Consider the following 56,148-nt stretch of genomic DNA (forward strand, 5'->3'; position numbering starts at 1 on the left):
ACGCGCTCACCGACCTCGCCTTCGGTGAACTGCCGATGCACCGGGTCGAAGCGTTCACCCACACCGACAACACCCGGGCCCTCTCCGTACTCACCGCAGCGGGCTTCGTCCATGAGGGCGTACGCCGCTCGGCCTGCCTGCACCGCGGCCGCCGCCACGACCTGGCGGCCCTCGCGCTGCTCCGTCCCGAGTGGGAGGCCCGCGACCGCCCCCGGTCCTGGGAACTCTGATCAGGTCTTCCGGTTCGGATCAGACCGGGGCCACCGCGCGCTGTCCCGGCGCCAGCTCCTGCGCCAGGTCCTCCGCCAGCAGTCGCTTGGCGATCACATCGACCGCCGCCCGCAGCTGACCGTCGTCGGGCCGGGCACCGTCCTCGGCCAGGCGTTCGTTGAGCCAGCGCCCCCAGGCGTCGGAGATGGTCGCGGCCTCCCGCCGGCCCGCCGCGGTGTGGGTGAAGAGGTGGCCGTTCCCGGTCAGGTAGCCCTCCTCTATCATCCGGTCGAAGACGGGCACCAGCACCTCCGGTGGGATCCGGTGCCGGGTCGCCATCAGGCGGAGGCCGGCATGGCCGACCATCCGGGTGAAGAGGTCGACCTGCATCACCGCCCAGGCCCCCGCCATGTCGAGGCGTGTGTCGGAGTCGGCGACGATCCGCCGGGCCGTGTCCGGACCTGCCTCGTGCAGGATCCTGGCCACGGCGGACTCGAGCACCTTCGCCGAGTCCCCGGTGCTCGGCTGGGCGAAGCCGTCGCCCATGTCGGTCGAGTTCGCCCGCGCACTGTCGCGCAGTTTCACCTGCTTCAGGAAGAGCGATACGACGAATCCGATCAGGGCGACCGGGACCGTCCACAGGAAGACCGTGTGCAGCGTGTCCGCGTACGCCTGTGCCAGCGGAGCCGACTGTTCGGCGGGCAGCGCGTGCAGGGCCTGGGGGCTCTCGGCCGCCCGCGCCAGTACCTCGGGGTCGCCGCCGGCCTGCGCGGCCTCCGCGATCCCCTCCGTCAGGTTCGGCGTGAGCGCGTTGGCGTAGATGGTGCCGAACACCGCCGTACCGAATGAGCTGCCGAGGGTACGGAAGAAGGTGACGCCGGAGGTCGCCGTGCCCAGATCCGTGTAGTCGACGGTGTTCTGCACGGCGATCGTCAGCACCTGCATCGACAGGCCGATGCCGACGCCCAGCACCAGCATGTACAGCGACTCCAGCCAGACCCCGCTGTCCGGGCCCATCCGGGAGAGCAGGAAGAGTCCGACCGCCATGACGAGCGAACCGACGATGGGAAAGATCCGGTAGTGGCCGGTCTTGCTGACCACGTTGCCGCTGAAGATCGAGGCCACGAGCAGCCCGATGACCATGGGCAGGGTCCGTACCCCGGACAGCGTGGCCGAGTCCCCGTCCACGTACTGCAGATACGTCGGCAGGAAGATCATCGCGCCGAGCATCGCGAAGCCCACGATGAAGCTCAGGATGGAGCAGACCGTGAACACCGGGTTCCGGAACAGCCGCATCGGCAGCATCGGCTCCTTCGCCCGCACCTCCACCACACAGAACAGGGCCAGCGCGAGGAGACCGCAGACGAACAGGCCGATGATGGCCGGGGAACCCCAGGCGTACTCGTTGCCGCCCCAGCTCGTCGCCAGGATCAGCGCGCTGGCGCCGACCGCGACGAGCGCGATGCCCAGGTAGTCGATGACAGGCCGTCCGGCCGCCCTCACCGCCGGGATGTTGCGTGCGGCGGCGATGACGACCACGATCGCGATCGGCACATTGACGTAGAACGCCCAGCGCCAGGTCAGATGGTCGGTGAACAGCCCGCCCAGCAGCGGCCCGACGACCGTGGCCACACCGAAGACCGCTCCGATCGCCCCCTGGTACTTGCCCCGGTCGCGCAGCGGGATGACATCGGCGATCAGCGCCATCGACGTGACCATGAGACCGCCCGCGCCGATCCCCTGCAGACCGCGCCAGATGATCAGCAGCAGCATGTTCGACGCCAGGCCGCAGAGGAACGAGCCGGTGATGAAGATGATCGCCGAGATCTGGAAGATCAGTTTCCGGCCGAACATGTCTCCGAACTTGCCGACCAGGACCGTCGCCACGGTCTCCGCCAGCAGATACGCGGTGACGACCCAGGACATGTGCGCCGCACCGCCGAGGTCCGAGACGATGGTGGGCAGCGCCGTCCCCACGATCGTCTGGTCCAGGGCCGCCAGCAGGATCCCGAGCACGATCGTCGCGAAGACGATGTTCCTGCGGCGCGGATCGAGTACGGGCGGAGCGGCGGCACTCTGCACGGCGGGGGCGGTCTCGCTGGCAGTGGTCACGCTTGCACCCTCACACCGGTGCCCGCCCCACGCATGCGGGCGAAGGCCGGACGGGTCAGGCGATGAGCTCCCGTACAGAGGCCTTCAGCCGGGCCACGAACGCCTCCCGTACCGGCTCCGTGACACGGTCGAGCGAGAGGTACGGATTGAGGTCCTCCAGCTCGACCAGCAGGAGCTCGCCCTCCGCCGTCCGGCAGGCGTCGACCCGCTGGATGCCCTGCGTGAGGCTGTTCCACTCCACGAAGCGACGCGCGAAGCCGAGATCCGCCGGGCTCGGCGTGTACGGCTCCAGTACCCAGCGCCGATCGGGGTGCGGCGCGTTCAGCGCGTACTGGAAGTCCCGGTCGACGAAGTAGAAGGACACCTCGTAGCGGAAGTCGATCCTCGGCTGGACGAGCAGCGTGCCGTCGGTTCCCGCAGGCAGTTCCGGGTCCGGGGTGAACCGCAGGCCCACGGAGTCCGCACCCAGCTTCGGCTTGACGACGTACTCGCAGGCCTCGGGCAGCAGCCCGAGATCCGCGGCGCGGTCCACGGTGGGGATCACCGGGAAGCCGGCCCGGCTCAGATCGACCAGATACTGCTTGCCGCCCATGTCACCGCGGCCGTCCAGCGTGTTGTAGACCCGGGTCCCGCGCTCCCGCGCCCGCGCGCAGAACGCGTCGTACGCCTCCTGGTAGTGCAGCACCGGGCCGCTGTTGCGCACGACCACCGCGTCGAACCCGTCCAGCAGCGCCGCCGCGTCCCGGGGGTGACAGAGCGCGACGTCGAACTCCTCGCGCAGCCGGGACGTCAGGAAGATGTCCTCGTCGCAGTAGCGGCGGCCGCGCGCCTCGTAGGCGAGATCGGTGACGAACAGCACGGACGCACGTGGCCGGCTGGATGAGGTGTGCATGACGTTCCCCCGGGGGGTGTGGATCGGACAGCCGGTCAATAGCCTTGTAGGGAAAGCTCGTTCACAACCCCGGAACGTACTGATGTCTGCCCCACAGGAGTCACACGTGTCCCAAGCGTTGCCACTGCCCGATATTCTCTCTCCCGCCTTCGCCGCCGATCCCTACGGGGCCTACCGCACGATGCGCGAGAGTGCTCCGCTGCTCCGGCACGAGGCCACCGGCAGTTACCTCGTCTCCCGCTACGAGGACGTCGAGCGGGTCTTCAAGGACAAGGCCCAGGAGTTCACCACCGAGAACTACGACTGGCAGCTCGAACCCGTCCACGGCCGGACGATCCTCCAGCTCAGCGGCCGGGAACACGCCGTGCGCCGGGCACTGGTCGCCCCCGCCTTCCGCGGTGCGGACCTCCAGGAGAAGTTCCTGCCCGTCATCGAGCGCAACGCCCGCGAGCTGATCGACGGGTTCCGGGACAGCGGCGAGACCGACCTCGTGGAGTCCTTCGCCACGCGCTTCCCGGTCCTGGTGATCGCCGACATGCTCGGCCTGGACAGGACCGACCACGAACGCTTCCACGGCTGGTACACCACCGTCATCGCCTTCCTCGGCAACCTCGCGGGCGACCCCGACGTCGCGGCGGCCGGCGAGCGGACCCGCCAGGAGTTCGCCGCCTACATGATCCCGGTCATCCAGGAGCGCAGGCGGGCACCCGGCGACGACCTGCTCTCCGCGCTCTGCGCCGCCGAGGTCGACGGCGTCCGGATGAGCGACGAGGACATCAAGGCCTTCTGCAGCCTGCTCCTCGCGGCGGGCGGGGAGACCACCGACAAGGCCATCGCCTCGATCTTCGCCAATCTGCTGGCCCACCCCGAGCAGCTCGCCGCGGTCCGCGCGGACCGCTCACTCATCGACCGGGCCTTCGCCGAAACCCTGCGCTACACCCCGCCGGTCCACATGATCATGCGGCAGACGGCGCACGAGGTGAAGCTGACCGGTGGCACCGTTCCCGCAGGAGCCACCGTCACCTGCCTCATCGGCTCGGCCAACCGTGACGCGGACCGCTACCGGGAACCGGACCGCTTCGACATCTTCCGCACCGATCTGACCAGCACCACCGCGTTCTCCGCCGCGGCCGACCACCTGGCGTTCGCACTCGGCCGTCACTTCTGCGTGGGCGCGCTGCTGGCCAGGGCAGAGGTGGAGACCGGGGTGAACCAGCTGCTCGACGCGATGCCGGACCTCCGGCTCGCCGACGGCTTCGTACCGGCCGAGCAGGGCGTGTTCACCAGGGGCCCGGGATCGCTCCCGGTGCGGTTCACCCCGGTCGGTGGCTGAGCCGGCGAGGGCTCAGCGGATGTGGCGCCCGGAGATCGCCCGTGCGATGACGAGGCGCTGGATCTCGCTGGTCCCCTCGAAGATCGTGTAGATCTTGGCGTCGCGGTACATCCGCTCCACCGGGTGCTCCCTGCTGTACCCGGCGCCACCGAGGATCTGCACGGCCTTCTCCGTTGCGGACACGGCGAGTTCACCCGCGCGCAGCTTGGACATGGAGCCCTGGCCGGCATCGAAGGTCCGGTCGTTACGGGCCATCCAGGCCGCTTGCCAGATCAGCAGACGTACGGACTCGATCTCGGTACGGATGTCGGCGAGCGCGAAGGCGATCGACTGGTTCTCGATGATGGGCCGGCCGAACGCCTCGCGCTGCCCCGCGTACTCCAGCGCGTACTCGTACGCGGCACGCGCGATGCCCAGCGCCTGGGCGCCCACGGTGGGACGGCTGACCTCGAAGGTCGCCATCGCCGCCTGCCCCTTGGCGTTGCCGCCCTCGCGGGCGCGGGCGAGCCGGGCGTCGAGCTTCTCCTTGCCGCCCAGCAGACAGTGGCCAGGCACGCGCACATCGTCGAGGAAGACGTCCGCGGTGTGCGAGGCGCGCAGGCCGAGCTTCTTGATGGTGCGGCTCGCCTCGAGCCCCGCGGTGCCGGGCGGCACGATGAACGCAGCCTGTCCGCGGGCTCCGAGCGAGGGGTCGACCGAGGCGACGACCACATGGATCTCGGCGATCCCGCCGTTGGTGATCCACGCCTTCTGGCCGGAGAGCACCCACTCGTCCTTGGCCTCGTCGTAACGGGCCTTCGTGGCCATCGCGGAGACGTCCGATCCGGCCTGTGGCTCGGAGACGCAGAAGGCCGCGACCTTCGGGTCGTCCTCGTCGCCGAAACACTGCGGAACCCACTCGGCGAGCTGGTCGGGAGTGCCGGAGGCGAAGATCCCGGCGACCGCGAGCGAGGTACCGAAGAGCGCCATGCCGATCCCGGCGTCGCCCCAGAACAGCTCCTCGTTGGCGATCTGGAGGGAGAGGCCGCTGGGGTCCCCGTACATGTCGGCGAGCGATTCGAATCCGTACAGACCGATCCGGGCCGCTTCCTGGATGACGGGCCACGGCGTCTCCTCCCGGGCGTCCCATTCGGCCGCCGCCGGGCGCACCACCTGGGCGGCGAAGCCATGTACCCAGTTACGCAGATCCTGCTGCTCCTCGGTGAGGGCGAGGGAGAAGTAGCTCACGGGCTCAGGCCTTCGGGATGTCGAAGTAGCGGGTGAGTCCCGAAGCCAGGCCGACATCCCCGGCGATCTTGAGCTTGCGCGTCATGAACATCGTCACGGGGTTGGCGTTGCCGGAGACGAGCTTGAGGAATTCCGCATCGCCCAGCACCAGCGTCGTACGGGGCTCGCCGTCGGAGCGGCCCTCGCTCACGGTGCACCGGCCGTCGGCTATGGAGGTCTCGTAGACCTCGTCGGTCCCGCCGGTGATCTTCCAGCGGATCAGGGCCTTGAGCTGACCGGCCGCCTCGGGCCGGAACTGCTGCCGCATCCGGCCGAAGACCTCACTCAGTACCCGGGTGCGCAGGTCTCCGTGCATGACCTCGCCGAGCTGCTTGGCGGACAGGCCCTTGACGATCCGCGCGAACTCCTCGGGGGAGACGGCTGCGAAGTCGAGCCCGGCCAGGTCGTCGGTGAGGTTGCCGCTGGGGTTGTCGGGCACGCCAGTTCCTTACTCCGGAGTAAACTTACTTTTGAGTAAGGTAAGGGTGTCGTAGCCTCTTCGCAAGCACTACCAGGCGCCGCCCGGCAGCACCGCGAGCCGGGGGTGATGGGCTGCGAGCACCTTGTTGGCCCGCGCCAGTTCTGACAGCGCCTGCTCACGGTCGGCCTGGTCCTCGATCCCCAGGCGGGGTCCACGGAACCTGCGGACCTCACGGGCGGCGCAGTCGGCGTCGAACTCCGCCTGCAGGATGTGCGGCGGGATGCAGGACCCGATCAACGCGGCGACCCGGTCCGGAATCGGCACGGGGACGAGCAGGTGTGAGGCGGTCATGGGGGGTTCCCTCTCGGATGGTTGGCCAGGAGGCGGTGCGCTGCGGCTGCCGGGTGGGCTGCCGACTCCTCCATATGTACGGGACGCAGTTCCGGGTTTCTCGTTGAGAACGTCTCCGTGTCGCAACCGTTTGGGACTGACCGTCTATTTCGCTTTACCTACAGGTAAGTTGACTCGTACGGAAGGCTGTGATCAGGACTCTTCGCTGTGTCAGGCGATCGTCTCCTCGCCGCGCGAGCGCAACTGGAGCGCCCGCAGCACGGCTTCGGTGGAGAACCTGCTGCGCGGGTCGGTCAACTGCTCGCCGAAGATGGACTCCAGATTGCGCATGCGGTAGCGGACCGTCTGGGGGTGGACGTCCAGGAGCTCGCCCATCTGTGCCGCGGTGCCCCGGGTGTCGAGCCAGATCCGCAGGGTCTCCACCAGCCGCTCGCGCCGGGTGGAACTGATCCCGGAGACCGGCGCCAGTTCGCGCCGGGCGAGCTGGTCGAGGAGGGCCGGGTCGGACAGGAGCCACAGGGTGATGAGGTGGTCCTCGCACGGGACGACCGGTGTGTCGTCGATGACGCCCGCATCGATGAGCTCGACGACGCGGCGGGCCCACCGGATCGAGTCGGACGCGAAAGCGGTCGGCACGGTCAGCCCGATGACGGCGCGCGCACCGATCAGCGCGCGTTCGAGCATCTGCCGCCGCGCGTCGTCCATCGGCCCCGGAACCAGTAAGTGCGGCTGCGGGTCACCGAGGTCGGCCAGTACGTCACGGGCGAGGTCGGCCGGGTCCACGCCGGCGGGCGCGCGTACGGCGATCAGCGTCACCTGCTCGGGCAGCGCCCACCCGGTCTGCTCGCACAGCTCGGAGATGGCGGTCCGCGGCACGGGGCGGCCGGCCAGGATCAGGTGGAGGAGCCGGCGGCGCATGGCTTCGCTCTGCTGGTCGGACTGGGCCTGTACTTCCAGATATCCCTCGCGGGACAGCGACTCCAGCTCGTCGACGTAGGCGAACAGCGCGTCGGCGAAGCTGAGCATCAGCGTCGGGGAGAAGTTGTAGCTCCGGCCGACCTTCTTCGCCCGGCGCAGAGCGACGCGCGCGCCCAGTCGGTAGGCGCCCTGGAGGGTGTCCATCGTGCGGCCCTCGTACGCCTCGAACCGCCCGAATCTTCGGCACATGTCGTCGCGGAGCGTGGTCGAGGAGGAGGGCTCGGCGACCAGGTCGACGAACGAGGACAGGCTCTGTTCCACGCCGACCCGGATGGTCTGCCCGTTGGGCCCGTTCAGCAGCTGCGCGTATTCGGGATAGGCGCGGGTGACTTCCATGCCGATCTCTTTGATCAGGCTCGGCAGTTCGGGTCGCATGATCGCGGCGAATTCCTGCGGGAGCGGCCCCAGAGGGTCGCCGGTGTCCAACGGCTGAATGAGTCTTGGCATGACTGTCCCCTTTGCTCGCCGGTGCCCGGTGTGGGTGGGGCAATGGGGGAAGCGCTCCCACGAACCGACAGGTGTATACCAACTTCGGCGACGAAGGTAGACCAAGTCGGGTGACGTTCCCACCACTTGAACAAGATCGAAGTGCAAGGGGCACACACTTGGGCCTCATTGTGGCCCTCCGGTGCAGGTGAGCGCTCTCTTGCTCACTTCCGGACAATATTTTCGGACGCCTGCTCTTCAGCGGACAAGAAAGTAACCCTGGGTAACGGACGGGCGCGGCCGTCGGTCGGCATGAGTTGATATTGCCGAGGGCGCACGACGGTGGGAGTGTGCCGTTCCGTACGGGCTTGCCGCCGCGGTCGCCGCGGTGAAGATCGCCTCGGTGGCCGGACCTCCCGCAACGAATATTGCGCACCAAGTGACAAGTGTTCCGCGCCGATTAGTGACCTGCGGACGAGGAAAAAGAATGCCCGCAGGCAATTTCGACTGCGGGATTGTGCTCCAAGTTTCCCGCAAGTAACGTCACGCCCTGTCACAGAACGTGTGTGGCTGAATCAGCAGCACGGCCCCCCACGCAACTCGGTTCATCGCCGCGCTCCCTGCGTCTATGCAGGATTCGTCGCGCGAATCCCCGCAACAGTGCACCCGCATTGTCGAATCGGAGGAACTCACTGTGCGCAACACCCTCAAGAAGATCGCCGTCACCACGGGCGTGGCGTCCGCCGCCCTCGTCCTCGCCACCACCCAGGCCATGGCCTTCCCGGCCACCACATGGACCGTCTCGCCCAACCCCGCGCCCTTCACCGCGGTGTCGACCAACACGGTCCTCGCGGTGAACGGCATTCCGATGACCTGTCCGACGGCTGCCGCAAGCGGCAGTGCGGCCAGCGCCACGGGCAACCCCGCGAAGGTCGCCGACATCACCGCGGCGTCGTTCGGGACCACGGCCGCCCCCTGCACGAGCATTCTGGGCCCGGTGACGCCGGTCACCACGATGCCCTGGCAGATCTGGGCCGAGGACTACAACGCCGGCGTGACCAGCGGCTACATCAAGAACATCCAGGCCAAGCTCACCGTGCTCACCTGCACGTTCACGGTCACGGGCGAGGTCGCGGGGACGTTCACCAACAGTTCCAAGGTGCTGTCCGTCTCCAGCAACGCCACGCGTCAGCTGACCGTCTCCGGCGCGACGTCCGGCTGCGCCGGTCTCGTCGCCAACGGCGACCACCCGACGTTCACCGGCGACTACGCGGTCACCGGCATCACCAGCATCGTCGGGACCTGACGTAGCCAGGACACACCCGGATGCTGCAGGCCGCACGGCAGGACCCCCTGCTGTGCGGCTTGCAGGCTCGACGAAAGGAGATCGCGGAGGATGATGATGCGCATGCGCGGCGTTTCGGGCCGGAGTCGTGGGCGCGCGACCGCACGGGGCGGAGCCGTGCTCGCCGCAGTCCTCATGGCCGGAATGATCCCGGGTGCGCAGGCATCCGACGGCAGTCGTGACGTCGATGCCGAACTGACCTACTCCTGCGATTTCCCTGCCGGGCCTCAGCAGGTGAAGGTACGGGTCTCCGCGACCGTCCCCGACGAGGGCCGCCCCGACGAAGCCGTGCAGCTCACCGGGGTGGGCGCCGAGTTGACCCTGCCCGGGGAATCGCTGGCCGGCCTGACCGGAGCCGGGACGGCGAGTGTCGAGGCGGAGACACGGCTGACGGTCGATGTGACACAGGACGGTCACTCCGCCGAGGCCGTCTGGGCCGGTGCCACCGAGAACCCGGTGTCCGTCCCCGACGAGGGCGACATCACGCTCGCGGTCTCCGGCGACGTGCCCTCCGTCACCGCTTCGGCCTCCGGCGAACTGGTCTTCACCGCCGGGGAGCTGACCGCGCTGCTGACGGCGCGGAAGGCGGACGGAACTCCGGTCGAGCCGCCCGCTCCTGAGCTGGTGTGCTCTCCGGAGGCCGACCAGGACCTCGTCCTGGGAAAGGTCGCGATCGGCGGCGACGGGGAGGAGCCCGTGCCCTGGCCGTCGGCGTCGAGCGAAACCCCCGACCCCGGTGGCACGGAGCGGGACGAGGCGGCTCCCAGGGTCGGGACGGAGGACGGGGCCCCGGCCGCCGCCGACGCTCCGGAGTGTGTGGGTGACAGGGAGGACCCCTTCAACCTCGTCGCCTACATCACGGGCTACGCGAACGTCACGAAGCTCAAGGGCGCGTCTAAGTTCCCCCTTGCCTGCGCGCAGATCCACCAGGGTCCGCAAGGGCTGGTGCTGCCCGGCAACTCTCCGGACGGCAAACTGCACCTCGTCCAGGACTCCACCGCGGTGGTCGAGTACCTCGGCCGCCCCCAGCTCCCACCGGCCACGTCGACCTTTCTGACCTTCGGCTTCATGCCGACGACCGCCATCATGGAAATGACGCAGCGGCCGCCCGGGCTCGACGCCGACGGGAAGCAGATCACCAACGTGCATTCCGATCTGACCCTGGACGGGGCGAATTCATTCGGACACACGATCATTTCCATGCAATTCTCGCTCCGCCTCCACGACGTCAAGGTCAATGGGGTGCCGATGGACGTCGGCCCCAACTGCCGTACAGCCAAGGACTTCTCCCTCTCCCTGCGGGGAGAGGTGGTGAGCGGCCCGGGCGGATTCACCGGATACACACTCGCGGGCGGCGGCCCGCTCAAGGGATCGGTCGTCCTGCCGCCGTTCAGCGGCTGCGGTGTCGGCGAGGATCTCGACAGCCTTTTCACCGCCTCCATCTCCGGAGAACCCGGGTATGTGAAGCAGATGCAGGGAGCGCCCTGCGCGCCGTTCACCTACGACCAGGCCCTGTGCACGGAGGACCGGCAGCCCCGGAAGATTCCGACGGCGGAACGCTGAAAGCCCGCAATTCTCCAGAGTCGACCAGGAATTGAGGAAGCAATGAGAGCTGTCCCGAAGAGACGGTACGCCGGCCTAGTCGTCGCCGCCGTCGCGGTCGCGATTCCCCTGAGCACCGCCCCGGCCTCCGCGGCGACCGCCGCGGCGGACCTCAAGGGGGACTGGGCCCCCTTCTCGCGGTGTCCCGTCGACGATCCGGCCATGCTCGCGGCCGACGGCCAGGCGCTCGTCGCGACCTGTGTGTCCTCGTACTCGGCCGGCGGTTCCATCAAGCTGGGCAGCACCGAGGCCACGACCGGGGCCAACGACATGCAGTTCGGGGTCATCCAGGACACGGCTGCCGGGACGTTCAAGGTCATCCCGCCGGCGGGCGGCGCCCTGGTCGGTGCGCCCACCGAGATCCCCGGCGGGCTGCTCGGCCTGATGTGTCCCGAGGACGACATCCCGGTGATCAGCGACCTGTGCGACGGGATCACCGACGCCTCCCTGAACAGGGTCAAGGCCACGGTGGAGTCGGCAGGGACCCCCACCGAGTTCGACCTCACGGCGGGACTCGTCACCGGCAGGCCCATCGTGAAGCTGCCGATACGGATCCATCTGGAGAACCCGCTCCTCGGCTCCAACTGCTACATCGGATCGGCGAGCGACCCGGTGATCCTGCGTCCGCAGAACACCACCGCGCCCGCCGTCGCCGTTCAGCGCTTCGACGCGGACGGTACGCGCAACACCGCCGGAGCCATGCTCAGATTCGCCCTCACGGGCAACAACCAGGGCGACAGCGGGTTCGCCGTGCCGAAGGCCACCGGCTGCGGTCTGGCCGGAAGCCTCAGCTGGGCCGTGAACCTGAAGACAGGACTGCCGTCGGCCGCCGGGAACAACAACCTGGTGCTGAACAACGCCTCGACCCACAGCGCCGGACTGACCGCCCCCGGCCTCGTACTGCCCAACGCCGGCAAGGTCCTCTCGCAGTACTGGCACTCCGCGGTGAAGTAGCCGATCCAGGGCCGAGAGCGCCGCACGGTGCCTTGTCACTCCGTGCGTACGCTCGCCCGCCGGCCATGAGCCCGCTCCGACCGAATGACCCCTGGTCGGGGTGGGCTTTGCCGTGCCGAGAAGGCATGACAGGACCCCGCGCGAGCCGGGCCGAATGCCTCACTTTTCGATAGGTTTCGCGCTTCTATTACTCACCCGGACACAAGAAAACAGTGCCGCCTAATTGCCTCGCAGAAAATTCGTGAAGCTCTATTGCGAAGAGAGGTTACTCACCCGTAACGTCCGGCGTGGGCAGCTCGGAAACGCGTCCGTACCTGCTTGTCCGACCCGCGTGGAGTCCTGGTCGCGCCCCCCTTCACCGGGATTCCTCATCGGGATTGTTCCAAGGCCCCGAACCCTCCATCCGGGGTGGAGCATCCCGCTGTCGGGGCCCCGTTGCCCGGCCCCCCGGGCTGCGGGGTCCCGCCCCGACCGCCGTGGACCTTGCGCAGATTTCGACAAAAGCACAGAGGGACTTTGTCACTCGGTGACAAGTGATCCACACCCCGTACCCGGTTCGCTGATTTCCGCTGTTCAACGGCTTGTCCTGGCGGTTTCGGCGGACATAACGTGCGCCTCCTGGTGCATGTGTGACGAGCCGCCATTGGATTTCTCAGAGCCGGAGCGATGACAGATGACTTCGTTCACCGACATGTCGAAGGAGGGCCGATGGGAATCGAAGTAGTTGTCGAGGGCCTGACGAAATCCTTCGGTAAGCAGAACATCTGGCAGGACGTCACCCTCACGCTTCCGGCCGGTGAAGTGAGCGTGATGCTCGGTCCGTCCGGAACGGGAAAGACCGTTTTCCTCAAATCCATCATCGGTCTGTTGAAACCGGAACAGGGCCGCGTCCTCATCAACGGCGTCGACATGGTCAACAGCCCCGAGCGGGAAATCATGGAGACCCGGAAGCTCTTCGGCCTCATGTTCCAGGACGGCGCTCTCTTCGGGTCCATGTCGCTCTTCGACAACATCGCTTTCCCGCTGCGCGAACACACACGCAAGAAGGAATCCGAAATCCGCCGCATCGTCATGGAGCGGATCGACATCGTCGGACTGCTCGGTGCGGAGGAGAAGCTCCCCGGCGAGATATCCGGCGGCATGCGCAAGCGCGCGGGCCTCGCCCGGGCCCTCGTCCTGGACCCGCAGATCATCCTCTGCGACGAACCGGACTCCGGACTCGACCCGGTCCGCACCGCGTTCCTCTCCCAGCTGCTCATCGATCTCAACGCGCAGATCGACGCCACGATGCTGATCGTCACCCACAACCTCGACATCGCGGCCACCGTGCCCGACAACATGGGCATGCTGTTCTGCCGCAACCTCGTCACCTTCGGACCGCGCGAGGTCCTGCTCACCAGCGACACGCCCGTCGTCTCCCAGTTCCTCTCCGGACGCCGCGAAGGACCCATCGGCATGTCCGAGGAGAAGGACGCGGCCACCCTCGCCGCGGAACAGGTGAACGGCTACGACTACGCCTCGGTGCCGCGCACCGTCGTTCCGCAGCTGGAGCCCTCACCCGGAATGCCCGTGCGGCAGGGTGCGCTGCGCCGACGGGAGCGGGTCATCTCCATGATGGGCCAGCTGCCGGAGGCGGCCCGCACGGCCATCATGAACAGCTACACGCCGACCGCGGGCGGTGCGCGCCCATGACGGCACCGCTGCCCGTGCGGCCGCCCGAGCCGCCCACGACGACACCGGCACCCGAGGACAGGGCGCCGCGGCAGCGGCAGCCCGCACGGCTGCTCGCACCGCTGCGCGAGACCGGGAAGCTTTTCGCGCTCGCTGCCGCGGTATCCCGCGCGATCTTCCGCCGGCCCTTCCAGGTGCGGGAGTTCATCGAACAGTTCTGGTTCGTCGCCAGCGTCACGATCCTGCCCGCCGCTCTCGTCTCCATCCCGTTCGGCGCCGTCATCGCCCTTCAGGTCGGCTCGCTCACCGAGCAGCTCGGCGCGCAGTCCTTCACCGGCGGCGCCAGCGTCCTCGCCGTCATCCAGCAGGCCAGCCCGCTCATCGTGGCGCTGCTGATCTCCGGAGCCGCCGGCTCGGCCATCTGCGCCGACCTCGGATCGCGGAAGATCCGCGAGGAGCTCGACGCGATGGAGGTCATGGGCGTCTCGCCCGTCCAGCGGCTCGTCGTCCCGCGGGTCCTCGCCACCATGTTCGTCGCCGTACTGCTCAACGGACTGGTTTCCGTGGTGGGCACGCTCGGCGGCTACTTCTTCAACGTGGTCATGCAGGACGGCACGCCGGGCGCCTACCTCGCCAGCTTCTCCGCCCTCGCGCAGCTGCCCGACCTGTACATCGGTGAACTCAAGGCGCTGATCTTCGGCTTCATCGCCGGCATCGTCGCCGCCTACCGCGGGCTGAACCCGCGCGGCGGCCCGAAGGGCGTGGGCGACGCGGTCAACCAGTCCGTCGTCATCACCTTCATGCTCCTGTTCTTCGTGAACATGGTCCTCACGGCGATCTACCTCCAGATCGTCCCCCCGAAGGGGGGCTGACCGGTGTCGATGCTCAGCTGGCTCGATCGGTCGGGTGACCAGCTCACCTTCTACGTGCGGGCCCTCATCTGGATCCCCAGGACCCTGCGCCGCTACCTCAAGGAGGTCCAGCGGCTCCTCGCCGAGGTCGCCTTCGGCAGCGGCGGCCTGGGAGTCGTCGGCGGCACCATCGGCGTGATGATCGCGATGACCCTCGCCACCGGTTCGGTCGTCGGTCTCCAGGGCTACGCGGCCCTCGACCAGATCGGCACCTCCGCGTTCACCGGCTTCATCTCCGCGTACTTCAACACCCGTGAGATCGCCCCGCTCGTGGCCGGGCTGGCCCTCTCCGCGACCGTCGGCGCGGGCTTCACCGCCCAGCTCGGCGCGATGCGGATCAACGAGGAGGTCGACGCGCTCGAAGCGATGGGTGTGCGGTCCATGCCCTACCTCGTCACCACCCGGATCATCGCCGGCGTCGTCGCGATCATCCCCCTGTACGCGATCGGACTGCTCTCCTCCTACCTCGCCTCCCGCTACATCACGGTCCTGTTCAACGGTCAGTCCGCGGGCACCTACGACCACTACTTCAATCTCTTCCTCTCCCCGGACGACGTGCTCCTGTCGGTGCTCAAGGTGCTGATCTTCAGCGTGCTGGTGATCCTCGCCCACTGCTACTACGGCTTCCACGCCACCGGCGGCCCCGCCGGAGTCGGCGTGGCCGTGGGCCGGTCGGTACGCAACGCCATCGTGCTCATCAGCGTCACCGACTTCTTCCTCTCGCTCGCCATCTGGGGCGCGACGACAACGGTGAAGGTGGCCGGCTGATGCCCTCGTCCAAGGCGCAGACGGTGCGCCGCAGAATCGCCGGCGTGGCCTTCGTGCTCGTGCCCGCTGTGCTCGTGTGGGTGTCGGTCTCGGTGTACGAGAAGGACTTCAGCGACGACGCCACCGTGACCGTGCGCACCGGGAGCGTCGGCAACGAGATGCACGACAACGCCGACGTGAAGCTGCGCGGTGTCGTCGTCGGACAGGTGCGCGACATCGCGGCCGACGGCGACGGTGCGCGGCTGACCCTCGCCATCCAGCCCGACAGGCTCGGGCAGATACCGGCCGACGTCACCGCCCAGATGCTGCCCACCACTCTCTTCGGGGAGCGGTTCGTCGCTCTCGTGCCGCCGCCGGTTCCTTCCGCACAGACCTTGCGAGCGGGTTCCGTGATCCCGCAGGACCGCTCCAGCAACGCCATCGAGCTGGAAGAAGTCCTCGACAACGTCCTGCCGATGCTGACCGCGGTCAAACCGGAGAAGCTCGCCGCCACGCTCAACGCGGTCTCCCAGGCACTGGAGGGACGCGGCGACAAGCTCGGCGACACGCTGGTCACGCTCGACGCCCACCTCAAGGAGTTCAATCCCCAGCTGCCCACGCTCAACGCGGACATCAAGGAGCTCGTCAAGGTGAGCGCCCTCTACGCGGATGCCGCCCCCGACGTCCTGGACGCGCTCACCGACTTCACGACCACCAGCGGCACCATTGCCGAACAGCAGGCGCAGCTCGCCGATCTGTACGGCTCCACCACCGCGTCCGCCCAGGACGTCACGTCGTTCCTGCGGCGGAACAAGGACAACCTCATCCGGCTCTCCGCCGCAGGACGGCCGACGCTGGAACTGCTCGCCGAGTACGCGGACGCGTTCCCCTGCACCCTGCGCACGATGGCGGGATTCGTCCCCGCCATGGACAAGGCGCTGGGCAAGGGCACCGGTCAGCCCGGCCTCCACGTCACCCTCAAGGCCGTGAAGTCGAAGGGAAAGTACGTGGCAGGCAAGGACACCCCGGTCTACAGCGCGACCGGCGGCCCGCACTGCTACTCCGTTCCCTACGTGGGCAGGACGGTCCCGACCGCCGACGCCCGCGCCGCCGCCGACACGGACTCCGGCCCGGCAGCGGGGGAGGAGGCCACCGCGCCCGCCGACACCGGCAGTGCACTCGGCATCCCCAACTCCCCCCAGGAGAGCCGGCTCGTCAACGAACTCATCGCCCCCTCACTGAAAGTGCAGCCGCAGTCCCTGCCCGACTGGAGCAGCGTGCTCATCGGTCCGGCCTTCCGCGGTGCGGAGGTGAAGCTCAAGTGAAGCGCCGCTCCCTCGCGGGACCGCTCGCGAAATCCATCGTCTTCGTCGTGGTGACCGTACTGGCCACCACCGTCCTGGCCCTCTCCATCGCCAACACGGGGGTCGGCGACACGACGACGTACCGGGCGAGGTTCACGGACGCCACCGGGCTCGTCGTCGGTGACAGCGTCCGGATCGCCGGAGTCGAGGTCGGACAGGTCGAATCGATCGAGGTGGCCGACAAGCGGCTGGCCGAGGTCGCCTTCGCCGTGCGCAAGGGCCGCAAGCTGCCCGCCTCCGTGACCGCGTCGATCAAATACCTCAACATGGTCGGCCAGCGCTACATCGACCTGGACCAGGGCGCCGGCCCCGTCGGCAGGAGCTTCGCCGCGGGGGCGACCATCCCGCTCTCCCGTACGACCCCGGCGCTCGACCTCACCCAGCTCTTCAACGGATTCCAGCCGCTCTTCGAAGGGCTGTCCCCACCGGACGTCAACCAGCTGGCGGGCTCCATCGTCCAGGTGCTCCAGGGCGAGGGCGGCACCGTCGACAGCATCCTCTCCCACGTCGGATCGCTGACCGGCACCGTCGCGGCCAAGGACAAGGTGATCGGCGAGGTGATCAAGAACCTCAACACGGTCCTGAAGACCGTCAACGACCGGGAGGCGGGCTTCAACGACCTCGTGGTCACCCTCCAGAAGCTCGTCACCGGGTTCTCCGGCGACCGCAAGCCGCTCGGCGAAGCGGTCACGGCCATGGGCGCGCTCACGACCGTCACCGCCGGCCTCCTCGAGGACGGACGCAAGCCGCTCAAGGAGGACATCAAGCAACTGGGCCGTCTCACGGGCCAGTTGGAGAAGGGAACGCCGCAGATCGAGAGCTTCCTCGCGAAGACCCCCGCCAAGATGGAGGCGATCACCCGTCTCACCTCGTACGGATCGTGGCTCAACCTCTACCTGTGCGAGGCCAAGGTCTCCGGAGTGAGTACCGAGGACGGCAGCGCCCCGCCCACCGGCATCGCGATCACCCGACCGAGGTGCCTGGCATGAGAATCAAGCCCGTACGGGAACGCAACCCCGTGGCCGTCAGCATCGTCGGACTCCTCGTCCTGTCCCTCCTGGGCCTGGCCGCCTACCGCGCCGACGCGCTGCCCTTCATCGGCGGCGGAACCACCTACAGCGCCGACTTCACCGAGTCGGCCGGACTCGACAGCGGCGACGAGGTGCGGATCGCCGGCGTCAAGGTCGGAGAGGTCACCGGCGTCTCGCTCGACGGCGCCAAGGTGAAGGTCGACTTCAAGGTGAAGGACGCCTGGATCGGCAACTCCTCCACCGTCGGGATCGCCATCAAGACCCTTCTCGGAGAGAAGTACCTCGCCGTCGACCCGCTCGGCAACGCCCCGCAGGACCCCGGCTCCCGCATCACCGCGAGCCGCACCACCTCCCCGTACGACGTCACCCAGGCGTTCAACGGACTCGGTGAGACCATCGGGGAGATCGACACGGCCCAGCTCGCCCAGAGCTTCGAGACGATCTCCGAGACCTTCAAGGACTCCCCGCCCGACGTACGCAGCGCGGCGAACGGGCTCTCCGCACTCTCCAGGACCGTCTCCGAACGCGACGCCCAGCTCGCCACCCTGCTCAAGGGCAGCAAGCAGCTCACCAAGACGCTCGCCGACAAGAAGAGCAGCTTCGAAACCCTGCTGGAGGACGGCAACCTGCTCCTCGGCGAGATCCAGGCCCGCCGTGACTCCATCCATCTGCTGCTCACCGGAACCCGGAACCTCGGCACCCAGCTCACCGGGCTCGTCACGGACAACAACAAGCAGCTGAAACCCACTCTGGACTCGCTCGGCCGGGTCACCGCCGTCCTGGTGAAGAACCGCAAGAGCCTCGACAAGGTGCTCTCGATGGCCGGCTCCTACAACCGGCTCGTCGGCAACACACTCGGCAACGGCCGCTGGTTCGACAACTACGTGTGCGGAGTCGTCCCGAAGGACTACCTGCCCGCCGGCACCCTTCCCGAGGACGACTGCATGCCGCCGAAGCAAGGGGGCCGCTGACATGAGACCCGCACGCATCATCGGTATCGGCGCCGGTCTCGCCGTCGTCGCCGTCGCAGCCACCTCCGGTGTGATGGCCATGGACGACGCCGGAAGGACGACGGTCACCGCCTACTTCGACCAGGCCACCGGGGTGTACGCCGGCTCGGACCTGCGGATCCTGGGCGTGAAGGTCGGCACCGTCGAGTCCGTGGAGCCGAGGGGCAAGGAGGTCGCGGTCACCCTCCGGCTCGACGAGGGCGTCAAGGTCCCCAAGGAGGCCCACGCCGTAGTCGTCGCCCCCAGCCTGGTCGCCGACCGCTACGTCCAGCTCGCGCCCGCGTACAGCGGAGGGGCGCAGATCGAGGACCACGCCGTGCTGCCCGCCGCGAACAACGCGACGCCCATCGAGGTCGACCAGCTGTACGCGTCGATCACGGAGCTCTCCACGGCGCTCGGCCCGGACGGGGCCAACGCCGACGGGGCCCTGGCGGGACTGCTGGAGACCGGCGCGAAGAACCTCGACGGCAACGGAAAGGCCATCGGGGACTCCATCGAGCAGTTCGGCAAGGCGACGAAGACGCTCGACAAGAGCAGCGGGAACCTCTTCGACACCCTCTCCTACCTGCAGACCTTCACCACGATGCTGAAGGAGAACGACGGCAATGTGCGCGCCGCCGAGCAGCAGCTCAACTCCGTCACCGGATTCCTCGCCGACGACAAGAAGAACCTCAGCGCGGCCCTGAAGGAGCTCGGCAAGGCGCTCGGCCAGGTCAAGGGCTTCATTCAGAAGCACCGCGGCGCCCTCAAGGAGAACGTGGACCTCCTGGTGCCGCTCACCCAGACCCTGGTCGACCAGCGCGCCTCGCTCGCGGAGTCCCTCGACACGCTGCCGCTCGCGGCCACCAACGTACTCAACGCCTACGACCCGGCGAACCGCACCCTCAACGGCCGTACGAACCTCAACGAGCTGTCCATGGGCGGACCGCTCACCGAAGCCGACGCAGCCGGTCTGCAAGGGCTGGCACCGGTGGACGCCACCCGGCAGAAGGCGCTGCCCGTGCTGCCGCTGCCCGCGATCGGCACCGTCTACGGCACCCCGGGGAAGACCGGGACGGACAAGAACAAGGAAGCGAAACGATGAGCCGTGCCCTGCGCAGACCCGGAGCCCGTGCGACCACGGGCCTCGCCGCCCTGCTCGCCGTCGGTGTCGGCCTCGCCCTCGTCACCGCCACCGTCGACATGCCCTCGTTCACCGGCATCGACCAGGTGCCGCTGCCCGGCGGTGCCGACCTCGGCGACCACCCGTACGAGATCACCGCCGAGTTCGGGGACGTCCTCAGCCTCGCGCCGCAGTCCTCGGTCAAGGTCAACGACGTCGCGGTCGGCAGGGTCACCAAGATCTCCCTCACCCCCGGCGGATGGACCGCGAGGGTCACCATGCGGGTCAACGGGAAGATCAGGATGCCCGCCAACGCGTACGCCCACCTCGAACAGTCCAGCCTCCTCGGCGAGAAGTTCATCCAGCTCTCACCGCCCGCCGCCGGCACGGCCGAGGGCGCACTGGCGGACGGCGACCGGATCCCCCTCACGCGTACCAACCGCAACCCGGAGGTCGAAGAGGTCTTCGGCGCCCTGTCGATGCTCCTCAACGGCGGAGGCATCAACCAGCTCAAGACCATCACCACCGAGCTCAACAAGGCACTGGCCGGGCAGGAACCCCAGATTCGTTCGATGCTCAGCCGCGTCGACACGCTCGTCACCAACCTGGACGACCACAAGGAAGACATCACCGAGGCGCTCGACGGCGTCAACCGCCTCGCCGCCACCCTCGCCACCCGCAAACAGGACGTCGGCACCGTCCTCACCGGGCTGAGCCCCGGAATGAAGGTCCTGGAGAAGCAGCGCGGTTCGCTCCTGACCATGCTGCGCTCGCTCGACACACTCTCCACCGTCGCCGTCGAGACGATCAACAAGAGCAAGGCCGACACGATCGCGGACCTCAAGGCGATCGCCCCCACGCTCCGGGCCCTCGCCGACTCCGGCCAGGACCTGCCCGACTCCCTCCAGGTGCTGCTCACCTACCCGTTCACCGACGAGGTGCTGCGCGGAGTGAAGGGCGACTACCTCAACGTCTACCTGGATGTGACGGCCGTGCCCGGTACCCAGATCATCCCGGCGCTCACCCCGGACGGCACCGCGCCACCGGCACGGCACAAGGCGGCGCTGCCCCTGCCCCTTCCCTCGATCACGACACCGGGCACGGAGGGCACCAGCCGATGATCACCCTCGCCATCCGGCTCAAGAACATCGCCTTCCTCATCATCGCGGTGCTCGTACTCGGCTACCTCGGTGTGCGGTACGCCGACCTCGGCCACTACGTCGGCCTGCGCAGCTACTACACCGTGACAGTCCAACTGCCGCAGACCGGCGGCCTGTACACCCACTCCAACGTCTCCTACCGGGGCGTGTCCGTCGGCAGGGTCGGCCCGATCGAACTCACCGACGACGGTGTCGAGGCCGAGCTGCGCATCGAGAACGACGCACCGCGCATCCCGGACAGCCTGGAGGCCGTCGTCGCCAACCTCTCCGCCGTGGGCGAGCAGTACATCGACCTGCGGCCCACCCGTGAGGACGGCCCCTTCCTGGAGAACGGCTCGGTCATCGACCAGGCCGACACGACCGTCCCCGCCCCCGTCACCAACGTCCTCACCAGCGTCAACGACCTGACGGCATCCGTCGACGCGGAAGCGCTGCGCACCGTCGTCGACGAATTCGGAGCGGCCTTCAACGGGCGCGGGGACGACCTCCAGGTCCTGCTGGACACCGGCAGCGAGTTCGTCGAGGCAGCGGACGAGGCCCTGCCGACCACCACGAAGCTCATGGCCGACGGCGAGACGGTGCTGCGTACCCAGGCCGAACAGGGCGACGCCCTCAAGGGCTTCGCGTCCGGTGCCGAGGAACTCGCCGCGGAACTCAAGGGATCGGACGGCGACCTGCGACGGCTGATCTCCGCCGCCCCCGACGCGACCGCACAGATCAGCGGGCTGCTGCGGGACGTGGAACCCGGCTTCGGCGTCGTCGTCGCCAACCTCCTCACCACCTCCGAGGTCGCCGTCACCCGGCAGCGCGGACTGGAGGAACTCCTGGTGAGAGTCCCCGCGGTCGCCGCGGCGGGAGCGAGTGCGGTCGACGAGGACGGTGCCCGGTTCGGTATGTCGGTCACCTTCTTCGAGCCACTGCCCTGCACCGCCGGATACGGCTCCACGACCTACCGCGAGGGCACCGACCTCTCACCGGCCCCCGCCGTCAACACCAAGGCCCGCTGCGCCTCCTCACCCGGCACCGGGATCAACGTCCGAGGCAGCGCCAACGCCCCCAGGGGCGGGCCCGTGCCCGTGCCGGCCGTTCCCGGACCGCTCCGCACCGGCAGCGACAGTGACGACCGGCTCCCGGGTGCGTTCGGCACCGCCGGCGACACCTCGCCCGCCCCCCTGGGCATGGCCGGCCTCCTCGGCCTCGGAGGTGGCCTGTGAACGCCCGGACCAAGAGCCTGAGCGGCTGGGCCGTGCTCCTGGCCGCCGTACTGATCTGCGCGCTCGGCGGCTGGTCGTACGCGCAGGCGCGGGGCGACGACACCCTGGCATACGCGAAGAGCCGCGACGCCGCACTCGACGACGGGAAGCGGCACCTCGCCCGGCTGAACACCATGGACGGGAAGGACGGCACGACCGTCGCCTCGGGGCTCGACGCATGGCTGGCCTCCTCGACGGGGCCGCTGCACGACGGGCTGAGGAAGAGCCGCACGAAGGACGCGAGCGAACTCGCCAAGTCCGGTGCCACGGCACGCGGGAAGGTCACCGACGCCGCCCTCACCGCGCTCGACGAACGGGCCGGGACCGCCGCGATGATCGCGACCGTCGACGTCGAGGTCACCCCGCGCACCGGAAAGGGCGGCACGGAGCGCAAACGCTTCGAGGCGAGCCTCGCCCGGACCGGCGACGGCTGGAAGGTCAAGGCACTCGAGGCGATACCCGTCGGGAGCGGCACATGAAGAGGACCGGAGGGACCACGGTGCCGATCACCACGATCGACACCGGCCCGGAGGCGGGTACGGCGGAACCCGGGGCGGACGAGGCGGCCGCACCGAACCGCGGACGTCCGGCCCGAACCGTCGCCGCGGTCCTGGTCGTCGCCCTGCTCGCGGCCGGTGCCGTGTTCTTCGTCGCCGGGCAGCAACTCCGCGACACCCCCGCCACATCCAACCGCGCGCTGACCGACACGGCGGCGACCACCCGGGTCGCGGGCGATGTCAGCAACGCGCTGGGCAAGGTCTTCTCGTACAGCCCGCAGGCCACCGCCGTGACGAAGGAGTCGGCGAAGCAACTGCTGGCAGGCAAGGCGCTCCAGCAGTACGCGGCACTGTTCGGCCAGGTCGAGAAGCAGGCCGCCGACCAGAAGCTGACGCTCACCACCCATGTCGTACGGGCCGGAGTGACCCGGCTCAGCGGCAGCAGCGCCCACCTGCTCGTCTTTCTCGACCAGGTGTACGAGCGCGAGGGGAAGGCCGCCACCACCGCGGCAGCCCAGCTGTCCGTCACCGCCGAACTGCGGGACGGACGCTGGCAGATCGTCGAGATCACCTCCAGGTAGGGGAGAGGCACCGATGGCACGGGTACGGACGACGAGGAATCCGCTGATGGCGGCGGCGATCGCGCTGACCGCCCTGGCGGCGGTCGCGGCGGGCTGGGGCGGCTGGTCCCGGTACGACGCCGCTCACGACGACTCGGCGGCCTACGCACAGGCCCGCGACGACGCGCTGGCCGCGGGGGAGCAGGCCGTGCAGAACATGAACACGCTCGACCACGCGAAGCTCGACCAGGGTCTCGACAGCTGGGAGGACTCGACGACGGGCGACCTCCACAAGCAACTCGTGGACGGGCGCGACGGGTTCGCCGAGCAGATCGAGGCGGCCGGGACCGTCAGCACGGCCGAGGTGCTGTCGGGAGCGGTGACCGAGCTGGACGAACGGGCCGGCAGGGCCGGCGTGATGGTCGCGCTGCGGGTCACCGTGACCGCTCCGGAAGGCAAGCCCGCGGTGAAGGAGAGCCGGATGCTCGGGCAGCTCACCCGTACCTCCGAGGGGTGGAAGCTCAGCGCCCTCGGCCAGGCGCCCGTCGGCAACACCGCCGGCTGACACCGCCGCCCCGGACCGCACCGCCTTCGAGAGGACCCCAGTAATGTCGACGACCCGTCACCTTGTGAACCGTCAGCGCCGGTTGGCCTCCGCCGCGACGGCGACCGCCCCGCCCCGGGGGCGCGTCAGCGCTGACCGGCCGCCCGTGGGGAACGGGCCGGCCGCGGAGGATGCGGCCGCGGACGACGCAGCCGCAGACCCAACAGTGGTGGAGGAAGCGGACGTCGAGGATCCCGACGCGGATCAGGAGCCCGCGGAGGAGGAGCCCGGGACCCGGCGCAAGCGCCCGCCCCGTCTGCGCATCCGGCTCCCCGCCGTCCTCTGCGCCGCCACCGTGCTCCTCGGCGCCTTCGCCGCCTGGGCGTTCGCCTCGGCCGGCACCCTGCGCGACGACCCGAGCCGGCAGAACACCGCCCTCACCGACATCAGCCGGACCAGCGAGGTGAAGGGCCAGATCACCGAGGCGGTCGGGGCCGTGTTCTCGTACAACTACGCCTCGCCCGCGAAGTCCGACCGTGCGGCACGGACCCATCTGGTCGGACGGGCGGTCCAGCAGCACAAGGACATGCTCGCCGAGGTACGCGCGCAGGCGCCGAAACAGAAGCTCGTGCTCACCACGACCGTCACCCAGAGCGGCGTCGAACGGCTCGACGGCGACCGGGCCCGGCTGCTGGTCTTCGCCGATCAGAGCAACACCCGTACGGGAAAGGCGGAAGAGACGACCTACGCGGCGGCGATGTTCTCCGTGGACGCCGTTCGCCGCGGCGACACCTGGCGGATCTCCGCCATCGACACGTTCACCCAGTGACCCGGGCGGAGAGGGACCACGCATGAGGTTCAACGGAACAATGCGCCGCGGACTCACCGGCACGGCCACGGCCGTCGCCGCCATGGCCGCGCTCACCGCGTCCCAGGCACCCGGGCTCGTCGGCGGGGGCGACGACAGGAAGGCCGCGGCAGCGGACGACGTGGTCTGGACCCAGGTGCCCAACGACGACAGCTACCACACGGAACTGCCGCCGCTGAAGACACCCGAGCCGCCGAAGTCAGGCACGAAGCCGAACCCGGTCGTCGCACTGGCCTGGGCAGAGGCGGGCATTCCGGCGACGGTCTTCTCCGCGTACCGCAGGTCCGAGAGCTCGCTGGGCCGTACCGACCCCGGCTGCCGGCTCCCCTGGCAGTTGCTCGCGGCGATCGGCAAGGTCGAGTCGGGGCAGGCGCGCGGGGGGCGGGTCGACGCCCGGGGCACCACACTCTCCCCGATCCTCGGCCCCGTCCTCAACGGTGCGGGCTTCGCCGACATCCCGGACACCGACGGCGGTGCGTACGACGGCGACACCCGCTACGACCGGGCCGTCGGACCGATGCAGTTCATCCCCTCCACGTGGGCGCACTGGGGGAAGGACGGCAACGGCGACGGGCGCAAGGACCCCAACAACATCTTCGACGCCGCACTCGCCGCCGGGCACTACCTCTGTGCCGGGACGCGCAACCTGTCGGTGCGGGGCGACCTCGACCGGGCGATCCTCAGCTACAACCACTCGGACACCTATCTGCGCACGGTGCTGTCCTGGCTGGAGTTCTACCGCAAGGGCACCCACCCCGTCGCCGACGGCAGCGGCGTGATCCCCAGGAGCCCCGGAGCGGGCGGCCCGACCCCGCCCAAGGCCCCGGTCGGCGGCCCCGGCCGCCCGGACGACGGCGGCGGCATCATCGTCGGCCCGCAGCCCACCCGGACACCCGGTCCCTCGACCTCGCCCGGCCCCTCGCCCTCGGACTCCGCCACCCCGGACCCCAGCGGCTCCCCGACGGACCCGGGCCCCAGCCCCGACCCGACCGACACCGGGCCCACGGACCCGACCACCGATCCGGATCCCAGCACGTCGCCCGACCCGACCACGGACCCCGGCACGTCACCGGACCCGGACCCCAGCACCTCCCAGCCGGGCTGCCCCACGGAGTCCGCGGAGCCCGGCCCGTCGCCCACCACGACGCCCTCCGACGCACCCCCGGACGATCCCTGCGCCACCCCGGCCGCCTGAGCGTCAGCCGGCCGGAAGCACCTCGGACAGGTCGTACCGCACCACTTCCTCCAGCTGACCGTAGGTGCAGCCGGCGGGGGTGCGGTCCGGCCTCCACCGGCGGAACTGGGTGGTGTGGCGGAAACGGTCACCCTCCATGTGGTCGTAGGCCACCTCGCAGACCCGCTCGGGGCGGAGCGCCACCCAGGACAGGTCCTTCTTGCCCGACCAGCGGCTCGGTGCCCCCGGCAGCCGTGACCCCTCGTGCGCGGCCGCGTCCGCCCAGGCCGCCCAGGGGTGCTCGGCGGGATCGATCCGCAGGGGCTCCAACTCCTCGACGAGTTCCGCGCGCCGCTTCATCGGGAAGGCCGCACAGACCCCCACGTGCTGGAGCGCGCCCTCGGAGTCGTACAGCCCCAGCAGCAGGGATCCCACCACGGGGCCGCTCTTGTGGAAGCGGTAGCCCGCCACCACGCAGTCGGCGGTCCGGGCATGCTTGATCTTGTACATCGCACGGACGTCGGGCCGGTAGGGCAGGTCGAGCGGCTTGGCGACCACCCCGTCGAGCCCCGCGCCCTCGTACCGTTCGAACCACTCCTGGGCGACGACGGGGTCCGTGGTGGCCGGAGCGATGTGAACGGGGGCGGACGCACCGGAGAGCGCCGTCTCCAGCAGGGCCCGCCGTTCGGTCTGCACGGTACTCAGCAGGGACCGGTCGTCCAGCGCGAGGATGTCGAAGGCCACCAGGCTCGACGGCGTCTGCTCGGCCAGCATCCGCACCCGCGAATCGGCCGGATGGATGCGCTCGCTCAGCCGGTCGAAGTCCAGCCGCCCCCCGTGCGCCACCACGATCTCCCCGTCGATCACACAGCGGGGCGGGAGGTTCTCCCGCAACGCCGTGACCAGCTCGGGGAAGTAGCGGGTGAGCGGCTTCCCGGTCCGGCTGCCGATCACCACCTCGTCGCCGTCCCGGTGCACGATCGCCCGGAAGCCGTCCCACTTCGCCTCGTACTGCATACCCGGCGGAATGGCGGACACGGACTTGGCGAGCATCGGTTTCACAGGAGGCATCACGGGCAGGTCCATGGACCGATTCTGGACTGTCCCACGGAACACGTCTCCCGATATGCGGCATATGTGAGCCCGGCCTACGGTGGCCGACATGGGAGCAGCGGTGGAGCTGGAAGCGGACGGACGGCCCGTACGGCTGTCCAATCCGGACAAGGTGTACTTCCCCGAGAAGGGCTACACCAAGAGGGACGTGGCCGAGTACTTCCTGGCCGTGGGGCCCGGGATCCTCCGCGCCCTGCGCGAGCGTCCGACCACCCTCCAGCGCTTCGTGGACGGTGTGGAGGGCGACTTCTTCTACCAGAAGCGTGCGCCGAAGAACCTCCCCGACTGGACCCCCACCGCCCGCATCGAGTTCCCGAGCGGCCGTCACGCCGACGAGATGTGCCCCACCGAAATCGGTGCCGTCCTCTGGGCGGCCAACCTGGGCACCCTGACCTTCCACCCCTGGCCCGTACGCAGGGCGGACACCGACCACCCCGACGAGCTGCGCATCGACCTCGACCCGCAGCCCGGCACCGACTACGCCGATGCGGTGAGGGCGGCCCACGAACTGCGGTCCGTCCTCGACGACCACGGGCTGCGAGGCTGGCCCAAGACCTCGGGCGGGCGTGGCATCCACGTCTTCGTGCCCCTCGTGCCCGAGTGGACCTTCACCCAGGTCCGGCGTGCCGCGATCGCCGTGGGACGCGAACTCGAACGCCGTATGCCGGACCGGGTCACCACCGCGTGGTGGAAGGAGGAGCGAGGCGAGCGGATCTTCGTCGACTACAACCAGACGGCCCGCGACCGGACCATCGCCTCCGCCTACTCCGTACGCCCCCGCCCGTACGCCCCGGTCTCCGCTCCGCTGCGCTGGGAGGAGATCGACGACGCAGAGCCGCGCGACTTCGACATCCGGACCATGCCCGTGCGGTTCGCCGAGGTGGGCGACCTGCACGCCGACATGGACGACCACGCCTTCCGGCTCGACACGCTGCTGGAGCTGGCCACGCGCGACGAGCAGGAACACAAGCTCGGCGACCTGCCCTATCCGCCGGAGTACCCGAAGATGCCCGGCGAACCGAAGCGGGTGCAGCCCAGCCGCGCCCGGCACGACGACGGCAACGAGGCATGAACGCCGGACACACGGCTGAGCACGGAGCGCACGGCAGGCCCCCGACGCGGCGCGAGAAGTGGGAGGCGTACAAGCAGTCGCCCTACTTCCCGGCGGTGGTCCTGCTGTTCATCCTGGCCGCCGCGGCCGGACTCTTCGCGGGCTCGTACACCTACGCGATGGCCAACCCCACCCCGCACCGGATCCCTGCCGCCGTGCTCAGCGGCGCCGACGTGGCGCGCGGCAAGGCGTTCGTCGACGGCATGGAGAAGGCGCTCGACACCTCCCTGGAACTGCACAGGTACGGGACCCGGGCCGAGGCACGCGAGGCGCTGGACGAACAGAAGGTCTTCGTGATCCTGCGGACGGTCGGCGACGGGGTGGCGATGGACGTCGCCGCGGCGTCCGGCGCCACCGTCGCGGAACTCCTCGCCGAGACAGGGGTGAAGGTCGCGGACACCCTCGGCATCCCGCTCGCGGTCACGGACGTCAAGCCCCTGCAGAAGGGTGACCCGCGCGGGCTGGCCCTCTTCTACATCTCGCTCGCCGCCGTCATCATCGGCTTCCTCGGGGCGATCCAGCTCAGCGTGCACGCCCGCGAGCTGCTTCCGCTGGAGCGCATCGCGTTCACCCTGGGCTACTCGCTCCTCGGTGGCTTCGCCATCGCGGCCGTCGTGGACTGGGGACTGGGCGCGGTGGACCTCCCGTTCGTCCAGTCCTGGCTGATCCTGTCGTTCACGATGTTCACCTCGGGCATGGTCTTCACCATGTTCAACACCCTCATGGGGCGCTGGGCGATGATCCCCACCTGGGGTGTCATGGTGCTGCTCGGCAATCCCTCGTCGGGCGGCGCGGTGTCCTGGCCGCTGCTGCCCTCGCTGCTCGGGCACATCGGCCGCTGGCTGCCGCCGGGCGCCTCGGTCAACGCCCAGCACACGGCTGTCTACTACCAGGGCCACCAGTTCGTCTTCCCGTATCTGGTGCTCGCGGCCTGGTCGCTGGTGTCCTGCACCGTGTTCTGGGTGTGGCGCCACCGGCACCCCGGAGGCCGCGGTCACATGCCTGAGCATGCGGCCGCGGCCCCCTGAGCGCTCCCCGGTGCTACAGCTCCTGGATGCGGATGTCGCGGTAGGAGATGACGTCCGTGGTGCTGTGGACCTGGAGCCCGATGTAACCGGTGCTGTAGCGCCGGCCGTCGGTACCCGGGTCGTCGCCCCGCGGAGGCTCGAAGAGCTGACCGCCGGTGTTGTCGAACTCGTTCAGCAGGACACCGTTGCGGTAGACCGAGTAGTGCTGGTCCACCACCCGGATCTCGTAGTCGTTCCAGGTGCCCTTGGGGGTGACCCCCGCGCCGCCGAGGCCCACGCGGTCGAAGCCGTAGACGGACCCGGTCTTGTACATGTCGCCGTCGGGCCGGTCGTTGACCTGGATCTCATGGCCGTACTTGATGGCGACCCACTCCGGGCGCGACTCCTCCGGGTGGTCACGGACGTCCGGGAAGCGGACGAACACCCCGCCGTTGGCATTGCCCGCACCGGGAGCGTCGTCACGCCACTGGAGCTTCAGCGAGAAGTCGCCGTACTGGCGGGCCGGGAACCACAGCATTCCCATCCCGTCCACCGAGGTGGAGCTCGTGATGGACCCCTCCTCCGCGTTGAGCCCGAACTTCCCGCCGCCCACGTGCTGCCACTTGGCGAGGGACTCCGCTGTGCCGTCGAACAGCTTGCGGTAGCCCTCGTCCTGGCCCGGCCTGCCGATGCCGGACTGCTTGGCCGCCCGGTAGATCTTCTTGTGCTCACGGGCGTCGATCGCCCCGTCGGCGAGCAGCTTGTCGAGGACCTTGTCGACGTGCTTGAGGAACAGCGCGTGCGAGGACCAGTCCTTCTCGTCCTCGATCAGCTCGTTGATCGTGCAGCGGTTCCCGGTGACCCGGTTGGGCACACCCGTGTCGACCGTGCCGACGATGACGGTGAGCCGTTCGTCGAACTCGGGGCAGTTGGGCGCAGGGACCCCGCCGCTCTCGGCGATGGTGAACGACGCCTGTTTCGCCGCGGAGGTGTTGCCGGCCTTGTCCGTCGCCCGGTGGGCGAAGGTGTGGTACCCGACCCGGTCCACGATGACGGGCGCGGTGTACGCGAGGTACGGGCCCCCGTCCAGCGAGTACTCGGTCTTCTCCACGCCCGAGTCGGCGTCGGTGGCGGTCACCGTGGCCTTGGCGCTGGTGATGAACGCGCCGTCCGAGTTCTTGTCGCCCTCCACCGCCACGGAGGTCTCCGGAGGTGTCTGATCCTGTGACGGCGGCTCGACGACGGTGAAGTCGACGGACTTCTCGGCTGCCGCGTTGCCGGACTTGTCGGTGGCGCGGTAGCGGACCGTGTGCGTCCCCACCTCGTGCACCATCACGGGTGCGGTGTACGCCTGCCAGGCGCCGTCCGCCCCGATCGCGTACTCGATGGTGTTGACGCCGGACCCGGTGTCGGACGCGGTCACGGTGACCGTGGCCATGCCCAGGTAGGCGCCCGCGTCGTCCTTCTCGCCCGAGACGGTCGCCGAGGTCTCCGGCGGCGTCTCGTCGTCCGTGGGCGGTGCCGCGACCGCGAAGTCGACGGACTTCTCGGCTGCCGCGTTGCCGGACTTGTCGGTGGCGCGGTAGCGGACCGTGTGCGTCCCCACCTCGTTCACGACGACGGGCGTCGTGTACGGCTGCCAGGCGCCGTCGGCCCCGATCGCGTACTCGACGGTGTCCACGCCCGAACCCGCGTCGGTCGCCGCCACGGTGACGGTGGCCTGACCGATGTACGCGCCGTCGGCGTTCTTGTCGCCGTTCACCGTCGCGGAGGTCTCGGGTGCGGTGGTGTCCTCACCGCCGCCGCCCTCGGTCACGGTGAGGATGCCCTGCATCGAGCCGTGGCCGGGAATGGTGCAGTGGTAGAAGTACCGGCCGGGCGTGAGGGTGACCTCGACGCTGTGCTTGCCGCCCGAGCTGTCACTCGGGTTGGCCAGGATGTTCAACGGGACGTCGTTGTTGAACTCCACGTCCGACACACTGAAGGTCAGCGTGTGCGGCATGCCCGTCGTGTTGCCCGTGGCGGTGCTGTTCTCGAAGACGATGGTCGCCGGGCCGGCCACCGCTGTCTTGGGTGCCGACAGGTAGTGGTCGATGGGATCGCCCGCGGTCCAGTTGAGTACCTGGTCGGCCGCGGCCGCGGGACGGTCGTCGTCGCGTCCGTACGCGGCCGTCGACGTCAGCCCCAGGACCATCAGGAACGAGCCGAGCAGGGCCAGCCACAACCGGGCGGGTCCGTAACGCTGTCGCGCGAGGAGTGAAGGGTGTCTCACTGCGCTGCCGCCTTCCTGGCCAGGTCGGAGGCGGCCGGGGTCGGGCCGCCGCCCTTGTACGTCACGCGCCACAGCGCGGACTTGGAGTCGGAGGTGAAGAAGCCGCGCCCGTAGTCCAGGACGTAGAGCGAACCGTCGGGGGCGAACTTCCAGTCCATGAGGTTGCGGATACCGTCCGCACCGACCGGAATGATCTTCTTCAGGGACTCGGCGTGCGTGGGGGTGCCGCCCTTGCCGACCGTCTTCGGGTCGGTGAGCACGGCGTGCCGCGGCTGGGTGTCGTCGTAGAAGTCACCGACGAACCACTTGCCGTCCCAGTACGAGGGCCACTTGGCCTCGCTCGTGCTCGTCGCGTCGTAGCGGTAGACCGGGCCGTTCATCGTGGCCTGGCCGCCGCCCTTGAGCCAGGGCAGGAGCTGCTTCTGGTCCGCCACCTTGTAGCTCGGGATGCCGTTGGCGTCGCGCGGGTAGTCCACGCCGCCGCCCTGGGGCGAGTACCAGATGGTGTTGGACGTGATCGGCGGCAGCTTCACGAGGCCGTCGTTGTTCGGCGACTCGTTCCTGGGGGCGTCGCAGTTGTACCAGCCCAGCGGCTTGGTGGGATCCGGCAGATTGCGGTCCCGGTAGGGCTGCTTGTTGCCCATGCAGTACGGCCAGCCGTGGTTGCCGGCCTTGGTGATGGCGGCGAACGTGTCGTACTTGGCGGGTCCCCACGTGGTGCTGGGGGAGCCTGCGTCCGGGCCGACCCAGCCGGCGTACAGCGTGTCGGTGGCCTTGTCGACGGAGATCCGGGCCGGGTTGCGTACACCCATCACATAGATCTCGCCGCGGGTCTTGCCGCCGCCCTCGTCCGGCTCCCTGCCCGTGAAGAGGTTGCCCTCCGGCAGGGTGTAGGTGCCGTCGTCCTCGGGGTGGATCCGCAGGATCTTCCCGTTGAGGTTGTTGGTGTTGCCCGCGGTGCGGCGGGCATCGGCGAACGACACGCCCTTGTAGTTCGGCTGGGGGTTGTTACCGGAGTAACCGTCGCTGAAACCGGAGGAGTTGTTGTCCCCGGTGGCGATGTAGAGATTCTCCTTCGAGTCCCAGGCCAGGCCGCCGCCCGCGTGGCAGCAGCTGTGGATCTGGACCGGCCAGTGCAGCAGCACCTTCTCGGAGGCCAGGTCCAGCTTGTTCGTGGCCGGGTCGAACGTGAAGCGCGAGACCTGACGCACCGCCATCTGCTTGTCGCGGTCGATCTTCGCGTGCGGTGTGTAGTGCAGGTACACCCAACCGTTGGTGGCGAAGTCCGGGTCCAGCTCGATGCCGAGCAGTCCCTCCTCCACCTTGACCAGCTCGTCGCCGCCGCCCTTGTTGCCGAAGACGGTCAGCTTGCCCGCGAGGGTGACCTTCTTGGTCGCCGGGTCGTAGACGTGGATCTCGCCCTGGCCCTTGCCGATGTCCGGGTTGTTCCAGTCCGTGACGACCGGCTGGTCACCGTCGGCGCCGCCGCGCCCGATGTAGAAGACCCGGCCGTCCTTGGCGGTGACGAGGCCGTGCGGCTCGCCGATCTGGTCGTTCTGGCCGGGCTGGTTGGGCTGGGTGAGGCGCTCGGCCGTGTAGTTGGCGTCGATCGTCGCCTTGCAGTCCGCCTGGGAGGTGCGGCTCGTCCAGGCCAGCGCGCCCCGCAGATGGTCGCGGAAGTCCGTCTCCGCGAAGCTGCTGACCGTACCGCCCATGCCCGTGTAGAAGGACCGGCCGCCGTCGTAGTCACGGCACCAGGAGACCGGGTGGTCCCAGCCGTTGGCGCTCGCGCCGGGCGTGTACGTGATCTCGCGGACGCGGGCCACGGTGTGCACGTCGCCGGACGGATTGTCCTTCCAGTTCAGCCACTTGTCGGGGCGCTTCCACTCCAGCGGGAGGTTCTTCGTCGCGGGGTGCTGACGGTCCCCGATCTCGACCGTGGCGCGCTGGACGTTCGCCGGGCTGTCCGCCGTGGGGCGGGCGCCGACCAGGCCCGTGAACCAGTCGGAGTACGGCTCGGTGCGCGCCGCGTCATGGATGCCGAGGAAACCGCCGCCCGCCTCCATGTACGCCTCGAGGCCCGCTTCCTGCTCCGGGTCGAGGACATCGCCGCCGCCGGTCAGGAAGACGACCGCGTTGTACTTGCCGAGCTGCCTGCCGTTGGTGAAGACCCCGGCGTCGTCCGTGGCGACGGTCCTGAAGCGCCCGGCCTCCGGGCCGCTGAGCCCGATCTTCTCGATGGCCGCGATCCCCGCGTCCACGGTCGGCGACTCCTCGCCCGCCGAGGCGTGGAAGACCAGCACCTTGACGTCGGCCCCGCCCGGCGGCGAGGGAAGGGACAACGTTGTCGCCACGCGTTCCTTGAGTCCTGGGTCCGGATAGGGTCTGGCGCTGGCCGCGTTGCCGCCCAGCAGGGACGCGGTCAGTGCGCCGGCCGCCACCGCTGCCGCGAGGCCACGCCGCGATCTGGACCTGTGATGTGGTGTGCGCTTCATGTGGTCACCCACCCCTCTTTGGTCACTGCTCTGGTCACTGCAACTCTGTGGTCACTGCAACAGCGCACGAAGCTAGACCTCTTTTCGCGACTCGCCAATAGGTATGGCAGCAATCGAACGAACTTTGTCCTGAGTGTGGATAAACATGGTTCCCACAGCTACGGTGTGGGCCGTCCCGGGGAACAGCGCGTCAGTTTCCGTATCGCAGTGGGGAGTTCGACATGGACCGAAGGACCTTCAACCGGCGGATGCTGGTGGGCGGCGGTGTGGCGGCGGCGACCGGGGTGACATCGATGTCGCTCGGCGCGGTGCAGGCGAGCTCGGCGGAGAACCCGCCGAGGACCGCCCCCGCGGGAGGAGCCGTCCGCCACCTCAAGCTGTACGCCGAGAAGCTGGCGGACGGCTCGATGGGCTACGGCTTCGAGAAGGGCAAGGCCTCGATCCCGGGACCGCTCATCGAGATCACCGAGGGCGACACGCTGCACATCGAGTTCCAGAACACCACGGACGTCGACGCCAGCCTCCACGTCCACGGCGTCGACTACGACATCGCGAGCGACGGCACCCGGATGAACCGGAGCCACGTCGAACCGGGCGGCACCCGTACGTACACCTGGCGCACCCACGCCCCGGGCCGCCGCAAGGACGGCACCTGGCAGGCGGGCAGCGCGGGCTACTGGCACTACCACGACCATGTCGTCGGCACGGATCACGGCACGGGCGGCATCCGCAAGGGGCTCTACGGGCCCCTCGTGGTCAGGCGCAAGGGAGACATCCTTCCGGACAAGACGCTCACGATCGTCTTCAACGACATGACGATCAACAACAAGGCCGCCCACGAGAGCCCGAACTTCGAGGCCACGGTGGGCGACCGGGTCGAGGTCGTGATGATCACACACGGTGAGTACTACCACACGTTCCACATCCACGGGCACCGCTGGGCGGACAACAGGACCGGGCTGCTCACCGGCCCCGAGGACCCGAGCCGGGTCGTCGACACGAAGATCTGCGGGCCCGCCGACTCGTTCGGCTTCCAGGTCATCGCGGGCGAACACGTGGGAGCAGGTGCCTGGATGTACCACTGCCACGTCCAGAGCCACTCCGACATGGGGATGGCCGGACTGTTCCTGGTCGCCAAGGCCGACGGCACGGTCCCCGGCTACGACCCGCCGCACCACGCGGCCGGCGCGGCGGACGCCCACGAGCACTGAGCTCCCGGACGCCACCGACGGCCTCTCAGGCCGTCAGCCGCCGCTGCTCCTCCTCGACGATGAGCCGGGCGAGCGCCCCGTCCGACACGTCGACGGCATCGGGCGTCGCCTCGGCGACATCGCTGCGCCGCGCGTACGCGTCGAAGAGGCGGTCCTTGCGCGCGAGGATCTCCAGCATGCGCTGGTCGACGCTGTCGGCCGCGAGCAGCCGGTGCACCTGGACCGTCCGTATCTGCCCCATGCGATGGGCCCGGGCCACGGCCTGGTGCTCCATCGTGGGCTTGATCTGCGGTTCGCACAGGATGACCACCGAGGCCGCCTGCATGTTCAGCCCGACGCCACCGGCCTGGATCTGGCTCAGCAGGACGGCGTGCCCGTCCGCCGCGCCGAACGCGTCGACCAGCTCCTGGCGGCGCGCGGCCGGGAGACTCCCGGAGACCGGACCGAACACCCCGTCGCCCAGAGCCTCCCCGACGGTCCGGAGCACGTCGCGGAAGTACGAGAACACGACGACCTTGAGCCCGTTGTCCTCGGCCTCCGTGACCAGCTCGCACAGCCTGTTCAGCTTCGCCGAGGTCTCAGGACGCGCGTACGCGGCACGGCGCATCCGCATGAAGTGCCCGGCGGCGACCGCCTCGCGGTAGGCCTCGAGATCACCTGCCGAGAACTCCTCCCACTCGTCCGCCTGGACCAGCGCGGGGAGTTCGCTCAGGACGTCCTCCTGGTTCCGCCGCAGATAGGCGGGCGCGACGGCTCTGCGGAAGGCGTGCGAACCGGCGATGCCGTGCGTGGTGGTGACGGACGGCGCCAGTTCGGGCCGCAGCTGGCGCACGAGGCTCCGGAACTCCTCCACCCGGTTCTCCATCGGGGTGCCGGTGAGGAACAGGACCCGTTCGGTGTGGCCCGTCCAGCCGGTCACGGCACGGGAGCGCCGGGTGGCGGGGTTCTTCACGAAGTGCGCCTCGTCGACCACCACCATGCCGGGCCGGACCCCGCAGGCCGGCCCCTCGGGCAGGGTGTACAGCGCGTCGAACGTGGTCAGGGCGACGCCGCCCTTCTCGCGCCACTCGGCGAACGCGTCCTGCCGCTCGGGGCCGTGCACCGGCACGGCGCGCAGGGTGGAGCGGGCACGGATCTCCCGGCTCCAGTTGATCAGTACGCTCGCCGGGCACACCACCAGGAAGTGGGTCTCGTCCCGTGCCGCGAGATGGGCCAGCGCCGCGATGGCCTGGACGGTCTTGCCGAGCCCCATCTCGTCCCCGAGGATCACCCGTTTCTGGGCGAGGGCGAAGCGGGCGCCGAAGGACTGGTAGCCGCGCAGCGACACCCTCAGGTGTGTGTCGTCGAGCCGCAGTCCGCGCACCCGGTCCGCGATCCCTGCGGGCAGGAATCCCTCGGCGGCGTCCCGGTCGGGTCCGGCGGCGGACAACTCGGCGAGCAGGCTGTAGTACTCGGCCGACCGCAGCTCGAAGTCGACCCACGCCTCGGCCTCGGACGCGGGTCCCCGCAGCAGATCGACGGAGACCTGTCCGAACAGCAGCCGCAGTTCACGCGCGGCCGCCGCTTCCACGGCGGACCGTACGGAGGCGACGGCCGCCAGCACCTGCGCACGGGCCGCCCGTCCCGCGAACATCATGCGAAGCCTGCTGCGTGCCGGTGCGGCAGCCGCGAGGGGCGCTTCCAGCTCCGTCACGAGCCGCCGGGCGGCGGTCGTGGCCCGGCGTGCGTCGGGACCCGCCTCGACGAGCCGGTGCAGGGCGATGAGCAGCGCGGTCGTGGCCGCGTCCGAGGCGTCCACGTCTATCCGTACGGCGACGGTGTCCCGGACCGCGTGCGCGATCTGCCGGGTGGCTGCCAGCGCCCGGTCCGCCGTCTGCGCCCCCACACCGGGGATCTGGCGGAGCTCGTAGCGCCCGGTGTCATGGACCTGGCCCACCGTCAGGTAACCGGCCTGTTCCAGCGCGCCGAGCCGCAGCCGCCCCTCGGTGACGTCCCCGAGCCGGGCGAGGGGGATGGCGGCCAGCTCCCGGCCGACGAGGGAGTCGAGGAGGGGGACCAGCGCGGTGCGTGCGCTGTCGACGGCCCGGACGTGGTCGTCCAGGACCGCGCGGGCCGTCGTGACGAGCCGGTCCGCGTCCTCGAGCAGCTCACGGGCGGCTCTTCCCGTGGGCGCGTCCGCGCCCGTGGGTCCGGCCTGTGTCATGTAGGTCCTTCTGTCCCGCAGTCCTTCTGTCCCGCAGCCCCTCGGTGAACGAGTGCCCGTCACCTTCCCGGGCGGGGTACATCGTCGCACGGGCCGGGGGCGGAGCCTTCCATCACGGGGCGGGCGGCCTGCGTTCGGCCGGCGTCAGCAGCAGCACCTCCAGCGCGCGCGCACAGGACCGTGCCTGTTCGAGGAACCAGTCCGTCCGTTCGTCCGTGATCACGGACGGGGTGGCGCGCACGGCAAGCGCGAAGCGCGCGTGGCCGGAGCCGTCCAGCACGGGGACGGCCAGAGTGCGCACCCCGAGTGCCGACTCCCCGTCGTTGAGTGCGTACGTCTGGGTCCGTACACGCGTCAACTCGGCCTGCAGCAGCGCGGGTTCCACGATCGTGCGGTCGGTGAAGGCGCGCAGGGGCGGGAGCGCGGCCGGTCCGCTCTCGCCCGGCCGGGCCCAGGCCAGCAGGACCTTGCCCAACGCCGTCGAGTGCAGCGGTCTGCGCAACCCCGTGTGCGGGGTCACCGAGCCGCCGGCGACGATCACCGCGTGCGGGCCGCTGCGCAGCGCCAGGTCGGCCGTCGCCCCCGTGCGCTCCGCCAGGTCGGTCAGCTCGGGGGCGGCCAGATGGAGCCCCCGCTGGTGGTACGAGAGCCGGCCCAGCTCGGTCACCGCGGGGCCGAGCCGGTAGCGCGACGTGCGCGCGTCCTGCTCCAGGAAGCCCGCACCGACGAGGGTGCGGGCCAGGCGGTGGGCCGTGGAGACGGAGAGCTCCAGCCGCCGGGCCAGGTCGGAGGCGCTCAGGTCGGCGCCGTTGTCGTGGAAGCAGTGCAGGACGTCCAGTGCACGCAGCACCGCCTGGGCTCCGCCGTGCGCACGCACCGCCGCGGCCTCGGTCATGTCGTTCCACTCTCCGCTCGCGTGGGGGGAAGGGACCCGCGGGCCCCCATGGTTGCCACATTACGGGAGGGAAGAGAGGGCTGAACGAGACCGTGAAACACTCTGTTCACAGTCAATCCCACATGATGGGAAGCCAGTTGTGAACACGGGTCGGCCCGTGGCAGGCTGCAGCCCTCACCACCGGCGAACGGAAAGGAGCAGTGCCATGGCAGGCCCCCGCGCCACGACCCCGGGCACCACAGCTCCGGTCCGGCTCGCCCTCACGCTGCGCCGTCACATCGACCTGGCACGCGTCTCCAGCGCCGCTTGTCGCTGAACCCCCGCAGCCCCTTCACCTCTTCGCCGGCGCTCCCGCCGGCCGGTGCCGGCCGCCCTCCCGCCCCGCCGCACCCGGTGTTCCTTCCGGAGCGTTCCCCGCGGCGCCGCGGCCCGTGCCGGTGCCGGACGCCTCGCCCGCGCCCCTCCTGCTTCGCCGACCCTTCGGGAAGACTCCATGACGCGTTCCGCCGTCCTGCCCAGGACCCTCTGGTTCACCCGCTGTCCCGTACCCACCGCGACCGGCATCGCCGCCGACCGGCAGTGGCTCAGCGACGAGTTCGCCTCCGACGGCATCGCCGTGCGCTCCCTCCAGGACGCCGACCCCGACGCCGACCGTGGCGCCCACTTCACCCATGCCCTGCCGGGACTGTTCCGGGAGGGCGGCAACGTACCCGCCCTCTGGGCCCGTTCGCGTGGTGAGCGGACCCGGCTGATCGGCCTGACCTGGATCGAGGAACGCCAGGCCGTACTGGTCGCTCCCGGATCCGGGACCAGGGGCGCCGACGCCCTGCGCGGACTGCGGCTCGCCGTCCCCTCCCACACCCTGGCCATCGACTTCTGGCGGGCCATGGCGCTGCGCGGATTCGAGGGCGCTCTCGGGTCCGCCGGCCTGACCCTGGACGACGCCGCACTCGTCGACGTGCCCGCCGACGCGCACCACGGCCAGTGGGCCGCCGAACTCGACGCGCTGCGACGCGGTGACGTGGACGCGGTGTACGTCAAGGGCGCCCTGGCCGTCGAAGCGGCCCGCAGGACAGGGGCCGAGGTCGCCGTGGAACTGGACGAGCTGCCCGACCGCCGGTTCCGCGTCAACAACGGAACGCCCCGGCCCATCACCGTCCATCAGCAGTTGCTGGACGAGCACCCCGGGCTCGTCGACCGCTTCCTCGCCGTCCTGCTCCGAGCGGCCGACTGGGCCACCGGTCATCCCGCCGAGGTCGACCGCATCCTCGGTGCCGAGACCGGCGCGGGCGCCGACGGCGTCGCGGGCGCCTACCGGCCCGGCACCCATCTCACCCTGCACCCCGACCTGTCGGCCGAGCGGCTCGGCCTGCTCGCCGAGCAGGAGACCGCGCTGCGCGCCCACGGCTTCCTCCCGGAGCCCGTGGACGTCACGGCGTGGGCCGACCCCGCACCGCTGCGCAGGGCAGCAGCCCTCGCCCGGCTCCAGCCCGTCCCCACGTCCACCCCCGAACCCCGAGGACCACTGTCACCATGAACCCGCACCGACCGGGCCGTACGGCCCTCGCCCCCGCACTCCTCACGGTCACCGCGCTCCTTGCCCTCAGCGCCTGCGGCACGTCCGAGGCCGACAGCGGGACCGGCGCCGCGAGCACCGTCACCGTGCGCATTCCCGACCCCGGCAACTCCGGAGTCCTCGCCGTCGGCAAGAAGGACGGCAGCCTCGACAAGGCCCTCGGCAAGGCCGGTGCCAAGGTGGAGTGGACCGGCAGCGCGGGACCCTTCGCGCCGGCCGCCCAGGCCATGAACGCCGACCAGCTCGACTTCGCCACCGGCTCCATCACCTCGGGCGTCACCTCCCTCGCCCAGCGCCCCGGCTTCAAGTTCTTCACCGCGGTCGACCCCGACGCGGCCGGCGAGGGAATCCTGGTCCGCAACGGTTCGGGCATCGACTCCGTCGCCGGACTCGTGGGGAAGAAGGTCGCCGTCAACCAGGGCGGCACCGGGGAGTACCTGCTGCTCAAGGCGCTCGCCAAGGCCGGTATCCCGGCGGACAAGGTCGAGCGGGTCTATCTGCGCCCCGACCAGACCGCCGCCGTGTTCAACGCGGGCAAGGTCGACGCCTGGGCCGTCTGGGCCACCTACGCCGTGGCCGAGATCGGCAGCGGCAAGGCCCACTTCGTCGCCGACGGCGCCGCCATCGGCTCCGACAACTACAGCCTGAACGCGGTGCGTACGGGCTTTGCCGAGAAGTACCCCGAAATCGTCAAGGCGCTGTACCGGTACCTCCACGACGCCAGTGTCCGGGAGAAGAAGGATCCCGCCGCCTACCTGAACGTCTTCACCGACGTCGGCCCCACCGCCGTCACCGGCAAGGCCGAAGAGGTGCAGAGGGCGATCATCGCCAAGGGCGGCACGGTCGACCCGATCGGCCCCGAGGACATCGAACGCTTCGAGGCCGTCGCCGCCTTCTACGCGGAGCAGAAGGTCACCAAGGGACAGGTCGATGTCGCGGCCCACCTCCTCGACGTCGAGAAGCTGACATGAGCGCGGTCGCCGAAGGGGCCGCCACCGAGGGCCTGGTCACCCCCCGGCCCCAACTCCGCACCCCGCGGGGCCGTTCCTTCGCCCTGACCGTCCGCGCGCTGGGACCGGTGGCCCTGCTCGTCCTGTGGTGGGCGGCCTCGGCCACCGGGGTGCTCACCCCCGACGTGCTGGCATCGCCCGCGGAGGTCCTGCGGGCCGTCGGGGAACTGTGGGGGAACGGGCAGCTGCCCGACGCGCTCACCACCTCCCTGACCCGGTCCGGGACCGGCCTGCTCCTCGGGCTCGCCGCCGGGCTGGTCCTCGGGATCACCACCGGGTTCACCCGGCTCGGCGACGAGCTTCTCGACTCCTCGCTCCAGACCCTGCGCACCATCCCCTTCCTCGCGCTCGTCCCCCTGTTCATGGTCTGGTTCGGGATCAACGAGACCGCCAAGATCCTGCTCATCGCCGTCGCCACCACCTTCCCGATGTACGTGTCCACGTCGAGCGGCGTGCGCAACACCGACCCCAAGCTCGTGGAGGCCATGCGCAGCTTCGGGATGAGCAGGCTCGCCATCGTGCGGGAGGTCGTCCTGCCCGGAGCCCTCCCGTCCCTCCTGGCCGGACTGCGGCTGTCCATGACGCTCAGCGTGATCGCGCTCATCGCCGCCGAGGAGATCAACGCCACCGCGGGCATCGGCTACCTGATGTCGCAGGCGCAGAGCTACGCACGCACCGACATCCTCGCCGTCTGCATCCTGATCTACGGCCTCCTGGGCCTGGCCGCCGACATCCTCGTACGGCTGCTGGAACGCGTCCTGATGCCCTGGCGGTCCCCGCAAGGAGGGACACGATGACCGACGGAACACAGCGGCCCGCCGTACGGGTGCGCGGACTGCGCCGGGTCTTCGGCACCCGGGCCGTGCTCGACGGTCTCCGGCTCGACATCGCGCGGGGCGAGTTCGTCGCCCTGCTGGGTGCCAGCGGCAGCGGCAAGACCACCCTGCTCCGCATCCTGGGAGCACTGGACGGCGCCGACGCGGGAGAGGTGCTCGTCCCCGAGGCCCGCACCATCGTCTTCCAGGAGCCCCGCCTCGTACCGTCCAAGAAGGTCCTCGCCAATGTGACCGTCGCCCTGCCGCGCAGCCGCTCCGCCCACGGGCTCAGGGCCCTCGCCGAAGTCGGCCTGGAACGGCACGCCGACGCCTGGCCCGCGACCCTCTCCGGAGGCGAGGCCCAGCGCGTGGCACTCGCCCGGGCGCTGGTGCGTGAGCCCGAACTGCTCCTGCTGGACGAGCCGTTCGCCGCCCTGGACGCCCTGACCCGGCTGAAGATGCAGGACCTGGTGGGGGAGCTGTGCCGCAAGCACCGCCCCGCCGTCCTCCTGGTCACCCACGACGTCGACGAGGCCGTACGGCTCGCGGACCGCGTCGCCGTGCTCCGCGACGGGAAGCTCGTCACCGACGAGACCGTCGCCGTCGACCGGCCGCGGGACCCCGGCGATCCCGCGTTCGCGGCACTGCGCCGCCGACTGCTGAACGACCTCGGCGTCGATGCCGCCCCCGCTCCCGCCCCGTCGCCGTCCCCTGCCCCCGCCCCCGTCGAAACTGCAGAAGTCGGAGTGATCTGAATGACCATCACCATCGGTGTCCACAGCAGCAACCCGTCCCTCTTCCACCTGTACCACCTCTCCCGCCTCGGCATCGCCCAGGAGGAGCTGGCCGCTCTCGGCGAGACGGTCGCCTTCCACCCGTACACCAACGGGGTCCGCACCGGTGAGCTCCTCACCCAGGGCGTCATCGACTTCGGCGGCACCGGATCCACCCCGCCGGTCACCGCCCAGGCGGCCGGCCACGACCTCGTCTACACCGCCGTGTCCGCCCCGCGCCCCGAGCACGGCGCGCTCCTCGTCCCGGTGGACAGCCCCGTCCGCACGGTCGCCGACCTCAGGGGCACCACCGTCCACCTCGCCATCGGGTCCTGGCAGACCCATCTGGTCGCCAAGGCCCTGGACGACGCCGGACTCTCGTACGCCGACGACATCACCGCGGTCCGCAGCACCGACGACAGCGAACAGCTGCTGCGCTCCGGCGACATCGCCGCATGGGTCGCCCAGGGACCGCAGCTGGCGGCCGCGCGCAGGACCGGAGGGCTGCGCACCCTGGTCGCCACCGGTGACGTGATCACCGACCGGTCCGTCTTCTTCACCCGGCGCGAACTCGCCGAGAACCGGCCGGAGATCATCGACGCCCTCACCCGCGCACTCCAGCGCGCCGACGACTGGGCGGCCGCCAACCCCCGTGCCGCCGCCGAGATCGCCGCCGCCGACCTGGGCGGGAGCGCCGACGACTGGGAGACCGCCCTGCGCGCCCTGCCGTGGAGGATCGAGTCCGTCAGCGACGCGTTCATCGCCGAACAGCAGGAAGCCGCCGACATCTTCCACCGCACCGGATTCATCGACCGGCCGGTCGAGGTCGCCACCGCCCGGGCACACGCGGACACCGAGGCCGTCAGCGCCGCTTCCGCCTCCGGCACGAAGGCGGCCTGAGCGGCATGGCGACCGAAGTCCTCTGGTACATCATCCCGCGCGAAGGCGCGTACCCCTGGGAGCCGGAAGGGCGGCGGACCGCCGACCTCGGCTACCTCAGCCGGCTCGCCGGAACCGTGGAACAGCTCGGCTACAGCGGTGCCCTGCTCGCCACCGACCTGTACGACGTCTGGCCGCTGGGCAGCGCACTCGCCGCCTCCACGAGCACCCGCTTCAAACCACTGCTCGCGGTTCACCCCGGACTCATCTCACCCACGCTGCTGGCCAAGATGGCGCTGAGTTTCGACCAGCTCTTCGGCGGCCGGCTGCGCTTCAACGTCGTCAACGGCTCCACGAAGTCGCTCCAGGAGTACGGACTCCACGTGGAGCACGACGAGCGGTACGAACTCAGCGCCGAGTACTGGTCGATCGTGAAACGACTGACGGCCGGAGAGGTCTTCGACCACAAGGGCCGCTTCTACGACCTGAAGAACGCGGGCGCCTCGTTCCGTGAGCTGAAGCCCGTCCAGGACCCGCACATCCCGCTCTGGTTCGGCGGCTCGTCGGCCCCCGGCATCGAGATGGCGGCCGAGCACGTCGACGTCTTCCTCACCTGGGGCGAACCGCCGCACCTGCTGAAGGAGAAGCTGGAGCGGGTGCGGGCGCGGGCGGCCGCGTACGGCCGCACCCTGCGCATCGGGCTGCGCCTCCACCTGATCGTCCGCGACACGGAGGACGAGGCGTGGGCGGCGGCCGACCGGCTGCTGGACGTCACGAGCGAGGCGACGTACGCCCGCATGCTCGGCGACCGGGCGGGCGAGGACGGGGTGGGCTGGCAGCGCCAGTTCCGCCAGCACGGCGGCAAGGTCCCGGCCAGGGCGCGGGAACTGGAGACGCACCCCAACATGTGGCCGGGCATGAGCCTGTTCCGTCCGGGCCCCGGCACAGCGGTCGTCGGCTCGACGGCCCAGGTCGTCGAACGCTTCAAGGAGTTCGAGGACCTCGGTGTCGACACCTTCATCCTGTCCGGGAACCCGCTCCTGGAGGAGGCCTACCGGGTGGCGGAAACGGTGCTTCCGGCACTCGGCGTCACACGCTGACACCCGCAGCGCCCGGCCGGACCCGAAGCCGCACACGGCCGGTCCGGCGGGCGCGCAACGGGACCGGGGCACGGGGGCGGGTACCCGGTCGCCCTGCGCGGGCTGCGGTTGTCAGTGCCCGGTGCAAGACTCGGTGGGTCAGGGAAATGCCCGCACGATGGGCGAGCGAGACTCCGCCTCGCCCGAGGAGCACACCATGCTCGACCCCGAATTCGTCACCGGCGCCCCCAACTGGACCGACCTCGGCACACCCGACCTCGACGCGGCCACGGCCTTCTACCAGGGCCTCTTCGGCTGGGAGCTGGTGCCCGGCGGACCGGAGACCGGTGGGTACGGGACGTACCAGCTGCGGGGCAAGACGGTCGCCGGCGTCATGACCGTGCCCGAGGACCAGGGGAAGCCCTCCTGGACCGTCTACTTCCAGACCCCCGACGCGGATGCCACCGCCCGGACGGTGGAGAAGGCCGGCGGGTCCGCGGCGTTCCCTCCGATGGATGTACTCGACTACGGCCGCATGGGCGGCTTCAAGGACAACGCCGACGCGTACTTCGGCGTGTGGCAGCCGGGCACGAACACCGGCCTGGACATGATCATGGAGCCGGGTTCGCTGATCTGGTCCGAGCTCTACACCCCGGACGTGCCCGCGGCCGCCGCCTTCTTCAAGACGGTCTTCGGCTGGGAGACCGAGGACATGACGTACCCCGGGGGTTCCTACACGATGGTCCGCCCCGCGGGAAGCGCGGGCGCCGACTCCTCCTTCGGCGGGCTCGTGCGGATCGACGAGGTGCCCAGCGAGGCTGCTGCCGGGCCGCACTGGCTTCCGTACTTCGCGGTGGAGGACGTCGACGCGACGCTGGCCGACGCGAAACGGCTGGGCGGCCGCGTGACCCTGGCGCCCATGGACGTGGAGAACGTCGGCAGGATCGCCAACGTCGCCGATCCCGCGGGCGCGGCGTTCGCGGTGATCAAGCCCGCCCCGATGCCGCCGAGCTGACCGGAACCGGCCGGCGCCGAGTTCGTTGATGGTTCATTGATCACTTGTTTATCGGCGTGGGGCACCGTGTGCCCCATGCCGATCAACACCATGATGACCGACGACGCGCTCTCCTGGCAGGAGACGGCGCTGTGCGCCCAGGCCGGACCCGAGTTCTTCTTCCCGGCTCCGGGCAGCTCGACCCGCGAGGCCAAGCAGTTGTGCAACGCCTGCGAGGGACGGCTGGCCTGCCTCGAGTACGCCCTCGCCCATGACGAGCGTTTCGGCGTGTGGGGCGGACTCTCGGAGAAGGAGCGGGACCGGCTCCGCAGAGGCCGTCGCGACGAGGCCTGACGGCCGGAGACCGTGCGCCTACGGGATGCGGAACGTCTCGCCGTACACCTGCCACACGAGCGGCTTCTTGAGCTCGAGGTTGCCCTCCCGCAGGAACACCCGCTGCGCGGTGTCGATCCGGGTGGTGTCGCGCTGGACCTTCCGCGCCAGGATCGCGGACCGGCTCTCGTCGAGGAACGCGCCGAGGTACTCCGCCTCGTCGCCGCCCTCCGCAGCCGTGTCCGCCGAGGCCATCGCGGCGTCCCGGATGCCGTAGAAGCCGTCCGCCTCGACGCCGGGCCCGTGGAGCACCATCGCGTCGTAGTAGACGAACTGCCCCAGGGTGCCGAGACCGTCCAGCTTCGCCAGTCGCACCGCGGGTTCGAAGTAGAGCCTGTCCCGCATCGTGTTCTGAGCCGTGCGGAACGCCGGGTCCTCGGCGGCCGCCTTCCACGCGTCGGTGAAGCCGGGGTCCAGACCCTCGTGCGAGTCCGTGCCGTCCACCTCGCGCAGCGCCGCGAGGAACGGGGCGAGCGGATTGTCCGGATGGTCCTCGGTGTAGGCCTCGACCAGCTGCAGCATGTCGTTCGTACCGGAGCAGAAACCGATGATCCCCGCGGTGTAGCCGGTGCCGTCACCGACGTCCTCGATCGCCCCGTACTGGCTGCGCCAGTCCAGGGTCGAGGCTTCGGCGCTGCTCACCAGCCGGGAGGCGATCTCCTTCATCGCCGGAGCGGCGAGCCCCGGCGGCAGTCCGGCGATCTTCTCGTCGTTCTCGGCGCTCAGGCCGGGGCTCTCCGTCTGCGCGGCGGCCTCAGCCGTTTCCGTCGGCTGCGGGGAGCTCGGGGGCAGGTCGGAGTCGCCGCTGCTGAACAGAACAGAAACGACGATGGCTATAGGCGCACCGAAAAGAACAAGACGCGTCACTGGTTTCACCCGGCACAGAGTACGTTCCGTAAAGCTGTGGGGTCAGCCCGCCCTCGCACGGCACAATCGCCGCATGACCGACGCCCGGCCAGTCGCCCTCGTCTGCGCGCTCCTCGACGCCGTGGATCGCCTCGCCCACCCTCAGCGCATGAGAGAACTGGCGGCGCACACCCGGCGGTTCACCGCGGACGGTGTGCTGCGTCCCGTCCTGGAGGAGCTGGAGACCGGGGGACCCTACGAACGCGGGCTCGCTGTCGTCGCCGCGGCCGTGGGCGGCGACCGTGACTGGCTGGCCGCCCGCATCGGCGACGAGGACCCCTTCGTGCGGGGACAAGCCCTGCGGGCGGCGCGCTCCGCGGGCGTACCGGACACGGCGTACGAGACGGCGCTGGCCGATGCCCCGGCCGCCGTACGCCGCCAACTCCTTCAGGCCGTCGTCACCGACCGCCGCACGGAGCTCGCCGACCGGCTCATCGAGCCGCTGCGCGAGAGGTGGGGCGACGCCGAGGCGGCCCGACTGCTCCGGGGCTGTTCCCCCGCGACGGTGAACCGGCTCCTGCCCGGCCTCTTCCCGTCGGTGACCGGCTGGGCCGCGCTCGGACGCCACCATCCCGGCCCGTTCCTCGACGCGGCGGAACGGGACCTCGCCGGCCGGCCCGAGTCGATGCGCGACGCCTGGTGGCAGGGCTGCGGGCACGAACGCGCGGTCGCCACGGCCGCCGAGCGGCTGCCCCACCGCGTACTCGACCTGCTCGAACGCTACGGCCCGACGAACCTCCCGATCCCGCTGCGCACGAGGCTGGGCGTCCTCGCCTCGGCCGACCCGGCCCGGACGGTCCAGCTGCTCCGCGGACCGGACAGCTTCGCGATCGCCCGCAGCGGCGCCCTCAGCGGGACGCTGCTGCGGCGCCTGGCCGTCACGGCTCCCGAGGCGCTCCTCACCGAGTACGGCCGGCACGTGCTGCAGTACGGCGGCGTCCTGGACCGCCTCGTCCGCGCCCTCCCGCCGTCCCGTCGCGGCGCGTTCCACGACGCGGTCGTCGCCGGGCAGGGAGAGGATTCCGTCATCACGGTGGACGCCGTACTCCTCGGAGAACTGCCCCGCAGCCATGTGGCGGGTCCGGCCCGGCGCATGGCCGACCGGGCGAGGACGCGCGGCGGGCACTGGAGCTCCGTCCTGCTCGCCGAGTCGTTCCTGCCGGTCGCGGACGTACGGGAGCGCCTGCTGGCGGCGACCCACCGGCCCGCCGCCGAGGACCGTGCCGAAGCCTGGCCGCTGCTCATACGCAACGCGGGCCGCTCCGGCGACCCGGCAGCCGTCGCCACCGTCCTCAAGGACATGCTCCGGCTGCGCTCGGAACGGGATCCGGTCAGGGCCGCCGCACTGTTCGCGCTCCTGGACACTCCGCCCGCGCTCTTCACCGACGAGGTGGAACCGCTGCTGGACCGGATCGCCACCGACGCGGTCGAGGCCCGGGACTCCTCCGAACACACCCGGGGCCGCCTGAGCGGCCTCGCCCTGCGCGTCCTGCGCGAGCACGCCACCACCGGCAGGCGCGCCCTGCTCAACTGGGCGCTGCGCACCCTCGTCCGCCTGTACGGGAACGCCGGTGACGCCGGCCTGGGGAGGCTCGACCGCACCCTGCGGCGGGGGCAGGAGCACACGGTGTTCGAGGCCCTGCGGCCCTGGCTGGAAGCGGGTGCGGAGAAGGCCGACTACGCCCTCGTCTTCGCACTGACCCGGGCCGTCGGACGCCGTGCCGCAGCCATGCCGGACCTCCAGGAACTGCTGTGGCAGGCGATCCGCTACGGGAGCGCGGGCACCGCACGCACCGCGATCGGCCTGTGGCTGGAGCCGGCCGGCTGTCGAGACGAGCGCGTCGAGCGGATCCTGGCACGCGAGCCCTCCGCCGCCGCGCTGCCCGAGGTGATGGACGTACTCACCCGGCGGCGCACGGACCTCCTGGACCGGGTGCTCGGCGAGAGCCCGCCGTACGGAAGGTTCCTCACCCCGGGTGAGCCGTGGCACGTGCCCGTCGGCGCGGACGTCGTCCGCTGGACTCCCGAGCAGCAGAGCGCCGCGGCGCGCGCACTGGAGCGGACCGCACGGGACGAGAAGCTTCCCCTGTACGCCAGGAAGGCGGCGATCGATCAGCTGGCCGGCATCCCGCAGACCGGGGCCGACGCCGTACGCCGATGGCTGGCGTCCTCGGACGTCGTGCTCGCCGAGGCGGCGCTCGCGGCGCTGGCCCGCACGGACCGCCCCGCCGCCGTGCTGCCCGACCTGCTCGCACGCCTGGGTGACGACGAGGCGCGGGTAGCGGTCTTCGCTGCGAGCCGTGCTTCCCGGCACGTGCGGCCCTCGCGCCTCGCCGTACTGCTGCGGGAGCGGACGGCGCCCGGCACCGGCAAGGTGACCAGCCGCAAGGAGATGGTCCGGCTCGCCGCGACCCGGCTGCCCTCCGCCCTTGCCGCGCAGGCCCTCGCCGAGGCCTACGCGATGCCGGACCAGCACCCCGACGTGCGGGCCGTCTGCGTGGCGTTCGGCACGGATCTGCTCGGGGACGAGGCGATGTGGGAGGTGATGGCCGACGCGGCGCGCGGTGAGCGGCGCCTGCGCACCGCCGTCCTGCGGGCCCATCCGGTGCGGATGCCCGCGCAGCACCGGCCGCACTATGCCCGGCTGGTGCAGGAGGTGTGCGCGACCGACGACGAGGAGCTGGCGGCCCTCGCCCACCGGGCGCTGGCCCAGTGGGTGCCCTGGGCGCCGGGGGCGTGCGAGGTGCTGGTGGACGTGGTGAGCGACCTGGGCCGGCGCGGTACCTGGCAGTCGGCCACCGACGCGCTCGTCGGCGCCGCCATGGCAGGCGGGGAAGCCGCCGGCGCGCTGAACTGTGCGCTCCTCGCCCTGTCCACGAACGACACCGCGGACGACGCGGGAGCCGGACGGGACCGGCCCGCACGGCAGCGGATCGTCCGCGCGGTGGACGCCCTCACGGCGCCGGACGTGACCCGGCGGGCCTCGGCGCGCCCCCTCCTCGCGGCGGCCGGGGACACGCTCGCGCACCACAGGGACTTCGTACCGCAGGCGGCCCGGCTGCTGGTCTGCGCCGTGGATCTGGACACCGGCCCCGACGCCCTGCACGCAGGGCTCGTCCGGCTGGCCGGGCTGCTCGAAGGGCGGCCGGTCCAGGCCGCCCGGATCGCACAGACCCTCGGCGGCCGGATCGGCGATCGGAACCGTTCCGGGGCGGGCGACACGGATGTCCTGCTCGCCGTCGCGGGCCGGCTCACCGGGAGCGGCGGGCCGGCCGAAGGGCTGTTCGCCACCGCGATCACCGCGGCGGCGGGACGGCGCACCGACTGGACCGGACCCTGGCGGACCCAGCTGCGCGCCCTGCGCCAGCACCCGGTGGCCGATGTGCGCGACGCCGCGTACGCGGAGGTGACGGCGCCCGAGTGAGCCGCGCCGCCACCGTCCTGCGGGGTCAGGCGTTCGCGCGGGCCGCCATCCGCGCCTTGCGCATGGCCAGCTTCTCGTCGAACTTCGACGCCTCGCTGTCCAGACCGCTCATGTACAGGCCCAGTTCCTCCTGCGCCTTGAGGCCCTCCGGGCCGAGTCCGTCGATGTCGAGGACCTTGAGGTAGCGCAGCACGGGCTGGATCACGTCGTCGTGGTGGATGCGCATGTTGTAGATCTCGCCGATGGCCATCTGCGCGGCGGCGCGCTCGAAGCCGGGCATGCCGTGACCGGGCATCCGGAAGTTGACGACCACGTCGCGCACGGACTGCATCGTGAGGTCCGGGGCGAGCTCGAAGGCGGCACCGAGCAGGTTGCGGTAGAAGACCATGTGCAGGTTCTCGTCGGTCGCGATCCGGGCCAGCATCCGGTCGCACACGGGGTCGCCCGACTGGTGGCCGGTGTTGCGGTGGGAGACGCGGGTCGCCAGCTCCTGGAAGGCCACGTAGGCCACGGAGTGCAGCATGGAGTGGCGGTTGTCGGACTCGAAGCCCTCCGCCATGTGCGCCATGCGGAACTGCTCGAGCTTGTCCGGGTCGACGGCGCGCGAGGTGAGCAGGTAGTCGCGCATCACGATGCCGTGGCGGCCCTCCTCCGCGGTCCAGCGGTGCACCCAGGTGCCCCAGGCGCCGTCACGGCCGAAGAGGGAGGCGATCTCGTGGTGGTAGCTGGGGAGGTTGTCCTCGGTCAGCAGGTTCACGACGAGCGCGATCCTGCCGATGTCGGTGACCTTGGACTGGCTGGTCTCCCACGCTTCGCCGTCCTCGAAGATGCCGGTGAAGTTCCGGCCGTCGGAGAACGGTACGTACTCGTGGGGCATCCAGTCCTTGGCGACCTTGAGATGGCGGTTGAGTTCCTTCTCCACCACCTCTTCCAGCGCGTACAGCAGCTGGGCGTCGGTCCACGCCTTCGAACTGCCGAGTTGGGGAGAGGTGATCGTCACGGGGGCTCCTGGGGACGGGAGAATTACCTACGGCTTCGTAGGTTACGTGACCGTAGGTTAAGGCGGCAGTAAGGCCGCAGCCAAGCCCGGTCCTCGCTGTGCCCGTTTACGTACCGTTATATCCGCAGGTCGCGGCGGGATGCCGAGGGGTAAGTCATACCTCACCGCCCTGGATCCGGGATAGGTCTGCGGAGGAGATTCCGCGCAGTTCGCCCGCGTCCAGCAGCAGCCACCGGGTGATCCCCAGCGACTCCAGGAACGGCAGGTCGTGGCTCGCCACGATCAGCGCACCCTCGTAGCGCGCCAGCGCCGCGGTGAGACGGTGCACGCCGGACAGGTCGAGGCTGTTCGTCGGTTCGTCCAGCATCAGCAGCCGGGGTGCCGGGTCGGCGAGCAGCAGCGCGGCCAGGGTCGCCCGGAGCCTCTCCCCGCCCGACAGCGTCGCGGCGGGCAGGTCCGCCCGTGCCCCCTTGAACAGGAAGTGCGCGAGCTTCGCCCGGATCCGGTTGGCCGAGGCGCCCGGCGCGTACCGCGCCACGTTGTCCACGAGGGACAGCCCGTCGTCGAGCACGTCCAGACGCTGGGGCAGAAAGCCCACCGGCACATGGACGACCGCCTCGCCGGACAACGGCGCCAGCTCGCCGGCGATCGTGCGCAACAGCGTCGTCTTGCCCGCGCCGTTGCGGCCGACCAGCGCGATCCGCTCCGGGCCGCGCAGGTCGAACTCCCCGCGCACCCGGCCGCCGTGGGCCAGCTCGAGATCGCGCAGCACCAGCACACCGGCACCCGGATGCACCTGGGTGTGCGGCAGTTCGATGCGGATCGCGTCGTCGTCCCGCACGGCCTCGACGGCGTCCTCGAGCCGCTCCTCGGCGTCCGCCAGCCGCTCGGCATGCAGGACGCGGTGCTTGCCGGCCGACTCCTGCGCCGTCTGCTTGCGCTGGCCCATGACCGCCTTCGGCTCGCGCTTGGTGTCCCACATCTTCTGCCCGTACCTCTTGCGCCGGGCCAACTTGATGTGTGCGTAGGACAGTTCGCGCTTCTGCCGACGCACATCGGCCTCCGCGACCCGCACCATCCGCTCCGCGGCCTCCTGTTCCACGGCGAGCGCCTCCTCGTACGCCGTCAGGCTGCCGCCGTACCAGGTGACCGTGCCCTCCCTCAGATCGGCGATCCGGTCCACCCGCTCAAGCAGCTCCCGGTCGTGACTGACGACAACCAGGACACCGGTCCAGGCGTCGACAGCGTCGTACAGGCGCCCGCGGGCGTGCAGGTCGAGATTGTTCGTCGGCTCGTCCAGCAGCAGGACCGACGGACGTGCCAGCAGCAGCGCCGCCAGCCGCAGCATGACGCACTCGCCGCCCGACATCTCGCCGACGGTCCGGTCGAGCCCGACACCGGCGAGGCCCAGCTGGTCGAGCGTGGCGCGGGCGCGCTCCTCCACGTCCCAGTCGTCGCCGACCACGGTGAAGTGCTCCTCGCGGACATCGCCCGACTCGATGGCGTTCAGCGCGGTCCGTTTCCCGGCGATGCCCAGCGCCGCGTCGACCCGCAGGGCGGTGTCAAGGACGAGGTTCTGCGGGAGGTAGCCGATGTCACCGGCCGTACTGATGTGTCCGCCCGTCGGGATGAGTTCACCGGCGATCAGGCGCAACAGGGTCGACTTGCCGCAGCCGTTGAGGCCGATGAGCCCGGTCCGTCCCGGGCCCACGGCGAGTTGGAAGTCTTCGAAGACATCGCTTCCGTCGGGCCAGGCGAACGAGAGGGACGAACAGGTGATGTGGGTCGTGGGTGCAGGCACGAAGGTCTCCCGGCTGCGTCGGAGAATCTCGGAGAACGGCTCGGACAACTGAGGTCGCACTCGGGCCCGCGCACGGAACAGCACGCGCGCGGCACGGTGTACGGACACCTCAGATGTGGAGCAACGTCCTTCTCCGATCCGACGACAACGGGGACAGCACTCACGTTACGAGCGGGTACCGCGGCTCGGCAACCGCATTTTCCGGGCCGTTGCGGTGGGGGAGGGACCCGCCTGTCGGGGTCAGGACCCGCCGAGCAGATCCGTCAGATCGCGGTCGAGGTCGAGGAAGCGGTGCTCGTCGCCCACCGGGACCAGCACCTGGGCCCGCTTCAGGAAGCGGCGCAGTTCCGCCGTACGGACGTGCACCATGGCGATGCCCTCGACGGCGTGGAACTCCAGGACCGTGCGGTCGTATCCGAAGGGCCGCACCCGGACGTCGCCGACACCGGCCGGTCTGTCCATCCCGGCCGTGAGCAGTTCACGGGAGAACTCCCAGGACACCTCGGTGCCCTCGAGGGTCGCCGGGGCCGGGAAGGCCATGCGGACGGCGAAAGGGTCCCTGCGGTCGTAACTCAGGGTGGCGGGCAGGGTTTCCATCCGCGGAGCGGATGCGACCATGCGGGCCTGCACGGACTGCTCGATAACGCTGGACAAGACCTGCTCCCTCTCGCGTCGGATGAACGGTTCCCGGCATTGGAGTAGACGACGGAACTCCTCGTTTCGTGCACTGGCAGGCGGCGTGAGCTGCGTCACCGCCGGCCGGCTTCCCTGCCTACTGCCCCGTTTCGTCCGATGCGCCCTGGACGGCGGTCCGCCCGTGGACTAGCTTCCAGCGCCATGAGGGCCATGGGGAAGACGAGACGACTGCTGTCACTGGGCCTGTGCGGTGCGGCTGTGGCCGCCGCCCTGGCCGCACCGTCGGCGCACGCCGCACCGGGGGAGCCGCGCGAACGGGGCCACCGGCCGGCCTGGGAGCTCACCGACACGGGAACGGACGCGCGCTTCCGCGGCCTCGCCGCGGTCAGCCGCGACGACGCCTGGGTCGCGGGGTCCGGGGGCACGGTCCTGCGTACGACCGACGGGGGCCGGCACTGGCGCGATGTCTCGCCGCCCGGAGCGGCGGAGCTGGAGTTCCGCGACATCGAGGCCTTCGACCGGCGGCGGGCGGTGGTCCTGGCCATCGGCGAGGGCGAGGCGTCCAGGGTCCTGCGCACCGATGACGGCGGCGCGACCTGGACCGAGTCCTTCCGCAACACCGACGCACGTGCCTTCTACGACTGCCTGACCTTCTTCGACAGCCGTCACGGGCTGGCGATGAGCGACCCGGTGGACGGGAAGTTCCGCATCCTGTCGACCTCCGACGGCGGACGGAACTGGAAGGTGCTGCCCGACGCGGGCATGCCCGCCGCCCGCCCCGGCGAGGCCGGTTTCGCGGCGAGCGGCCAGTGCCTCGTCAGCTCGGGCCCCAAGGACGTCTGGCTCGCCACCGGCGGTGCGGACACCGCCCGGGTGCTGCACTCCGGTGACCGCGGCCTGACCTGGTCCGAGACCGCGTCACCCATCCCGGCCGGGGACCCCGCGCGCGGAGTCTTCGGCCTCGCCTTCCGCGACCGCACGCACGGCATCGCGGTCGGCGGCGACTACCGCGCGGACCAGGCGTCGCCGGACGCCGCGGCCGTCACCGGCAACGGCGGACGCACCTGGCAGGGGGCCACCACCCCGCCCCCGGCCTACCGTTCGGGCGTCGCATGGCTCCCGCACAGCAGGTCGGCGGCGCTGGCGGTCGGCCCGACCGGCACGGACCTGACGCTGGACGGCGGCCGCACCTGGAGGACGGTGGACACCGGTTCGTACGACACGGTGAACTGCGTGGACCACGGGGGCTGTTGGGCCGCGGGCGAGAAGGGACGCGTCGCCCGGCTCGGATAGCCGCGCCTATCCGGGCAGTTGCTGCCGGTAGGGGGCCAGTGCCTGCGACGTCTTCGTCGCGAGGAACTCCGTGATCCGGTAGGCGCACACCCCGTGTACCGCGAAGGGGTCGGTCGCCGCGATCTCCTCGATCCGCGCGCGATCGTCCCCGACAGCGAGAATCACGCCGCCGTCACGCGGGTTCTTGCGCCCGGAGGCGATGAACACCCCTGCCGTGTACTGGGTGTCGAGCCACGCGACGTGTTCCTTCATGAGTGCGTCGACGCGCTCGACCGGTGCGCTGTAGGTCAACTCGAGTACGAACATGATCGCCAGGCTACGGGACCGCCGAGAGCCCGTGGGTGCCTAGACTCGAACGCACCATGACGACTTTCACCATGCCCGCCGACGAGGCCGAGGCACGCGCCGTCCAGGACACACTGCGCACCCGCGTGGTGCTCGACGAACCGGGGCCGCGGCCCGGCACCGGCCGGGTGACCGGCGTCGATGTCGCCTACGACGACGAGCGGGACGTCGTCGTGGCGGCGGCCGTCGTCCTCGACGCGGCGACACTCGAGGTCGTGGCCGAGTCGACCGCGCGGGGCCGGGTGACCTTCCCCTACGTCCCCGGGCTCCTGGCCTTCAGGGAGATCCCGACGGTGCTCGCCGCCCTGGAGGCGCTGCCCGTCGACCCCGGGCTCGTCGTCTGCGACGGCTACGGTCGGGCTCACCCCCGCAGGTTCGGACTCGCAAGCCATCTGGGCGTCCTCACCGGCCTCGCGGTCATCGGCGTCGCCAAGAATCCGTTCACCTTCCGCTACGAGCAACCGGGGCCCCGGCGCGGAGACTCCACCCCGCTCATGGACGGGGACGAGGTGGTCGGCCGGGCGCTGCGCACCCAGGACGCCACCAAGCCCGTCTTCGTCTCCGTCGGCCACCGCACGGGCCTGGACAACGCCTGCGCCCACACGCTGCTGCTGGCCCGCGACTTCCGCCAGCCGGAGACCACGCGCCGGGCCGACGCCCTGTGCCGGGCGGCCCTGCGGGAGGCCGTTGCCTGACCGCCGTCGCCTGCCCGCCCCGGCGCGGCTGTCATGGCACGGCCGTCCCGGCCCGACGGCCGGGATTGTTTCCATCTGAGTACATGAACGGATGTTGTTCGTCGAACATCAGGGGCAGGCTGGTACACATGATCGACCACCACGCACCCCCCATGAACACCGGAACCGTACGTCTGTCCCAGCGCGGCGTTGCCGTGGGTATGACCCTGGGCGTTGTCGCGGGAGCCGCCTGGACCGTCTCCATGGTCTGCACCCTCGCCTCCTGGATGCTCTGACCCGCCGACGCCCTCCCGTACGCCCAGGGAACCGCGCCCGCCTCAGAGCATCGCCGCGACGCGGAAGCCCAGCCCCGCGGCCGTCAGCCGTTCCAGGAGCGCGTCGCCCATCGCCACGGCGGTCGTGACCTGCCCCGACGTCTTCGGCAGGTCGTCCAGGGCCAG

General features: G+C 70.3%; 52 protein-coding genes (2 of these 52 only partly in view). 35 read left to right on the forward strand and 17 right to left on the reverse strand.

What is annotated here, in order from left to right; genetic code table 11:
- A protein-coding gene (locus ACFQ6X_RS08510) for a GNAT family N-acetyltransferase (RefSeq protein ID WP_383177884.1) crosses the window boundary here: on the forward strand, positions 1-230 show its end. 355 nt of this gene lie to the left of the window's left edge; 230 of the gene's 585 nt are visible here — the last part of the coding sequence; its start codon lies off the left edge, out of view; its stop codon occupies positions 228-230.
- Positions 231-249: 19 nt separating this feature from the next.
- Here ACFQ6X_RS08510 and ACFQ6X_RS08515 read toward each other — a convergent pair whose 3' ends face one another.
- Positions 250-2,322, reverse strand: coding sequence for an MDR family MFS transporter (locus ACFQ6X_RS08515; RefSeq protein WP_383177887.1), 2,073 nt, complete (start codon positions 2,320-2,322; stop codon positions 250-252).
- A 55-nt stretch (positions 2,323-2,377) separates the two neighbouring features.
- Positions 2,378-3,214 carry a hypothetical protein gene (locus ACFQ6X_RS08520; protein WP_383177890.1) on the reverse strand — a complete coding sequence of 279 codons (837 nt, stop codon included), beginning with the start codon at positions 3,212-3,214 and terminating at the stop codon, positions 2,378-2,380.
- 82 nt (positions 3,215-3,296) lie between these two features.
- Here ACFQ6X_RS08520 and ACFQ6X_RS08525 point away from each other — a divergent pair, with 82 nt between their 5' ends.
- The gene (locus ACFQ6X_RS08525) at positions 3,297-4,547 is read left to right on the forward strand and encodes a cytochrome P450 (RefSeq protein ID WP_383177893.1); all 1,251 of its coding nucleotides are present in this window, start codon (positions 3,297-3,299) and stop codon (positions 4,545-4,547) included.
- 12 nt (positions 4,548-4,559) lie between these two features.
- Here the strand turns inward: ACFQ6X_RS08525 and ACFQ6X_RS08530 are convergent, their stop codons facing one another.
- The 4 genes from ACFQ6X_RS08530 to ACFQ6X_RS08545 form a co-directional block, all read right to left on the reverse strand.
- Positions 4,560-5,774 (reverse strand): acyl-CoA dehydrogenase family protein, encoded by a 1,215-nt coding sequence (locus tag ACFQ6X_RS08530; protein WP_383177896.1) that lies wholly within the window; start codon positions 5,772-5,774, stop codon positions 4,560-4,562.
- 4 nt (positions 5,775-5,778) lie between these two features.
- A complete protein-coding gene (locus tag ACFQ6X_RS08535) occupies positions 5,779-6,252 on the reverse strand; it encodes an SCP2 sterol-binding domain-containing protein (RefSeq protein ID WP_383177899.1) in 474 nt (157 codons plus the stop codon).
- A gap of 69 nt (positions 6,253-6,321) precedes the next feature.
- Positions 6,322-6,585, reverse strand: a complete 264-nt coding sequence (locus tag ACFQ6X_RS08540; protein WP_329205453.1) for a hypothetical protein — start codon at positions 6,583-6,585, stop codon at positions 6,322-6,324.
- A 210-nt stretch (positions 6,586-6,795) separates the two neighbouring features.
- The gene (locus ACFQ6X_RS08545) at positions 6,796-8,010 is read right to left on the reverse strand and encodes a helix-turn-helix domain-containing protein (protein ID WP_383177903.1); all 1,215 of its coding nucleotides are present in this window, start codon (positions 8,008-8,010) and stop codon (positions 6,796-6,798) included.
- 673 nt (positions 8,011-8,683) lie between these two features.
- Here ACFQ6X_RS08545 and ACFQ6X_RS08550 point away from each other — a divergent pair.
- The 17 genes from ACFQ6X_RS08550 to ACFQ6X_RS08630 all read left to right on the forward strand — a co-directional run bounded on the left by ACFQ6X_RS08550 (position 8,684) and on the right by ACFQ6X_RS08630 (position 25,803).
- Positions 8,684-9,295: a hypothetical protein gene (locus ACFQ6X_RS08550; protein WP_383177906.1), complete on the forward strand. Its 612-nt coding sequence runs from the start codon at positions 8,684-8,686 to the stop codon at positions 9,293-9,295.
- A gap of 102 nt (positions 9,296-9,397) precedes the next feature.
- Positions 9,398-10,897 (forward strand): DUF6801 domain-containing protein, encoded by a 1,500-nt coding sequence (locus ACFQ6X_RS08555; RefSeq protein ID WP_383177909.1) that lies wholly within the window; start codon positions 9,398-9,400, stop codon positions 10,895-10,897.
- A 42-nt stretch (positions 10,898-10,939) separates the two neighbouring features.
- Entirely contained in the window at positions 10,940-11,890 is a 951-nt protein-coding gene (locus ACFQ6X_RS08560) for a hypothetical protein (protein WP_383177911.1), read from the forward strand.
- A gap of 708 nt (positions 11,891-12,598) precedes the next feature.
- Positions 12,599-13,582, forward strand: coding sequence for an ABC transporter ATP-binding protein (locus tag ACFQ6X_RS08565; RefSeq protein WP_383177914.1), 984 nt, complete (start codon positions 12,599-12,601; stop codon positions 13,580-13,582).
- Entirely contained in the window at positions 13,579-14,433 is an 855-nt protein-coding gene (locus tag ACFQ6X_RS08570) for an MlaE family ABC transporter permease (RefSeq protein ID WP_383177917.1), read from the forward strand. Before ACFQ6X_RS08565 ends, ACFQ6X_RS08570 begins: the two co-directional genes overlap by 4 nt.
- Positions 14,434-14,442: 9 nt before the next feature.
- The gene (locus ACFQ6X_RS08575) at positions 14,443-15,240 is read left to right on the forward strand and encodes an MlaE family ABC transporter permease (protein WP_383178165.1); all 798 of its coding nucleotides are present in this window, start codon (positions 14,443-14,445) and stop codon (positions 15,238-15,240) included.
- Positions 15,240-16,544, forward strand: a complete 1,305-nt coding sequence (locus ACFQ6X_RS08580) for an MCE family protein (protein WP_383177920.1) — start codon at positions 15,240-15,242, stop codon at positions 16,542-16,544. The genes ACFQ6X_RS08575 and ACFQ6X_RS08580 overlap by 1 nt, the downstream gene beginning before the upstream one ends.
- Positions 16,541-17,572, forward strand: a complete 1,032-nt coding sequence (locus ACFQ6X_RS08585) for an MCE family protein (protein ID WP_383177923.1) — start codon at positions 16,541-16,543, stop codon at positions 17,570-17,572. The genes ACFQ6X_RS08580 and ACFQ6X_RS08585 overlap by 4 nt, the downstream gene beginning before the upstream one ends.
- Positions 17,569-18,585 (forward strand): MCE family protein, encoded by a 1,017-nt coding sequence (locus tag ACFQ6X_RS08590; protein ID WP_383177926.1) that lies wholly within the window; start codon positions 17,569-17,571, stop codon positions 18,583-18,585. The genes ACFQ6X_RS08585 and ACFQ6X_RS08590 overlap by 4 nt, the downstream gene beginning before the upstream one ends.
- Position 18,586: 1 nt before the next feature.
- Entirely contained in the window at positions 18,587-19,708 is a 1,122-nt protein-coding gene (locus ACFQ6X_RS08595; RefSeq protein ID WP_383177929.1) for an MCE family protein, read from the forward strand.
- Entirely contained in the window at positions 19,705-20,847 is a 1,143-nt protein-coding gene (locus tag ACFQ6X_RS08600) for an MCE family protein (protein ID WP_383177932.1), read from the forward strand. The genes ACFQ6X_RS08595 and ACFQ6X_RS08600 overlap by 4 nt, the downstream gene beginning before the upstream one ends.
- Positions 20,844-22,100: an MCE family protein gene (locus ACFQ6X_RS08605; RefSeq protein WP_383177935.1), complete on the forward strand. Its 1,257-nt coding sequence runs from the start codon at positions 20,844-20,846 to the stop codon at positions 22,098-22,100. Before ACFQ6X_RS08600 ends, ACFQ6X_RS08605 begins: the two co-directional genes overlap by 4 nt.
- Positions 22,097-22,618: a hypothetical protein gene (locus ACFQ6X_RS08610; RefSeq protein WP_383177938.1), complete on the forward strand. Its 522-nt coding sequence runs from the start codon at positions 22,097-22,099 to the stop codon at positions 22,616-22,618. Before ACFQ6X_RS08605 ends, ACFQ6X_RS08610 begins: the two co-directional genes overlap by 4 nt.
- Positions 22,615-23,217 carry a hypothetical protein gene (locus tag ACFQ6X_RS08615; protein ID WP_383177941.1) on the forward strand — a complete coding sequence of 201 codons (603 nt, stop codon included), beginning with the start codon at positions 22,615-22,617 and terminating at the stop codon, positions 23,215-23,217. The genes ACFQ6X_RS08610 and ACFQ6X_RS08615 overlap by 4 nt, the downstream gene beginning before the upstream one ends.
- A gap of 46 nt (positions 23,218-23,263) precedes the next feature.
- Complete coding sequence (locus ACFQ6X_RS08620; protein ID WP_383178167.1) at positions 23,264-23,761, forward strand: nuclear transport factor 2 family protein; 498 nt, start codon at positions 23,264-23,266, stop codon at positions 23,759-23,761.
- 43 nt (positions 23,762-23,804) lie between these two features.
- Complete coding sequence (locus ACFQ6X_RS08625) at positions 23,805-24,569, forward strand: hypothetical protein (RefSeq protein WP_383177944.1); 765 nt, start codon at positions 23,805-23,807, stop codon at positions 24,567-24,569.
- Between the two features lie 22 nt (positions 24,570-24,591).
- Positions 24,592-25,803 carry a lytic transglycosylase domain-containing protein gene (locus ACFQ6X_RS08630; protein ID WP_383177947.1) on the forward strand — a complete coding sequence of 404 codons (1,212 nt, stop codon included), beginning with the start codon at positions 24,592-24,594 and terminating at the stop codon, positions 25,801-25,803.
- A 3-nt stretch (positions 25,804-25,806) separates the two neighbouring features.
- Here ACFQ6X_RS08630 and ACFQ6X_RS08635 read toward each other — a convergent pair whose 3' ends face one another.
- The gene (locus ACFQ6X_RS08635; RefSeq protein ID WP_383177950.1) at positions 25,807-26,868 is read right to left on the reverse strand and encodes an ATP-dependent DNA ligase; all 1,062 of its coding nucleotides are present in this window, start codon (positions 26,866-26,868) and stop codon (positions 25,807-25,809) included.
- Positions 26,869-26,956: 88 nt separating this feature from the next.
- Here ACFQ6X_RS08635 and ligD point away from each other — a divergent pair, with 88 nt between their 5' ends.
- Both ligD and ACFQ6X_RS08645 read left to right on the forward strand, forming a co-directional pair.
- Positions 26,957-27,967: a non-homologous end-joining DNA ligase gene (ligD, locus tag ACFQ6X_RS08640; RefSeq protein WP_383178170.1), complete on the forward strand. Its 1,011-nt coding sequence runs from the start codon at positions 26,957-26,959 to the stop codon at positions 27,965-27,967.
- A complete protein-coding gene (locus ACFQ6X_RS08645) occupies positions 27,964-29,034 on the forward strand; it encodes an ABC transporter permease (protein WP_383177953.1) in 1,071 nt (356 codons plus the stop codon). Before ligD ends, ACFQ6X_RS08645 begins: the two co-directional genes overlap by 4 nt.
- Positions 29,035-29,047: 13 nt before the next feature.
- Here the strand turns inward: ACFQ6X_RS08645 and ACFQ6X_RS08650 are convergent, their stop codons facing one another.
- Both ACFQ6X_RS08650 and ACFQ6X_RS08655 read right to left on the reverse strand, forming a co-directional pair.
- Entirely contained in the window at positions 29,048-31,285 is a 2,238-nt protein-coding gene (locus ACFQ6X_RS08650) for an OmpL47-type beta-barrel domain-containing protein (RefSeq protein WP_383177956.1), read from the reverse strand.
- Positions 31,282-33,780: a ThuA domain-containing protein gene (locus ACFQ6X_RS08655; protein ID WP_383177959.1), complete on the reverse strand. Its 2,499-nt coding sequence runs from the start codon at positions 33,778-33,780 to the stop codon at positions 31,282-31,284. Before ACFQ6X_RS08655 ends, ACFQ6X_RS08650 begins: the two co-directional genes overlap by 4 nt.
- 221 nt (positions 33,781-34,001) lie before the next feature.
- On the opposite strand from ACFQ6X_RS08655, the gene ACFQ6X_RS08660 reads away from it, so the two are divergent.
- Positions 34,002-34,991, forward strand: coding sequence for a multicopper oxidase domain-containing protein (locus ACFQ6X_RS08660; RefSeq protein WP_383177962.1), 990 nt, complete (start codon positions 34,002-34,004; stop codon positions 34,989-34,991).
- 25 nt (positions 34,992-35,016) lie between these two features.
- Here the strand turns inward: ACFQ6X_RS08660 and ACFQ6X_RS08665 are convergent, their stop codons facing one another.
- Positions 35,017-37,194: a DEAD/DEAH box helicase gene (locus ACFQ6X_RS08665; protein ID WP_383177965.1), complete on the reverse strand. Its 2,178-nt coding sequence runs from the start codon at positions 37,192-37,194 to the stop codon at positions 35,017-35,019.
- Positions 37,195-37,306: 112 nt separating this feature from the next.
- Positions 37,307-38,089: an IclR family transcriptional regulator gene (locus tag ACFQ6X_RS08670; RefSeq protein WP_383177968.1), complete on the reverse strand. Its 783-nt coding sequence runs from the start codon at positions 38,087-38,089 to the stop codon at positions 37,307-37,309.
- A gap of 205 nt (positions 38,090-38,294) precedes the next feature.
- On the opposite strand from ACFQ6X_RS08670, the gene ACFQ6X_RS08675 reads away from it, so the two are divergent.
- From ACFQ6X_RS08675 to ACFQ6X_RS08715, 9 genes are all read left to right on the forward strand, one after another.
- On the forward strand, positions 38,295-38,405 hold the full coding sequence (locus ACFQ6X_RS08675; protein WP_329205412.1) for a putative leader peptide: 111 nt from the start codon (positions 38,295-38,297) through the stop codon (positions 38,403-38,405).
- Positions 38,406-38,582: 177 nt separating this feature from the next.
- Positions 38,583-39,626 carry an ABC transporter substrate-binding protein gene (locus tag ACFQ6X_RS08680; RefSeq protein ID WP_383177971.1) on the forward strand — a complete coding sequence of 348 codons (1,044 nt, stop codon included), beginning with the start codon at positions 38,583-38,585 and terminating at the stop codon, positions 39,624-39,626.
- On the forward strand, positions 39,623-40,636 hold the full coding sequence (locus ACFQ6X_RS08685; protein WP_383177974.1) for an NrtA/SsuA/CpmA family ABC transporter substrate-binding protein: 1,014 nt from the start codon (positions 39,623-39,625) through the stop codon (positions 40,634-40,636). The genes ACFQ6X_RS08680 and ACFQ6X_RS08685 overlap by 4 nt, the downstream gene beginning before the upstream one ends.
- Complete coding sequence (locus ACFQ6X_RS08690) at positions 40,633-41,472, forward strand: ABC transporter permease (RefSeq protein ID WP_383177977.1); 840 nt, start codon at positions 40,633-40,635, stop codon at positions 41,470-41,472. Before ACFQ6X_RS08685 ends, ACFQ6X_RS08690 begins: the two co-directional genes overlap by 4 nt.
- On the forward strand, positions 41,469-42,245 hold the full coding sequence (locus ACFQ6X_RS08695) for an ABC transporter ATP-binding protein (protein WP_383177980.1): 777 nt from the start codon (positions 41,469-41,471) through the stop codon (positions 42,243-42,245). The genes ACFQ6X_RS08690 and ACFQ6X_RS08695 overlap by 4 nt, the downstream gene beginning before the upstream one ends.
- Positions 42,246-43,163, forward strand: a complete 918-nt coding sequence (locus tag ACFQ6X_RS08700; protein ID WP_383177983.1) for an ABC transporter substrate-binding protein — start codon at positions 42,246-42,248, stop codon at positions 43,161-43,163.
- A 5-nt stretch (positions 43,164-43,168) separates the two neighbouring features.
- Positions 43,169-44,242, forward strand: a complete 1,074-nt coding sequence (locus ACFQ6X_RS08705) for an LLM class flavin-dependent oxidoreductase (protein ID WP_383177985.1) — start codon at positions 43,169-43,171, stop codon at positions 44,240-44,242.
- A gap of 196 nt (positions 44,243-44,438) precedes the next feature.
- Positions 44,439-45,236: a VOC family protein gene (locus ACFQ6X_RS08710; protein WP_383178173.1), complete on the forward strand. Its 798-nt coding sequence runs from the start codon at positions 44,439-44,441 to the stop codon at positions 45,234-45,236.
- Between the two features lie 75 nt (positions 45,237-45,311).
- Positions 45,312-45,569: a WhiB family transcriptional regulator gene (locus ACFQ6X_RS08715; RefSeq protein WP_383177988.1), complete on the forward strand. Its 258-nt coding sequence runs from the start codon at positions 45,312-45,314 to the stop codon at positions 45,567-45,569.
- Between the two features lie 18 nt (positions 45,570-45,587).
- Here ACFQ6X_RS08715 and ACFQ6X_RS08720 read toward each other — a convergent pair whose 3' ends face one another.
- Positions 45,588-46,475 (reverse strand): chitosanase, encoded by an 888-nt coding sequence (locus tag ACFQ6X_RS08720; RefSeq protein ID WP_383178176.1) that lies wholly within the window; start codon positions 46,473-46,475, stop codon positions 45,588-45,590.
- Between the two features lie 73 nt (positions 46,476-46,548).
- On the opposite strand from ACFQ6X_RS08720, the gene ACFQ6X_RS08725 reads away from it, so the two are divergent.
- Positions 46,549-49,938 carry a hypothetical protein gene (locus ACFQ6X_RS08725; RefSeq protein ID WP_383177991.1) on the forward strand — a complete coding sequence of 1,130 codons (3,390 nt, stop codon included), beginning with the start codon at positions 46,549-46,551 and terminating at the stop codon, positions 49,936-49,938.
- Between the two features lie 25 nt (positions 49,939-49,963).
- On the opposite strand, the gene ACFQ6X_RS08730 is transcribed toward ACFQ6X_RS08725, so the two are convergent.
- From ACFQ6X_RS08730 to ACFQ6X_RS08740, 3 genes are all read right to left on the reverse strand, one after another.
- Entirely contained in the window at positions 49,964-50,938 is a 975-nt protein-coding gene (locus tag ACFQ6X_RS08730) for an acyl-ACP desaturase (protein WP_383177994.1), read from the reverse strand.
- A gap of 154 nt (positions 50,939-51,092) precedes the next feature.
- Complete coding sequence (locus tag ACFQ6X_RS08735) at positions 51,093-52,739, reverse strand: ABC-F family ATP-binding cassette domain-containing protein (RefSeq protein ID WP_383177997.1); 1,647 nt, start codon at positions 52,737-52,739, stop codon at positions 51,093-51,095.
- Positions 52,740-52,979: 240 nt separating this feature from the next.
- Positions 52,980-53,393, reverse strand: a complete 414-nt coding sequence (locus ACFQ6X_RS08740) for an SsgA family sporulation/cell division regulator (RefSeq protein WP_383178000.1) — start codon at positions 53,391-53,393, stop codon at positions 52,980-52,982.
- A 183-nt stretch (positions 53,394-53,576) separates the two neighbouring features.
- On the opposite strand from ACFQ6X_RS08740, the gene ACFQ6X_RS08745 reads away from it, so the two are divergent.
- On the forward strand, positions 53,577-54,668 hold the full coding sequence (locus tag ACFQ6X_RS08745; RefSeq protein WP_383178003.1) for a WD40/YVTN/BNR-like repeat-containing protein: 1,092 nt from the start codon (positions 53,577-53,579) through the stop codon (positions 54,666-54,668).
- Positions 54,669-54,674: 6 nt separating this feature from the next.
- On the opposite strand, the gene ACFQ6X_RS08750 is transcribed toward ACFQ6X_RS08745, so the two are convergent.
- The gene (locus ACFQ6X_RS08750) at positions 54,675-54,974 is read right to left on the reverse strand and encodes a YciI family protein (protein WP_383178007.1); all 300 of its coding nucleotides are present in this window, start codon (positions 54,972-54,974) and stop codon (positions 54,675-54,677) included.
- 56 nt (positions 54,975-55,030) lie between these two features.
- On the opposite strand from ACFQ6X_RS08750, the gene ACFQ6X_RS08755 reads away from it, so the two are divergent.
- A complete protein-coding gene (locus ACFQ6X_RS08755; protein WP_383178010.1) occupies positions 55,031-55,708 on the forward strand; it encodes an endonuclease V in 678 nt (225 codons plus the stop codon).
- A gap of 128 nt (positions 55,709-55,836) precedes the next feature.
- Entirely contained in the window at positions 55,837-55,983 is a 147-nt protein-coding gene (mmpA, locus tag ACFQ6X_RS08760) for a morphogenic membrane protein MmpA (RefSeq protein ID WP_329205388.1), read from the forward strand.
- 42 nt (positions 55,984-56,025) lie between these two features.
- Here the strand turns inward: mmpA and ACFQ6X_RS08765 are convergent, their stop codons facing one another.
- Positions 56,026-56,148 carry the 3' end of a saccharopine dehydrogenase family protein gene (locus ACFQ6X_RS08765; RefSeq protein ID WP_383178013.1) on the reverse strand. It continues 1,068 nt past the right edge of the window, so only the last 123 of its 1,191 coding nucleotides appear in the window; its start codon lies beyond the right edge, outside the window; it ends in the stop codon at positions 56,026-56,028.

This window comes from Streptomyces sp. NPDC056452 (genome assembly GCF_042796085.1).
In the GTDB taxonomy this organism is placed as follows: domain Bacteria; phylum Actinomycetota; class Actinomycetes; order Streptomycetales; family Streptomycetaceae; genus Streptomyces.

What these genes read in the sequence shown, in the direction of transcription:
- ACFQ6X_RS08520 (WP_383177890.1), bottom strand. Translation starts at nt 3,214, where the DNA reads ATGCACACCTCATCCAGCCGGCCACGTGCGTCCGTGCTGTTCGTCACC.
- ACFQ6X_RS08525 (WP_383177893.1), top strand. Translation starts at nt 3,297, where the DNA reads ATGTCTGCCCCACAGGAGTCACACGTGTCCCAAGCGTTGCCACTGCCC.
- ACFQ6X_RS08540 (WP_329205453.1), bottom strand. Translation starts at nt 6,585, where the DNA reads ATGACCGCCTCACACCTGCTCGTCCCCGTGCCGATTCCGGACCGGGTC.
- ACFQ6X_RS08545 (WP_383177903.1), bottom strand. Translation starts at nt 8,010, where the DNA reads ATGCCAAGACTCATTCAGCCGTTGGACACCGGCGACCCTCTGGGGCCG.
- ACFQ6X_RS08555 (WP_383177909.1), top strand. Translation starts at nt 9,398, where the DNA reads ATGCGCGGCGTTTCGGGCCGGAGTCGTGGGCGCGCGACCGCACGGGGC.
- ACFQ6X_RS08560 (WP_383177911.1), top strand. Translation starts at nt 10,940, where the DNA reads ATGAGAGCTGTCCCGAAGAGACGGTACGCCGGCCTAGTCGTCGCCGCC.
- ACFQ6X_RS08565 (WP_383177914.1), top strand. Translation starts at nt 12,599, where the DNA reads ATGGGAATCGAAGTAGTTGTCGAGGGCCTGACGAAATCCTTCGGTAAG.
- ACFQ6X_RS08570 (WP_383177917.1), top strand. Translation starts at nt 13,579, where the DNA reads ATGACGGCACCGCTGCCCGTGCGGCCGCCCGAGCCGCCCACGACGACA.
- ACFQ6X_RS08575 (WP_383178165.1), top strand. Translation starts at nt 14,443, where the DNA reads ATGCTCAGCTGGCTCGATCGGTCGGGTGACCAGCTCACCTTCTACGTG.
- ACFQ6X_RS08580 (WP_383177920.1), top strand. Translation starts at nt 15,240, where the DNA reads ATGCCCTCGTCCAAGGCGCAGACGGTGCGCCGCAGAATCGCCGGCGTG.
- ACFQ6X_RS08590 (WP_383177926.1), top strand. Translation starts at nt 17,569, where the DNA reads ATGAGAATCAAGCCCGTACGGGAACGCAACCCCGTGGCCGTCAGCATC.
- ACFQ6X_RS08595 (WP_383177929.1), top strand. Translation starts at nt 18,587, where the DNA reads ATGAGACCCGCACGCATCATCGGTATCGGCGCCGGTCTCGCCGTCGTC.
- ACFQ6X_RS08600 (WP_383177932.1), top strand. Translation starts at nt 19,705, where the DNA reads ATGAGCCGTGCCCTGCGCAGACCCGGAGCCCGTGCGACCACGGGCCTC.
- ACFQ6X_RS08605 (WP_383177935.1), top strand. Translation starts at nt 20,844, where the DNA reads ATGATCACCCTCGCCATCCGGCTCAAGAACATCGCCTTCCTCATCATC.
- ACFQ6X_RS08615 (WP_383177941.1), top strand. Translation starts at nt 22,615, where the DNA reads ATGAAGAGGACCGGAGGGACCACGGTGCCGATCACCACGATCGACACC.
- ACFQ6X_RS08620 (WP_383178167.1), top strand. Translation starts at nt 23,264, where the DNA reads ATGGCGGCGGCGATCGCGCTGACCGCCCTGGCGGCGGTCGCGGCGGGC.
- ACFQ6X_RS08625 (WP_383177944.1), top strand. Translation starts at nt 23,805, where the DNA reads ATGTCGACGACCCGTCACCTTGTGAACCGTCAGCGCCGGTTGGCCTCC.
- ACFQ6X_RS08630 (WP_383177947.1), top strand. Translation starts at nt 24,592, where the DNA reads ATGAGGTTCAACGGAACAATGCGCCGCGGACTCACCGGCACGGCCACG.
- ACFQ6X_RS08635 (WP_383177950.1), bottom strand. Translation starts at nt 26,868, where the DNA reads ATGGACCTGCCCGTGATGCCTCCTGTGAAACCGATGCTCGCCAAGTCC.
- ACFQ6X_RS08645 (WP_383177953.1), top strand. Translation starts at nt 27,964, where the DNA reads ATGAACGCCGGACACACGGCTGAGCACGGAGCGCACGGCAGGCCCCCG.
- ACFQ6X_RS08655 (WP_383177959.1), bottom strand. Translation starts at nt 33,780, where the DNA reads ATGAAGCGCACACCACATCACAGGTCCAGATCGCGGCGTGGCCTCGCG.
- ACFQ6X_RS08660 (WP_383177962.1), top strand. Translation starts at nt 34,002, where the DNA reads ATGGACCGAAGGACCTTCAACCGGCGGATGCTGGTGGGCGGCGGTGTG.
- ACFQ6X_RS08665 (WP_383177965.1), bottom strand. Translation starts at nt 37,194, where the DNA reads ATGACACAGGCCGGACCCACGGGCGCGGACGCGCCCACGGGAAGAGCC.
- ACFQ6X_RS08670 (WP_383177968.1), bottom strand. Translation starts at nt 38,089, where the DNA reads ATGACCGAGGCCGCGGCGGTGCGTGCGCACGGCGGAGCCCAGGCGGTG.
- ACFQ6X_RS08675 (WP_329205412.1), top strand. Translation starts at nt 38,295, where the DNA reads ATGGCAGGCCCCCGCGCCACGACCCCGGGCACCACAGCTCCGGTCCGG.
- ACFQ6X_RS08680 (WP_383177971.1), top strand. Translation starts at nt 38,583, where the DNA reads ATGACGCGTTCCGCCGTCCTGCCCAGGACCCTCTGGTTCACCCGCTGT.
- ACFQ6X_RS08685 (WP_383177974.1), top strand. Translation starts at nt 39,623, where the DNA reads ATGAACCCGCACCGACCGGGCCGTACGGCCCTCGCCCCCGCACTCCTC.
- ACFQ6X_RS08690 (WP_383177977.1), top strand. Translation starts at nt 40,633, where the DNA reads ATGAGCGCGGTCGCCGAAGGGGCCGCCACCGAGGGCCTGGTCACCCCC.
- ACFQ6X_RS08695 (WP_383177980.1), top strand. Translation starts at nt 41,469, where the DNA reads ATGACCGACGGAACACAGCGGCCCGCCGTACGGGTGCGCGGACTGCGC.
- ACFQ6X_RS08700 (WP_383177983.1), top strand. Translation starts at nt 42,246, where the DNA reads ATGACCATCACCATCGGTGTCCACAGCAGCAACCCGTCCCTCTTCCAC.
- ACFQ6X_RS08705 (WP_383177985.1), top strand. Translation starts at nt 43,169, where the DNA reads ATGGCGACCGAAGTCCTCTGGTACATCATCCCGCGCGAAGGCGCGTAC.
- ACFQ6X_RS08710 (WP_383178173.1), top strand. Translation starts at nt 44,439, where the DNA reads ATGCTCGACCCCGAATTCGTCACCGGCGCCCCCAACTGGACCGACCTC.
- ACFQ6X_RS08715 (WP_383177988.1), top strand. Translation starts at nt 45,312, where the DNA reads ATGCCGATCAACACCATGATGACCGACGACGCGCTCTCCTGGCAGGAG.
- ACFQ6X_RS08725 (WP_383177991.1), top strand. Translation starts at nt 46,549, where the DNA reads ATGACCGACGCCCGGCCAGTCGCCCTCGTCTGCGCGCTCCTCGACGCC.
- ACFQ6X_RS08745 (WP_383178003.1), top strand. Translation starts at nt 53,577, where the DNA reads ATGAGGGCCATGGGGAAGACGAGACGACTGCTGTCACTGGGCCTGTGC.
- ACFQ6X_RS08750 (WP_383178007.1), bottom strand. Translation starts at nt 54,974, where the DNA reads ATGTTCGTACTCGAGTTGACCTACAGCGCACCGGTCGAGCGCGTCGAC.
- ACFQ6X_RS08755 (WP_383178010.1), top strand. Translation starts at nt 55,031, where the DNA reads ATGACGACTTTCACCATGCCCGCCGACGAGGCCGAGGCACGCGCCGTC.
- mmpA (WP_329205388.1), top strand. Translation starts at nt 55,837, where the DNA reads ATGATCGACCACCACGCACCCCCCATGAACACCGGAACCGTACGTCTG.